Origin of the sequence: Streptomyces sp. SID8374 (assembly GCF_009865135.1) — a bacterium.
Classification (GTDB): domain Bacteria; phylum Actinomycetota; class Actinomycetes; order Streptomycetales; family Streptomycetaceae; genus Streptomyces.
The window spans coordinates 5012845-5069199 of the sequence record NZ_WWGH01000001.1 but is presented as its reverse complement, the minus strand read 5'-3'; the positions used below and the strand labels follow the sequence as shown (position 1 = coordinate 5069199).

Here is a 56355-nt window from a genome sequence, read left to right as displayed (position 1 = left end):
GAGGCGACCACCCCGGGGCTGAAGTCGCAGATGGACAACTGCCGCATCTGGCGCACCAGTACGGCCACGCCGAGGGGCGGCAGGTCCACCTTGACCAGGGCGATCCGGTCGCTCTCCAGGACCGAGCGGATGGAGTGGAGCCGGCGTTCGTGCTCGGGCCGGATGCCGGACGGATAGAGGGCGATCACATATCCGTGCTGTTCGAGCAGGAGATGCATGTCGCCGATCGCCAGCTCCAGGACCTGGGCGTCGGGAGCCTGGAGGAGGGCCGCGGTCGGTGTCTGCTGATCGGTGGGCGGCAGCACCAGATCTGCACTCGTCACTGCTATCGCGGTCGGCACGCTCTTCCCCGTTCGGCTCCGGCCGACGTCGGGACGTCGGCCGCAATCGCTCCTGCTCCGTGCTCCTGCCCCAGCACTTTAGCCACGTCTCACCAGGCAGAGAACAGTTATCGGAGACCAGTGCGTCATCATGCGAACACCGTTCGTACGCGGGTCGGGTGCTAAACGGGATGAAATCGATTCCGGTCAACTTCCCTGCCATTGCGGAGCGTTACCGAACCCGTCATCCGGAATCCGGGCGCGCTTCCATTCCCGCACGTCAGGGCGGACGGGAGAGCGTTCCGGACCATTCCGGCGGCCCGTTCTCGTCACGGTGCGAAGACCTTCACCAAGATCACCCGTGCGGGTAGCGGGAGGCGGGTGACAGGTCACCTTCCGGCAAAGAAATTCCGGCCCGGGACGCCCCGGGGAGCCGCCCGGGCATCGGGCCGCCCACCCCTCCGGAAGGGCCTTTCACTGCCAGAGGTCTTGACAACTTGATTGGTCTGGACCAGTTTATCCGCCAGCGGTGACGACCGCTTCCGCCCCATCCGCACGGCCCTTCCCCATCCCCGCCGCCGTGCACCCGCCCGTCCGGTACGCCCGCACCGCCGCACCACCCCCGCCACGCACCACCAACTCCCCACGGAGGCCCCCGTGCAACGCTCCGCAGGCAGCAGAAGACGCAAAAGGCACAACTCCCGTCCCTTCCTCGGCGGCGCCATGGCCGTCATCGCGGCGGGCGCCCTGACCGTCACCGGACTCGTCTCCACCGCCCAGGCCGCCGACGTCAACAACGCCAAGAACGCGGGCTTCGAGTTGGGGCTCGCCAACTGGTCCTGTTCCGCCGGAAGCGGCACCACCGTCTCCTCCCCCGTGCGCAGCGGCACGTCCGCGCTGAAGGCCACCCCGGCCGGCCAGGACAACGCCAAGTGCACGCAGACCGTGGCCGTGAAGCCCAACTCGACGTACGCGCTGAGCTCCTGGGTGCAGGGCGGCTACGCCTACCTCGGGGTGACCGGCAGCGGAACGACCGACGTCTCCACCTGGACGCCGGGCTCCTCCACCTGGACCAAGCTGTCCACGAGCTTCAAGACCGGCGCCAGCACCACGTCGGTGACCGTCTACACCCACGGCTGGTACGGGCAGTCCGCCTACTTCGCCGACGACGTCGAGGTCACGGGCCCCGACGGCGGTGGTGGCGGCGAGCAGCCCCCGGTCCTCCCGGGCACCCCCGCCGGCCTCACCGCGGGCGCCACGACGACGTCCTCGGTCGCCCTGTCCTGGAACGCGGTCTCCGGCGCCACGGGCTACAAGGTGTACCGGGACGGTGTGCAGGCCACCACCGCCACCGGCACCTCGGCAACGGTCACGGGGCTGGCCGCCGACACGGCGTACCAGTTCTCGGTGAGCGCCACCAACGCGGCCGGTGAGTCGGTCAAGTCGGCCGCCATCACCGCCCGTACGGCGAAGCAGGGTACGGGCCCCGGCCCCGGCACCACCGTGCCCAAGCACGCGGTGACCGGCTACTGGCAGAACTTCAACAACGGCGCGGCCGTCCAGAAGCTCACCGACGTCCCCGCCGACTACGACATCATCGCGGTCTCCTTCGCGGACGCCACCGCGACGCCGGGCGCGGTCACCTTCAAGCTGGACACGGCCGGGCTGAACGGCTACACCGACGCCCAGTTCCGCGCGGACATCAAGACCAAGCAGGCGCAGGGCAAGAACATCATCATCTCGATCGGCGGCGAACTGGGCACGATCCGGGTCGACAACGACGCCTCCGCCACCGCCTTCGCCAACTCGGTCTACGCGCTGATGCAGGACTACGGCTTCAACGGTGTCGACATCGACCTGGAGAACGGCCTCAACGCCACGTACATGACGAAGGCGCTGCGCCAGCTGTCGGCGAAGGCGGGCAGCGGGCTCGTCATCACGATGGCCCCGCAGACCATCGACATGCAGTCGACGTCGGGTGAGTACTTCAAGACGGCGCTCAACATCAAGGACATCCTGACCGTCGTCAACATGCAGTATTACAACAGCGGTTCGATGCTCGGCTGCGACGGCAAGGTCTACTCGCAGGGCTCGGTGGACTTCCTCACCGCGCTCGCCTGCATCCAGCTGGAGGGCGGCCTCGACCCGAGCCAGGTCGGCATCGGCGTCCCGGCCTCCACCCGCGGCGCGGGCAGCGGCTACGTCGCCCCGTCGATCGTGAACGCCGCCCTGGACTGCCTGGCCAAGGGCACCAACTGCGGCTCCTTCAAGCCCTCGAAGACCTACCCGTCTCTCCGTGGCGCGATGACCTGGTCGACCAACTGGGACGCGACGGCAGGCAACGCCTGGTCGAAGGCGGTGGGCCCGCACGTCCGCAGCCTGCCGTAACCGGCAGCACCACCGCACCACCCCGAACCCGCAGCGCCGCCGCTCCCCCGGCGGCGCTGCGGCGTTCCGTAAGCCCCTGTGTCACCAGGGCAGTTCCCGCACCTGCTGCACGCACAGCACGACGAACAGCAGCCCGGCGAGGGCCAGCATCCCGTTGCTGAGCGGGCCGTTGCGCCATTCCCTGGGCGTACGGGAGGAGTTGAGCAGCCACAGCAGGGTCAGGGCGAGGAACGGCATGAAGAACGCGCCGAGCACGCCGTACGCGATGACCAGGCCGAAGGGCTCGTCCAGCCAGAGCAGGGTCATCGGCGGGAAGGTCAGCCAGAGGAGGTACGCGCGGAAGGGCAGCGAGCGCTGCTGCCGGTCGACGACGGCCGGACCGGCGTGCTCCTCGTCCGGGGCCACGGGCGCCCGGAACCGCTCCACGAAGTCGGCGAACATCAGGCTCACCCCGTGCCAGACGCCGATCAGCGACGAGAAGGAGGTGGCGAAGAAGCCGACCAGGAAGAGCTTCGCGGTGCCCGCCCCGAACCGGTCCTCCAGCACCTTCCCCAGGTCGATCAGCCCCCGGTCGCCCGAGGTGAGGGCGATCTGCGAGGCGTGCAGCAGCTCGGCGCCGACGATCAGCATGGCGACGACGAAGATGCCGGTGGTGATGTAGGCGACCCGGTTGTCCAGGCGCATCACCTTCATCCAGGAGGAGTTGCCCCACCCCTTGGCGTTGACCCAGTAGCCGTACGCCGCCATGGTGATCGTGCCGCCGACTCCGCCGATCAGCCCGAGGGTGTAGAGCAGCGAACCGTCCGGCAGTACGGGGACGAGCCCGGCGAACGAGGCCCCCACATCCGGCACCACCCGGGCGGCCACGTACACGACCACCACGAACATGATCCCGACCAGCACCGTCATGACCTTCTCGAAGACGGCGTACCGGTTGAACCAGACGAAGGCCAGCCCGGTCAGCCCGGTCACGATCGCCCAGAACTTCAGCCCCGGCCCGTCCGGGAAGAGCGCCACGATGGGCAGGGCGCTGGAGGACATGGCCGTCGCGCCGTAGATGAAGCCCCAGATGACGACGTACACCGCGAAGTAGACGGTCGTCCACGCGCCGATGCTGCGCCAGCCGTCGAAGAGCGTGCGCCCCGTCGCCAGGTGCCAGCGCCCGGCCGCCTCGGCGAGCGAGATCTTGACGAGGCAGCCGATCACCGCCGCCCACATCAGGGTGTACCCGAACTTGCTGCCCGCGACGAGGGTCGCGACCAGATCGCCTGCCCCGACCCCGGTCGCCGCGACGACGATCCCGGGGCCGATGTACTTCCAGCTGGATTTACGCGGTCGGGAGGCCGGCTCCCCTGTCTCTGTGGTTGCGTCTGTCTCCGACATGCCGATCAAGGAAGCGCAATCGGCGGGGCGGCACAAGGGGGCGTGCGGGGATCGGGTGGGCGGGGGCGCTATGGGTGGGCCGCCAGGCAGCCAGTTCACCTCGTTGCCGATCACCGCAGGACTCGGGGTGCGGGCGGGCCGACTGCCTGCCCTGCACCGTGACTTCCTCGACCGGATACTGGTCGCCCAGGCGCAGATCGAGGGGATGATCGAGGGGATGACCGTCGTCACCCGCGACAAGTGAATCCCGCAGTACGAGGTCCCGGTCATGGCCGTCCGAACGGCCTGGCGGGAGTGCGGTGCGTGCTCGCACCGCACTCCCGCCGGCCCGGGGCCCAGAGGGCTGACGCCCCCTAGATCACCAGGCTGAGCAGCGCCGCGACCGCGAAGCCCGCCACCGACAGCACGGTCTCCAGCACCGTCCAGGACTTCAACGTGTCGCGTTCCGAGATGCCGAAATACTTCGACACCATCCAGAAGCCGCCGTCGTTCACATGCGAGGCGAAGATCGAACCCGCAGAGATGGCCATGATGATCAGCGCCAGGTGGGCCTGGGAAAGGTCCTGGCCCTCCACCAGCGGGACCACGATCCCGGCCGTGGTGACGATCGCGACGGTGGCCGAGCCCTGGGCGACCCGCAGGACGACCGAGATCAGCCAGGCGAGCAGGATGACCGGCAGCCCTACGTCGTTGAACGTGTCGGCCAGCGCGTCCGCGATGCCGCTGCCCTTGAGTACGGCGCCGAAGATGCCGCCCGCGCCGACCACCAGCAGGATGTTGCCGACGGGCTTGAGCGAGGACGTGGAGACGGACTCCAGGGACTTGCGGGACCAGCCGCGGCGGATGCCGAGCAGGTAGTACGCCAGGAACAGGGCGATCGTCAGGGCCACGAACGGGTTGCCGAAGAACTCCACGACCGAGCGGAGAGTCGAAGGGTTCAGCGCGATGGAGGAGAACGTCGCCGCGAGGATCAGGATCAGCGGGGTCCCGATGATCGCGAGGACCGTGAGGAGCGGCACCGGCTTCTCGTGCGGGGTGACGCCCGCCGCCCGCTGCTCGGCGGCGACGGCCGCCTTCGCCTCTGCTGCCGCCTCGACCATGTCCTGCGGTACGTCGACGAAGATCCGCTTCCCGATCCAGGAGGCGTACGCCCAGGCGGCCAGGACGGACGGGATGCCGACGACGGCGCCCATCAGGATCACCCAGCCGAGCGAGACGTCGAAGAGTCCGGCGGCGGCCACCGGGCCCGGGTGCGGCGGCAGGAACGCGTGGGTCATCGACAGGCCCGCCAGCAGCGGCATCGCGTAGAGCAGGATCGATTTTCCGGAGCGCTTGGCGGCGGCGTACACGATCGGTGCGAGGACGAAGATGCCGACGTCGAAGAAGACCGGGATGCCGAAGATGAGGCCGGTGAGGCCCATCGCGAGCGGGGCCCGCTTCTCACCGAAGAGGTTCAGCAGGCGGGCGCTCAACACCTCGGCCCCGCCCGAGACTTCGAGGATGGCGCCGAGCATCGTACCGAGCCCGATGATGATCGCGACATGGCCGAGGATACCGCCCATGCCGGACTCGATGACCGAGACGGCGGCGGATTTCTGCACGGTGCCGAAGAGTTCGGTGACCGAGAGCCCGGCGCCGAGGCCGACGGCTATGGAGACCGCGAGCAGGGCGACGAACGGCTGGAGCCTGACCTTGATGATCAGGAAGAGGAGGAGCGCGATACCGAGGGCGGCAACGGTCAGCAGACCGGCGGTGCCGTCGATCAGGAGGAGCAGGCCACCGGTGTGCGGTGGCGTCTCGACCGGCGGTGGGGTGGCGGCGAGAAACAAGGGGACTCCGGTGGTGCTGGAGGAGGGCAGGGGGGAGCGCGGCACGGCGCCCCCGGGAAGCGGGGCGCCGCGCCGTACGGCGAGTTGGAGAGTTGCTGCGGGTGGGGCAAGGCGATCAGTACGGCAGGACCTTCGGTGGAGCCGGGACGGTCAGCTGAGCCGGGAGCGTCAGCTCAGCACCGCGAGCGCGTCGTCAGCCGAGCCGGGAGCGTCAGCTCAGCACCGCGAACGCGTCGTCAGCTGAGCCGGGACCGTCAGCTCAGCACCGCGAGCGCGTCGATCTCGATCAGCAGGCCCTTGGGCAGGCCGACGTAGACCGTCGTGCGGGCCGAGGGGGCCTCCTTGAGGTTCTGCTCGGCGAAGTACGCGTTGTAGATCTCGTTCATCTCCGCGAAGTGGTCCACGTCGGTCAGGTAGACGCGCATCATCATCACGTCGTCCCAGCTCGCGCCGCCCTCCTCCAAGATCGCCTTGACGTTGGCGAAGGTCTGGAGGGTCTGCTCGCGCAGGGTGGGGCCGGCCGGGGTCGGGGCCTGGCCCTCGACGGCCGGGAGGAAGCCGACCTGGCCGGCGACCTGGAGGATGTTCCCCTTCCGCACCCCGTGCGAGAACTTCGCGGGCGGCGTGGTGTGGGTGGAGGGGGTGAGCGCGGTCTTCTCGGTCATGGCTGATCAGGCTTTCTTGGGTCGGTTGGTGCCGGAATACTCCCGGCTGATGGTCTCGGCGGTGCGCCGGACCAGCGGGAGCAGGGTGAGGAGCTCCTCGGCCGTGACGACCACGTTCGGTGCGGAGACCGACATGGCCGCGACGACCCGTCCGTCGGCGCCGCGGATGGGGGCGCCGATGCAGTTGATGGACTCCTCGTGGCCACCGAGGTCGGTGGCCCAGCCCTGTTCGCGCACGACGGCCAGCTCCTTGAGGAAGGCGACCGCGTTCGGCGTCGAACGGGACGTGTACATGGGGTAGTCGAGCTTCTCGGCGATCGCGCGCCGCTCGGGCTCGGTGAGGTCGGCCAGCAGCAGCTTGGCCACGGCCGCGACGGTGATCGCGACGGGCTTGCCGATCCGCGAGTACATCCGGACCGGGTAGCGGCTCTCGACCTTGTCGATGTAGAGCACTTCCTGCTCCTCGTAGACCGCGAGGTGCACGGTGTGCCCGCACTTGTCGTTGAGTTCGACCAGGTGGGGGTGGGCGATCTCGCGTACGTCGAGGTTCTCGACGGCCTCCTGGGCGAGCGCGAAGAGCCGGGCGCCGAGACGGTAGCGCTGGTCCTGCTGGCGGTAGACGAGCCCGTGCTCGTGGAGCGTACGCAGCAGGCGCAGCGCCGTGGACTTGTGGACGCCGAGCCGCTCGGCGACCTGGCCGAGGTCGGCGGGGCCCTGGGCGAGCAGCGGCAGGATGCTGAGTGCCCGGTCGACGGTCTGGCTCATGGCGTACGTACCTCCTCGGGGGCCCGGTCGGCTGCGGTCCAGCCGGGGCCGAGACGAAGTCTCCCCCAGGCGTCGTCGTCGAGGGCGACGAGGCGGTCGGCGTGGTCGCGGGCGGGCGGCTCGGTGAGGTCGCCGGGGACGGTGAGCACGGCGGCGGCCATGAGATGCCCGTGCCGGACCCGGTCCCGTACGGGCAGCCCACGCAGGGTCGCGGAGAGGAACCCGGCCGCGAACGCGTCCCCGGCCCCGACGGCGGCGACGACGTCCACGCGGAGGGCGGGGACGGGGGTGACCGTTTCAGCCCCTCCGCCCTCCGTGGGGCGCGCGGCCGCACCCGAAGAGCCGGCTCCGGCGGCAATTTCAGCCCCTCCGGCGTTCGAGGAGCGGCGCCCCGAGAACACCGTCGCGCCCGCGCTCCCCCGCTTCACGACCACCACACCCGGCTCCGGCAGCGCGGCCCGGATCGCCTCCGCGCCCACGATCCCCCACGCCTCCTCCGCCTCGTCCTCCCCGACGAACACCAGGTCGCAGCGGCGGGCCAGCTCCAGCAGCACGGTGGCATCACCGCCCCGCCACAGATGCGGCCGGTGGTTCACGTCGAAGGACACCAGCGGGCGGCCGGGCCGGGGCGCGGTGAGGTCCCGCAGCAGCTCCAGGCAGTCCGCCGACAACGCCGCCGTGATCCCGGACAGGTGCAGCACACGACCCGCGAAGACCTCCTCGTACGGCACATTCGCCGGCGACATCGCGGACGCCGCCGACCCCGCCCGGTAGTACGCCACCTCGTGCGCCCCCGCCCCGCGATCCGTCGCCGTACGGAAGTAGATCCCCGTTGGACGCACCGGATCCCGCCGCACGGCCGACGTATCGACCCCGTACCCCGCGATCGTCTCGACCAGATGGTCGCCGAAGCCGTCCGCCCCGACCCGCCCCACCCATGCCGCCCGGTGCCCGGCGGCGGCGAGCGCGCAGGCCACGTTGGACTCGGCGCCGCCGATCCCCCGCCCGAAGGACGGCACATCGGCGAGGCGGCCGGGCTGCGAGGGCAGGAACGTCACCATGGACTCACCGAGACAGACGACCTCGGTGGTCGCGTCGGCGCGGGCCGTCCCTGCTGCGGGTCCGGACACTGAAGGCTCCTCGCTGATCGGCGTGCGGGCCGGTGGTCACCATTGACCGGGCATCGGCTCGGATGTTAGACAGCGTTGAGCGATATGCGCAATGGGTGTTGCACATGATGCAACGTACTTCGAGGAGCTTCCCTTGGCAGCCGAAAGCCTCACCGCCCGAGCCGAGCAGCTGGCCGCCGGCCTCGCCGAAGAACGCGTCGACCACCGCTTCAAGGCGCTCCCGCCCGACGCCGAGGGCCTGACCGTGGGCACCCTGGCCGCCGAGCGCCGCAACCTCTTCACCGGCGGGTTCACCACCCCCGTCCTCGCCCTCTCCGCCGAGTCCGTCGAACACAACCTCGCCCTGCTGGAGACGTACGCCGAACGCCACGGCCTCGCCTTCGCCCCGCACGGCAAGACCTCCATGTCCCCGCAGCTCTTCGCGGACCAGCTGAAGCGCGGTGCCTGGGGCATCACGGCCGCCGTGCCGCACCAGGCCCGCGTCTACCGGGCGTACGGCATCGGCCGGATCTTCCTCGCCAACGAGCTGGTCGACCCGGTCGCGCTGCGCTGGCTGGCCGGTGAGATGACGGCCGACCCGGAGTTCCGCTTCATCTGTTACGTCGACTCCGTGCGCGGGGTGGAGCTGATGGAGCAGGCCCTGAGCGCAGCGGGCGCCACCCGCCCCCTCGACGTGGTGGTGGAGCTGGGCGCGGGCGAGGGCGCACGCACCGGGGCACGGACCGAGGCCGACTGCGCGGCGGTGGCCGACGCGGTGGCGGCGGCCGGGTCGCTGCGCCTGGTGGGGGTCGCCGGGTACGAGGGCGAGGTGCCGGACGCCGATCCCGAGCGCGTACGGGCCTGGCTGCGGCGGCTCGTAACGCTCGCGGCCGACTTCGACGCCGAGAAGCGGTTCACCGGCGCCGAGGAGATCGTCATCAGCGCGGGCGGCAGCGCCTGGTTCGACGCGGTGGCGGACGTCTTCGCGGAGATCGGCGAACTCAGCGCCCCCGTACTGAAGTTGCTCCGCTCCGGCGCCTACGTCTCCCACGACGACGGCCACTACAAGCACCTCACCCCCTTCAACAGGGTTCCTGAAGAAGGTGCGTTGGAGCCCGCCTTCCGCCTCTGGGCCCAGGTCGTCTCGCGCCCGACCGGTGAGCAGGCGTTCCTCAACGCGGGCAAGCGGGACGCGGCCTACGACCTGGACCTCCCCGAGGCGCAGGTGGTCCGCTCGGCCCGGGACGGCTCGGTCCGCCCCGCCACCGGGATCACCGTGACCGGCCTCTCCGACCAGCACACCTGGGTCCGCACTGAGGAAGGGGCCGAGCTGGAGGTCGGCGACTGGGTCGGCATGGGCCTCTCGCACCCCTGCACCAGCTTCGACAAGTGGCAGCTGATCCCGCTGGTCGAGGCGGACGGCACGGTCGGCGACTACATCCGCACGTTCTTCTGAGCCGTTCCGTCCCCGCTCCCTGAAAGGCCACCCATGGACCTGGTCCTGCGCGACGCGCTCGTCGTCGACGGCACCGGCGAGCCCTCCTACCGCGCCGATGTGGCGGTCGACGGCGGCCGGATCACCGAGATCCACCGCGAGGGCTCCCCCGGCCCCCGCCCCACCGCCACCCGCACGGTCGACGCCGACGGCCTCGCGCTGGCCCCCGGCTTCATCGACATGCACGCCCACAGCGACCTGGCGCTGCTGCGCGACCCGGACCACGGAGCGAAGGCGGCGCAGGGCGTCACGCTCGAAGTGCTGGGCCAGGACGGCCTGTCGTACGCCCCGGCCGACGACCGTACGCTCGCCGAGGTCCGCCGCTCCATCACCGGCTGGAACGGCGACGGCTCCGACATCGACTTCGACTGGCGCACGGTCGGCGGCTACTTGGACCGGCTGGACCACAACTTCGGCGGGCAGGGCATCGCGGTCAACGCGGCCTACCTGATCCCGCAGGGCACGGTCCGGATGTACGCCGTCGGCTGGGACGACCGCCCGGCCACCGACGCCGAACTGGCCCGGATGAAGGAGCTGGTGGACCAGGGCATGCGCGAGGGCGCGGTCGGCATGTCGTCCGGCCTGACCTACACCCCGGGGATGTACGCGGACGACGCCGAACTCACGGAACTCTGCCGGGTGGTGGCCCGCCACGGCGGCTACTACTGCCCCCACCACCGCAGTTACGGCGCAGGCGCACTCGAAGCGTACGAGGAGATGGTGCAGCTGACGCGGAACGCCGGCTGCGCCCTCCATCTCGCCCACGCCACCATGAACTTCGGCGTGAACAAGGGCAAGGCTCCCGACCTCCTCGCCCTCCTGGACGGCGCACTGGCCGCCGGAGCCGACATCTCCCTCGACACGTACCCGTACACCCCCGGCTGCACAACACTGGTCGCCATGCTGCCGAGTTGGGCGAGCGAGGGCGGCCCGGAGTCGGTCCTCACCCGGCTCGCGGACGCGGAGAGCGCGGAGAAGATACGGCACCACCTGGAGGTGCTGGGGTCGGACGGCTGCCACGGGGTGCCGATCGAGTGGGACACCATCGAGATCTCCGGCGTCAGCGCACCGCACCTGGGTGAGTATGTGGGCCGTACGGTGGCGGAGTCGGCCGGGCTCCGGGGCGAGGAGCCCTGGGTGACCGCTCGGCGGCTGCTCACCGAGGACCGGCTCGGGACGACGATCCTCCAGCACGTGGGCCACGAGGAGAACGTCCAGCAGATCATGCGCCACCCGGTGCACACCGGCGGCAGCGACGGCATCCTCCAGGGCGACAAGCCGCACCCGAGGGCGTACGGCACGTTCCCGCAGTATCTGGGGCGGTACGTCAGGGAGTTGGGCATCCTCTCGCTGGAGGAGTGCGTGGCCCACCTGACCTCCCGCCCGGCCGCCCGGCTGCGGCTGGCGGACCGGGGCCTGGTACGCGAGGGCTACCGCGCGGACCTGGTGCTCTTCGACCCGGGGACGGTGGCGGCGGGCTCCACGTTCGAGGAGCCGCGCACGTTGCCGGTGGGCATCCCGCACGTGCTGATCGACGGCCGGTTCGTCATCGAGGACAGCCGGCGTACGTCGGTGCTGGCGGGCCGGGCGGTGCGGGGCGCGGGCGCGGGGGCGGCCTGAGCACCCCGTACGCCCTGTGCATCCTTTACGAGGCGTCGGCGCGCCTTACGAGGCATCGGCGGCCCGCTCCGCCGCCCAGGCGAGGTCCTCCTCGGTGGGGGCGTCGTCCTGGGTGAGCGCGCGCCGCCAGTAGCCGCTGAACTCGACGGCGGCCTTGGGCAGTTGCCGCTCCCCCACCAGATGGCGGCGGAGCGCCCGGACCGCCGACGCCTCGCCCGCCACCCAGGCCGCGTCCACCCCGTCGAGGTCCGCCCCGGCACCCCGTACCGCCTCCACGAGCGAGCCGCCCCGGTCCCGGTGCACCCAGCGCACCTCGGCCCCTCCCGCAGGGGTCGGCAGCTCCACCTCCTCCCCGGCGTCCGCCACCTCGGCGTACACGAGCGCCCTGGTCGTGGCCGGCAGCGCCTCCAGCACCGTGGCGACGGCCGGGAGCGCCGTCTCGTCCCCGGCGAGGAGCATGAACTCGGCCTCCGGCAGCGGGCGGGCGTAGAGGGACGACGGGCCGACCATGCCGAGGACGTCACCGGGGCGGGCGTCCGCACCCCAGCACGAGGCGGGACCGCTGTCGCCGTGGAGCACGAAGTCGACGGCCATCGTGTTGAGTCGGCGGTCGTAGGAGCGGACGGTGAAGCTGCGCATCCAGGGCCGCCGCGCCTCCGGGATCGCGAGGAACGCCTCGTACCAGCGCATGCCGTACGGGTCCTCGGCGCCCAGCTCCGGCAGGAGCCCCTCCGCCACGCTCCGCCCCTCGCGCGGCAGACAGAGCTTCATCTGCTGGTCGGGGCGGTCCTCCATGAGGCGGGGCAGCGCGTCCCCGGTGAAGGTGACCCTGGCCGTGCGCGGGGTGATCCGCTCGGTCCCGGTGACCCGCACATAGCTGACCGGCATGGCCTGACCCATGATGGCGCACCCTCTCCCTGCTACCTTTACACAGTAAAGAATTACCCGTCCGAAGTTACTTTATGGCGTAAGGAGTCGCAAGTGGTGGTCTTTGCCGGGCAGGGTGACGCCCGCCGCTCCCTCTCCCTGCTCTGGCGCGCGGAGGCCGCCGCCCCGGCGCGCGGAGGCCCCGGGCCCAAGCCCCGGCTGAGCGTGGACGCCATCGTGGCGGCGGCCGTCGCGGTCGCGGACGAGGAGGGCATGGCGGCCCTGTCGATGCGGGCGGTCGGGGACCGGCTGGGCCGGACCGCGATGGCGCTCTACACCCACGTACCCGGCAAGAGCGAGCTGCTGGACCTGATGTACGACGCGGTCCACGCCGAACTCCCCTCCGCCTACCCGGAGTCGGAGTCGGACCCGGACGACTGGCGGGCGCCGCTCACCGCGTGGGCCGGGGAGGTCCTGGAGTTCTACGTACGCCACCCCTGGGTGCTCCAGGTCTCGCAGGCGCGGCCGGTGCTGGGCCCGCACGAGTACGCGAACCTGGACACGCTCGTCCGGCTGCTCGGGGCGACGGGGCTGGAGGCGCGGACGGTGCGGCGGCTGGTGGGGACGCTGTTCCCGCTGGTGCAGGGGTCGGCGCGGACGGTGGCCGATGCCCGACGGGCCGCGACGGCGACCGGGAGCTCCGACGAGGAGTGGTGGGCGGCGCGCTCGGCGGCACTGACGGAGCTGGTCCCGGACTTCGCGGAGCGCTTCCCGGCGGTGATCGCGCTGGAGCGGGACGGGACGCCGGAGCCGCACCCTGAAGGCGGTGGAGAGGACGCACTGCCGTATCCGGAGCGGGAAGCGCGGGAGACGTTCCGGGTGGGGCTCGGGGTCCTGCTGGACGGGATCGACGCGGCGAGGGCGGCGCAGGACGCGGCGAGGGCGACACCGAAGGACGCGCGCGGGAAGAACGCGCAGGGGGACACGCGGAAGGGCGCCCGGAAGGCATGACCGCGCCGGGCGGCCCTGGGATCAGGACCGCCCGGCGCACCTACGAGGCAGGGCAGGAGCTACGGCTTGGGGAGCCCGCAGCCCTCACGGTCCAGGTCGATCTTGTTGCCGGTGCCGATGCACGGGACCATGTTGTACGTCTGCTGGGCGTAGTTGATGCCCTCGCGGACGGTCACGTTGCCGTTCTCGTCGACCTCGCACGGGTTGTTGTCCGTGCACTCCTGGCCGCTCTCGTTACCGGTGTTGTTGACGGCGACCACCTTGCCGGTGGCGTCGTCGATCACCGGCGAACCCGACGTACCGCCGATGGTCTGGCACTCCGGGGTGTAGCGGACGGAGTCCTTCCAGGTCCACCGGCCTTCCTTGAGCTGGTGGACGAAGCCGTCGATGTCGCAGCTGTAGGTGCGCTTCCAGTAGCCGGAGGCGACGGTGATGGCGGTGCCCGCCACCGGGTGGGCGGTCTCCAGCTCCAGCGCCTGGATGCCGTAGCTGTCCTCTATCTGCTGGTAGGTGGAGGTGAGTTCGTAGAGCGAGAGGTCGGTGTCGGTCATCGTGCCGTACGCGATCTTGCTCGCCTTCAGTGTGCCGACGCCGGTGCCCGAGGCGTTGAGCAGTGTGAACGTCCGCGTGGACGGGCGGTCGACGAGCACCTCGCCGGGGCCCGGGAAGCCGGTCTCCAGGCAGTGCCCGTTGGAGAGCACGAGGGCGGGGTCGGTGGGTGCGGAGTCGGGCGAACGGACCACGGAGCCCGAACAGTTGCTGAGTGCGACGGTGCCGGCGAAGGTCACGGCCTTCGCGGCGGGAGCGGTCTCGGTGGCGGATTCCTGCGCCTGTGCGGATTCGGCCGCGACGGCGGGCGCGATGCCCGCGCCCAGGAGCAGGGCAGCAAGAAACGCACCGATGAGAGGCTTGTTCATGTGGGGGGTCCCCTCCAGTGATGCCAGAACCGGAGATCTTCCGGCTTTTGACATGCGCATGGTTCCCCAGATGTCAGGCCATCACAAGGGGTCACTTCCGGCCAAGGCGTCCCGCCCGGGGAAGACATGCTCGCGCCCCCACTCCCCCAGCGGCCCCAGAGCGGCGTTCAGCGCGACTCCCCGGGCCGTGAGTGAATACTCCACGCGCGGCGGAACTTCGGCGTACTCCTCGCGGTGCACGATGCCGTCGTCCTCCAGCTCCTTGAGGTGGGAGCTGAGCACCTTCTCCGTCACCCCGGGGACGGCTCGCCGCAACTCACCGAAGCGGCACGGCTTCTCGTCCAGCGCCCACAGGATGAGCACCTTCCACTTGCCGCCGATGACGTCCATCGCCGCGTCGATCCCGCAGACGTACGCCCCCGGCCTCCGCATGGCCCTCATCGCCCACCCCTTCCCCGCCTGGTCACTCACCACCGGGTAACCACCCACTCCCAAGTGGGTACTTGTCGCTCCCGGCCCCGTCGACCAGCCTAATCCGCATGCCCGACAACGCATCAGCACCGACCGCACCGACCTCGCCCACCCCTCTCACCCTGCTCGGCCTCGGCGCCATGGGCACCGCGCTCGCCCGCACCTGGCTCGCCGCCGGGCACCCCCTGACCGTCTGGAACCGCAGCCCCGGCCGGTCCGCCGAACTCGCCCTGCGCGGCGCGCGGGTGGCCGACACCGCGGCGGACGCCGTGGCCGCGAGCCCGCTCGTCATCACGTGCCTGCTGGACGACGCGTCGGTCCGCGAGGCGCTGGCCGACGCCGACCTCACCGGCAAGGACCTGATCGACCTCACCACCTCCACCCCGGCCGAGTCCCGCGCCCGTGCGGGCTGGGCGGCCGAGCGCGGCGCCCGCTTCCTGGACGGCGGGATCATGGCCGTACCGCCGATGATCGGTGCGCCGGAGGCGGGCGGCTACATCCTCTACAGCGGCCCGCGCGCCCTCTTCGACGAGCACCGGGATGTGCTGTCCGTGCCCGCCGCCACCCGGTACGTCGGTGAGGAGTCCGGCCGGGCCGCGCTGTACGACGTGGCGCTGCTCAGCGCGATGACCGCCATGTTCGCGGGGGCCCGGCACGCGTTCGCGCTGGTGGAGAACGCGGGGGTGGACAGGGAGGAGTTCGGGGGGCTGGTGGCCGGCTGGCTCGCGGCGATGGCTCCGGCGACCGCCGGGTTCGGCTCCGCCCCCTCGGCCGAGGACGTGACCAGCCCGGCCGTGGTGGAGGCCGGGGACGCGGCGCTGTTCCGTACGGCGCGGGAGCAGGGCGTGGACACGGGCCTGCTGACCGCGTCGGCGGGCGCGGTGACCGGGATCTGACGGTCCGACGCGCCGGGACGGGGGTCCGGCGCGCCGGGGCGGGGGGGTCCGGGGCCCAGGTCTCCCCGGGGCGGGGGCCCAGGTCTCCCCGGGGCGGGGGGCCGACGCGCCGGGGTCGGGGGCCCAAGGCCCAGGTCTCCCCAGGCCGGGGGCCCATGCCTCCCCGGGGCGGGGGCCCAGGTCTCCCCGGGGCCGGGGCCCAGTTCTCCCCAGGGGCCAAGCCCCAAGGGGCTCTCCCCCATTCGGGCTCGGTCCCAGGTCCCGGTCCGCGTGGCCGCGCGGCCTGGTCCCGCGGCCTGAGGCGCCGCGCGGCCCCGGCTGCGTACGGTCGGGGTATGACACTCGACCTCGACGCCTATTTCGCCAGGATCGGCTGGTCCGGGGAGCTCCACCCCACGGTGGAGGTGCTGCGGTCCCTGCACCGCGCGCACGCCCTGGGCATCCCGTTCGAGAACCTGGACCCGGTGCTCGGCTCGGCGCCCTCCCTGGACCTGGCCGACCTGGAGGCCAAGCTCGTCCACGGCGGGCGGGGCGGTTACTGCTACGAGCAGAACACCCTCTTCGCCACCGCCCTGCGGCAGCTCGGGTTCACCGTGACGCTGCTGGCCGCCCGGGTGCTGCTGGGCGCGGCCCCGGGCGATGTCCGGCCGCGGAGCCACATACTGCTGCGGGTGGACGTGCCGGACGTGGCGACCCCGTACGTGGCCGATGTCGGGTTCGGGACCGTCGGCGCGCTGCTGGAGCCGATCGAGATGGTGGCGGGGGCCGAGCTGGACGACGCTCCGCGCCGCCACCGGCTCGTCACGGTGGCCCACGAGGGGCCGCTGGAGATGTGGGAGCTGCAAGCCGAGAAGGGCGGCAGCTGGGAGGCGCAGTACAGCTTCACGCCGGAGCCCTTCGAGGGCCCGGACTTCGAGATGATCAACTGGTACGTCGCGACGAGTCCGCATTCGCCGTTCGCGCAGGCGGTGTACGCGCAGCGCGCCCTGCCCGACGCCTCCCATCTGTCGCTGGCCGGTCTCGACCTGGTCGAGACGGCGGAGGACGGCACGATCAAGGAGCGGCTGCTGTCCGGCCCCGCCGAGGTCGTCCAGGTACTGGAGGACGGCTTCGGCATCCGCGTCCCCGAAGGCGCCGCCCTGCCGGGGTGAACCCGAAAGGCTTCCGCCGCTCCGCCCGCGTGGCGCATCTCACCCGGCCGGGCGCCTCACGCCCCATTCCAAGCCGCGACGCCGCCCGGACCGGCCGATCCCACGGTCCGGGCCCGGGGCGGCCTTGCCGATGGAAGCCGGAGCGCGGGGGCGGACGGGCCCGGAGGTCGCGAGGACGGCGCAATCTCCGCGCACCGCGCGAAACGCGGCCGTAAGCTCGCGGACATGCAGGTCATCCAGTCCACGAAGCTCGCCAATGTCTGTTACGAGATCCGGGGCCCCGTGCTGGAGGAGGCGATGCGGCTCGAAGCGGCCGGTCAGCGCATCCTCAAGCTCAACACGGGCAACCCGGCCGCGTTCGGGTTCGAGTGCCCGCCGGAGATCCTGGAAGACATCCTGCGCAACCTCGCGGGCGCGCACGGCTACGGGGACGCGAAGGGCCTGCTCTCGGCGCGGCGCGCGGTGGTGCAGCACTACCAGACCAAGGGCATCGACCTCGACGTCGAGGACATCTACCTGGGCAACGGTGTCTCCGAGCTGATCCAGATGTCGATGCAGGCGCTCCTCGACGACGGCGACGAGGTCCTCGTACCGGCCCCGGACTACCCCCTGTGGACGGCCTCGGTCTCGCTGGCCGGCGGCACGGCCGTGCACTACCGGTGCGACGAGCAGGCCGACTGGATGCCGGACCTCGCGGACATCGAGCGGAAGATCACCGACCGCACCAAGGCTCTGGTGATCATCAACCCGAACAATCCGACCGGTGCGGTGTACGACGACGAGATGCTGCGCGGTCTCACCGAGATCGCCCGGCGCCACAACCTGATCGTCTGCTCCGACGAGATCTACGACCGCATCCTGTACGACGGCGCCACCCACACCCCCACGGCGGCGCTGGCCCCGGACCTGATGGTGCTGACCTTCAACGGCCTCTCCAAGAACTACCGGGTGGCCGGCTTCCGCTCCGGCTGGCTGGCGGTCTGCGGCCCGAAGGCGCACGCCTCCTCGTACATCGAGGGGCTCACGATCCTGGCCAACATGCGGCTCTGCGCCAACATGCCCTCCCAGCACGCGGTGGCCACGGCGCTCGGCGGGCGGCAGTCGATCGAGGACCTGGTGCTGCCGGGCGGCCGGATCCTGGAGCAGCGGGACGTGGCGTACGACCTGCTGACCTCGATCCCGGGAGTGACCTGCGTGAAGCCGAAGGGGGCGCTGTACCTCTTCCCGCGCCTGGACCCCAAGGTCTACAAGATCAAGGACGACCGGCAGATGGTCCTGGACCTGCTGCGGGCCGAGAAGATCATGGTCGTGCAGGGTACGGGGTTCAACTGGCCGGAGCCCGACCACTTCCGCATCGTGACGCTGCCCGCGACCGAGGAGCTGACCGACGCGATGACCCGGATCGGCTCGTTCCTGGACGGTTACGGACAGCCGTAGCCCCCGAGGCCCGGATCACGCACAAACTTAGACTCAATCCAATGTAGGATGGAAACCCAGCATCACCGGGAGGCCATCCATGTACGAGCCGATCCGCACCGCATCGGTCCACAGCCCGGCCGACGAAGCGGACTTTCCGCACCGCAGCCGCGAGGAGGAGCTGGACATCCAGCTCGCGGGGCATCTCGCCGCCCTCCTCGCGGTCACCGACGAACTCGGCCTCGGCCCGGCGGGCGACCGTATCGCCGAACAGGTGGCACGCCTGCGCGGCGCCCTGCCCGCCCGGCACGCCGCGCTGACCGACGCCGCCCCGGCGTCCCTGCACCGCCGCGCCCACGCCCTGGCGGGCCGCGCGCTCGTGGTGGCCGCGTCCCGCGCCGACACCACCGCCGCCATCCTCTCCGCGCAGCGGATGGACGCCCACACCGAGGCCCTCGCCTCCACCCCCGCCGAGCAGCTCGTCGGCGCCCACTGACGGCCCCGGTCCGCGTGCCGCCTCGGCGCACGGACCGGGTGCCACGGCCTCCGCCCAGGCTCAGGCGCGTCACCACCCAGCAGAGCCGCCACCACCTCGCAACGAGGCCGGCCCCCGGAACCGTGAGGGGGTTCCGGGGGCCGGAGGGGCTGTCCGTGGTCGGGGACGGCCCCGGGGCTGTCGGCGATGACAGGCCCCGTACCGCGGCGGGTCGTCGTACCCACAGGTCAGGGCGGATGTCCGATGGACCCGGCCGCGGGGTTCAGAGGTTCGAGCGGGCGTACGGGCTCAGCCCAGCCGCTCCACCAGCGCGCGGTACTCGTCCCACAGCTCCTTGGGCGTGTGGTCGCCGAAGGTGTTGAGGTGCTCGGGGACCAGGGCGGCCTCCTCGCGCCAGACCTCCTTGTCGACCGTGAGCAGGAAGTCGAGGTCGGACTCGGAGAGGTCCAGGCCCTCGGTGTCGAGTGCGCCCTTGGCCGGCAGGATGCCGATCGGGGTCTCGACGCCCTCGCCCTTGCCCTCCAGTCGCTCCACGATCCACTTCAGCACGCGGCTGTTCTCGCCGAAGCCGGGCCACACGAACTTGCCCGCCTCGTTCTTGCGGAACCAGTTCACGTAGTAGATCTTCGGCAGCTTCGACTGATCGGCCTTGTCCGCACCGACCTTGACCCAGTGGTTCATGTAGTCGCCCATGTTGTAACCGCAGAACGGCAGCATGGCGAACGGGTCGCGGCGCAGCTCGCCGACCTTGCCCTCGGCGGCCGCCGTCTTCTCGGAGGCGACGTTGGCTCCGAGGAAGACGCCGTGCTGCCAGTCGAAGGACTCGGTGACCAGCGGTACGGCGGAGGCGCGGCGGCCGCCGAAGAGGATCGCCGAGATCGGGACGCCCTTGGGGTCCTCCCACTCGGGCGCGATGATCGGGCACTGCCCGGCCGGGACGGTGAAGCGGGCGTTGGGGTGGGCGGCGGGCGTCTCGGACTCCGGGGTCCAGTCGTTGCCCTTCCAGTCCGTGAGGTGCGCGGGCGCCTCCTCGGTCATGCCCTCCCACCAGACGTCACCGTCGTCCGTCAGCGCGACGTTGGTGAAGACGGAGTTGCCCCACATGGTCTTCATGGCGTTGGCGTTGGTGTGCTCACCGGTACCGGGCGCGACACCGAAGAACCCGGCCTCCGGGTTGATCGCGTAGAGCCGGCCGTCCTCGCCGAACCGCATCCAGGCGATGTCGTCGCCGATGGTCTCCACGGTCCAGCCGGGGATGGTCGGCTCCAGCATGGCGAGGTTGGTCTTGCCGCAGGCGGAGGGGAAGGCGGCGGCGACGTACTTCGACTCGCCGCGCGGCGGCGTGAGCTTGAGGATGAGCATGTGCTCGGCGAGCCAGCCCTCGTCGCGGGCCATCACGGAGGCGATGCGGAGCGCGTAACACTTCTTGCCGAGCAGGGCGTTGCCGCCGTAGCCGGAGCCGTACGACCAGATCTCGCGGTCCTCGGGGAAGTGCGAGATGTACTTGGTGGTGTTGCAGGGCCACGGGACGTCCTCCTGGCCCTCCTCCAGGGGTGCGCCCAGGGTGTGGACGGCCTTCACGAAGAAGCCGTCGGTGCCCAGCTCGTCCAGGACCGCCTGGCCCATGCGGGTCATGGTGCGCATCGAGACGGCGACGTACGCGGAGTCGGTGATCTCGACGCCGATCGCGGAGAGCGGCGAGCCGACGGGTCCCATGCAGAAGGGGACGACGTACATGGTGCGCCCGCGCATGGACCCGCGGAACACACCGTCGGCACCGGTGAAGATCTCCCGCATCTCGGCGGGGTCCTTCCAGTGGTTGGTCGGCCCGGCGTCCTTCTCCTCCTTGGAGCAGATGAACGTACGGTCCTCGACGCGGGCGACATCGCTCGGGTCGGACGCGGCGTAGTACGAGTTCGGCCGCTTGATCTCGTCCAGCTTGGTGAACGTGCCCTTGGCGACGAGCTCCCCGCACAGGCGCTCGTACTCGGCCTCGGAGCCGTCGCACCAGACCACCTGGTCCGGCTGGGTGATCGCTGCGATCTCGTCGACCCAGGAGATCAGCTCCTGGTGGTGGGTGGGGACAGTGAGGGGAGCCGCGATGTCGCGCGCCACGATCGCTCCTTGATGAGGGTGTGTGTTGTCAGGTGCCCCGTGGGGGCTGCGACCCGGATGCTTCGTACCCTTCGATCCCCTGGCGCTCATCCGGTGCCGACCGCACTCATTTGATCATCCGACCGTTTCGCCCATATGTCCAGGGGGCCGCACACGTGAGCATCGCCACTCATATCCGTTACCTACGGTTGCGTAGGTAGCATGCGGATATGACTGACGCCGCTGCTGCCGCCGCGACCCCAGGACCTGCCTCCGCGACTCCTGAACCTGCCGACAGGCCGACCACCGGACCCGTCGAACTCGACCCCGTACCCGTCAAGCCCCGGATGCGCGGCTGGCTGCACGCCGGCATGTTCCCGGCGGTGCTGATCGCCGGAATCACCCTGATCGCCCTCACGGACAGCACCCGCGGCCGGATCGCGTGCGCCATCTACATCGCCACCGCCTGCCTGCTCTTCGGCGTGAGCGCGGTCTACCACCGCGGCACCTGGGGCCCGCGCGGGGAGGCGGTGCTGCGCCGCCTGGACCACGCCAACATCTTCCTGATCATCGCGGGGACCTATACCCCGCTGACCCTGCTGCTCCTGCCCGAATCCACCGGACGGCCCCTGCTCTGGGCGGTCTGGGCGGCCGCGGCTGCGGGCATCGCGTTCCGGGTCTTCTGGGTCGGCGCCCCGCGCTGGCTCTACACGCCGTGCTACATCGCGATGGGCTGGGCGGCGGTCTTCTTCCTGCCCGACTTCATGCGGACGGGCGGCATCGCGGTCCTGGTCCTGGTCGTCGTGGGCGGGCTGCTCTACAGCGCGGGCGGCGTGATCTACGGCATCAAGAAGCCCAACCCGTCGCCGCGCTGGTTCGGCTTCCACGAGGTCTTCCACTCGCTGACGCTGGCGGCGTTCGTGGCGCACTACGTGGGCATCTCGCTGGTGGCGTACCAGCACGGGTAGGTCCCCGTACGGGTACGGGGGGGGTGCGTCGCTACGAAAAGGGGCCGGTCACTCAAAGAAAGCAACCGGCCCCTCACGCATCCTCCCCGGCCTCAGCCGCCCAGCTTCACCGCCAGCTCGGCCGCATCCGTGGTCGGCGCGTCACAGACGAAATGCCGGCAGACGTACGCGGTCGGCGCCCCGCCCACCAACGGCCGGTCCACCAGCAGCGGGAACTCGGCCCCCGCACCCGGTCCCTCGCCCGCCGCGACGACCGCACCGGGCGCCCGGCCCAGCAACGCCGTACGGTGCAACTCCCCGCCGACCGGCCCGGCGACGGCCACCTCACGGGGCCCGTCCAGCAGCGCCTCGGCGACGGCGAGCCCCCAGCCGATGAACCGGGGCGCACGCGGGGCCAGCGCCTTGACGACCCCGAGCGCGCCTTCGGCGGCGGTGCGGTGGGGTTCGGACCCGGTGTACGCGGCGTACGAGAGCAGAGCGCCCGCCGCAGCGGTCCACCCGGCCGGTGTGGCGCTGTCGGTCGGATCCTGCGGCCGCCGGATCAGCTTCTCGGCCTCGTGGGCGGTGTCGTAGAGCTGCCCGCCCTCACCGGTGAACTGCTCCAGCACGACATCGAGCAGGAACCCGGCGAACTCCAGCCAGGCCCCTTCCCCTGTCACAGCGGCCAGCGCGAGGAACCCCTCGGCGACATCGCCGTAGTCCTCCAGGACGCCCGCGTTGTCCCCGGCGCGCCCGTCCTTGGAGGTACGGGTCAGCCGGGCGACTTCACCGAGATGGACCCGGACCAGCAGATCGGCGGCCTCGGTGGCGCGCTCCACGAGGTCGGGCCGGTCGAAGTAGGCGCCGGTCTCGGCGAGGGCGGCGATGGCCAGCCCGTTCCAGGCGGCGACCACCTTGTCGTCCCGCCCAGGACGCGGCCGCTCCTCACGCGCCGCCAGGAGCCGCGCCCGTACGTCGGCGACGCGCCCGGCGTCCACGGGTCGCCCTTCACCGGAGAGCTGAAGAACAGAAGCGCCCTCCTCGAAGGTGCCCTCCTCGGTCACCCCGAAGTACGCGGCGGCGAAGGCCCCGTCCTCCTCACCGAGCACCGCACGCAGCTGCGCGGGGGTCCACACATAGAAAGCACCCTCGACATGCTTCCCCTGCGCGTCCTCGCTGTCGGCGTCCAGCGCGGAGGCGAAGCCGCCCTCGGCGGTACGGAGCTCCCGCACCATGAAGTCGGCGGTCTCCAGGGCGATGCGGCGGGCCTCGGCGGACCCGGTGGTGCGCCAGAGGTGGGCATACACCCGACACAACAGCGCATTGTCGTACAGCATCTTCTCGAAGTGCGGGACGACCCACTCCCGGTCCACGGAGTACCGCGCGAACCCGCCGCCGAGCTGGTCGTAGATCCCGCCCCGGGCCATCGCCGAACAGGTGTCGGCGGCCATCTGGAGGGCCCCTTCGGACCCGGTACGGGCGTAGTGCCGCAGCAGGAACTCCACCGCCATGGACGGCGGAAACTTGGGCGCACCCCCGAACCCGCCGTGCTGCTCGTCGTACTCCCGGGTCAGCCCGAGCAACGCCTGCGCGATCTCCGACTCCCCCGGCACCCCGTCCCCGCCATGCGCCAGCGACCGCCCGGCCAGATCGGCAACGATCCGCCCGGCCACCTCGGCCACCTCCTCACGCCGGTCGCTCCACGCAGCGCTCACCCCTTCGAGCACCTGCTGAAAGGAGGGCGACCCGTGCCGGGGCTCGGGCGGGAAGTAGGTCCCGAAGTAGAAGGGTTCGGCATCGGGCGTGAGGAACACGGTCATGGGCCATCCACCCTGCCCGGTGGCCGCCTGCACGGCCTCCATGTACACGGCGTCGACATCGGGCCGCTCCTCCCGGTCGACCTTCACGGCGACGAAGCGCTCGTTGAGGTAGGCCGCGACGGCCTCGTCCTCGAAGGACTCGTGGGCCATGACGTGGCACCAGTGGCACGCGGAGTAGCCGACCGACAGCAGCACGGGTACATCACGCCGTTTCGCTTCCTCGAACGCCTCGGGTCCCCACGGCCACCAGTCGACCGGATTGTCAGCATGCTGAAGCAGATACGGCGAGGTCACACCAGCCAACCGGTTCATACGACCCAGCCTCTCACGCCGACCCGGCCCTGCCGGTTCGGCCCACAAACCCCCACCCCACTTGGCCGATTTGCACTCATGCGCCATCACATGGTGAATGCGGATCGCCCCCTTTTGCACCCCGGTCATCCCGCGGACGCTGAGGCTCTGCCCCGGCCCAAAGCCGGTGCCCGACGGGAAGCGGGCAGTACGCTGAGTCGAGCAGCACCGCATCCTCGAAGGAGGCACTTCATGACCGCCGAGATGGTGGCGCCCGCGTGGATGCACACGCAGATCAGCGCGGAGCAGTACGACTCCTGGTCCGAGGAGCAGTGCGCCGGCATCGAGGTCGTGGACGGGATGGTCGTCGTGAGCCCGAGCGCCTCCAAGCGGCACAACCGGCTGGCCCGCCTCCTGGCCAACGCCCTGGACGCCGCCGCGGGCCCGGACTGGAACGCCGACACGGACTTCGACGTCCGCTTGCAGGACGTCCCCCTCACCAACCGCCGCCCTGACGTCACCGTCTACCGGGCGGAGACCATCGACCTCACGCCCACCCGCCCCGAGCACGTCCTCCTGGTCGTCGAGGTCGTATCCCCAGGGTCAGAAACCACAGACCGGATCGTGAAGGTCGACCAGTACGCCAAGGCCGGCATCCCCTTCTACTGGCGCATCGAGCAGGCCGCCACTGGCGTTCCGATCGTCTACACCTACGTCCTCGACCCCGCCAACAAGTCCTACCGGGACGGCGAGATCTTCACCGGCACCGTGAAAGCCACCGCCCCGTTCTCCGTCACGGCCGACCTCGGGGCCCTGTAAACAACCAGGTGGTGATGGAGTTGTGACCAAACGGCGGCGGAGGAGTGCGGAGCGTCTGCCGCATCGTGGGGTGCCGGGCGCCCCACGTCCTTACACTGAAAACGGCGCGGGGCCAGAACAGCTAGGTGCAACATGTTCAAGATTCCCGACCGTGTCGCGGACCTCTTCGGCGATCACGCCATCCAAGTCGAGTTCCAGCGGGCCCTTCTCGCCGCCAGCCAGCTCCAGGGCTACGAGATGAAGTACCTGGAAGACGGCCCCTTCTCCGAGATTGCCCGCATCACCTACCGGCAACTGAAGGACTTCGACAGGACCGCGCTCCCGGAGGACCAACGAGAACTGGTGGCTGGCGCCAAGGCCCTCTCGCACCGGCTCATCACCTCCGGCTACTCCATCCACGAAGCGGCCAAGGCGAACGAGAGCGCAACGGACGACTGGGAAGAGCTCCTCGCCTTCACCCGGGAGAAGTGCAAGGGCAGCGCACAAATCGCCGACAACGCGGGATGGGAGCGCTGCTACACCTACATCCTCGACCGGGCCGAGGCCGCGCTAGGGGCCGACCGACCCGACGAAGACCGTGACGCGGGATATGCCGTCCTCCGTCACCTCGCGTCGTTCCACAGGACCGACACCGGCTTCCAGCTCCGCTGGTACATCAAGGTGCCCGAAGTGAGCTGACCCTCCGGACTCGCCTGCGCCCCGCTCTCATCCGGGGGCGGGGCGCCCCCAGCCGGGTTTCGACGCCGCGCTGATCCGTATCCATCCCGCGCGCGTACTCGCCTGGGGGCTGGACACCGACCCGTACCAGCCGCCGAACGCCCGCAACGTCACCGCCGGGCCGACGGACCCCGCTGCCGGCTAGCGTCGGTTCGCTTCGGTTCGGGACCGGGAGAAGCGTGAGGTCCGGGGTGGCTCGGTCGGCCGGAACGACCCGGTCCGGGCGTCCCTTCGCGGACTCGCGCCAGCGGCGCTCACCTTCGGGCGTCTCAGCCCTGGCCGCGCAGTCGTCGCCGCTCCAAGGCATATCCCAGCCCCACCAGCGCGAGCGAGGGCAGGGCGACCACGGCCTGCGGGAAGAACTGCTTGCCGGGCGGGTCCACGGCGCGGGAGCCGGGGTACGCGAGCGCGGAGATCTGGGTCACCCAGTACAGCGCGGCGGATACGGCCCCGCCGTCCAGGGCTGCCCTGGCACCTGCCCGGGAATCAGCCGGACGCCACAGTTGCAGCAGCGCGGCTCCGGCCAGCCCGACGCCCAGGCCCATGGTCTGGGCGTTGTGGAACTTGGCGTGGGGCGGCCAGTCCGGGTTGTGGATGTGGGTCTCGTTCCAGTCCGCGATGTAGGGGCCCACTCCGGCGACCACGGCGGGTACCGAGATCAGCACCTTGCCGAGGCTCGCTCGGCCGGTGATGCGGTTGGTCATACGAGGGTGCTCCTGCCCTAGGCGGACGTGCGGGTGAACCGGAGCGTCGACGTCACCGTCGTCAGGCCACGCATCATGCCCAGCCGGTTCCAGCCCATGCCGAACTGGTCCCGGTCGACGGTGAACTCGGTGGTGAGCGTGACCGCGTCCGCGCTGGAGTCGGTGACCCGCACGGTCACGGTCTGCGAGCGGCTGACACCGCGCACGGTCAGCCGGCCCTCGACCTCGACGACGCCGTTCCGGCGGAACACGCCGTCACGGACCGCGAAGACGAGGGTGGGGTGGTTCTCGACGTCGAAGAAGTCCGCGCTGCGCAGGTGCTCGTCGCGCTTCTTGTGCTGCGTGTCCAGGGAGGCGGCGTCCAGGGTCACGGCACCGCGGACGGTGCCGTCGGGGCGGACCTCGCCCTCACCGGAGACGCCGGTGAACGTCCCCTTCACGGTGACCATGCCCCACATCGTCGCGTGGCTGATGGCGATGGTGGAGCGGGTGGCGTCGAGTTGCCACAGGCCGGTTTCGACTGCGGTGGTCATGAGGTTCTCCTTGATGAAGATGAATGCGGGACTGGATTGACGGGTCGCATGTGGAGGGGCTTCGTGTGGCGCGAGCCGGGCACCCGGCCGCACCACACCGGGTACGGCCGGCCGGCCGCCCCGGGCACCGGTCGGCCGCGCCCCCACAGGTGGCGGGTGAGCGCCGGTGGCTCAGGGGAAGGTCACGCCGGCCGTGTAGGTGCCGCTGCCCGCGGTCGCCACCAACTCGACCCGGTAGGCGCCGGGCACCCCCTCGTAGGAGAGCGTCTTGACGTCCTCGTCCCCCGAGGAGGTCGCGACGGTCTTGAGTCCGCCGGTGGCGAAGTGCCTGAGTACGAGGTCGAAGTCCGCGCCGTCAGGCCCGTCGAGACAGGCGGTGATCGTGCCTGCCTGGGCGACGATGAAGTAGTTCCACGGGATCGCGGTGCGGCCTTCGACCACTCGGCCGGACGTGGTGAAAGCCTGATCCGTGCAGTCGGTCGCGGTCGGGGTCGGCGCTACGGTGGGCGCCTGCGCGGCAAGCGCCGGCGAGGCGGTTGCCAGGCAGGTGGCGAACACGGCGGCACCAGCTGCCGCGATCAGTCGATGACGTCTCACGAGGTCCCCTCCACAACGGTTGAAAAGCTTCACTCGGCATGTCCGTGGGGGCTCAGAACCCGACGTTCTGCCGGATCAGCACCACGTGGATGCGGCCCGGCTGCTCCTGCCGGATATCCAGGAGCTTGCCGATGTAGCTGCGCTGCCCGTACGCGGCCTGCGCCCGGACGTCCTCGAGCTTGAGGCTGTGCTCGACCACCCGCTCATGGGCGGCCTGCAAGGTGGGGGCCAGCTTCTGCGTGCCGGCCACCAGGATCACGTTCGGGGCGTCCCAGACGTAGGCGGCGAGCTGGCTGCCGGTGGCCGAGGCGATGACCAGGGTGCCGTCGGCGGTGATCGCGTGGACACTGCCCAAGGCGTAGTCGGCCTGCCCGGCGATGGCCTTCATCTCCTGCTGCTGGGTCTGGAAGTCCAGCGTCATCATCTTGTTGCGCGCCGATACGTACGGGCCGTCCGGGTCGTTGATCACCGCTTCGATGCCCGACTCCTGCAACGTGGCCGAGGTGTTGGTCATCACCTGCGCGCCCTGCGGAATCCGGTTCAGCACGCTCAGCCGGGCCGACTCGAAGTCGTCCACGACCTCCACACCGAAACCGTGCTCCTGGAGCGCGGCCACCGTCGCGGTGAGGGTCTGCTCGTCCGGCAGCGTCGTGAAACGCGCCTCGTCGTCGATCGCGGTCATGGGGTTTCTCCCTTGTTGAGTGGGGCTCGGCAGAGCCGTGACGCACGGATCCGCCCGTCCGTCGACAAGCGTGGAACCATCCAGTCGACGTAAACGGACTTTACCCCGCTTCATGGGTGGCTGCAATGCCGTCGCCGGATGCGCGCCATGCCGCCGCCGGGTGCACGCAACGCCCGTACGCCGCTTTCGTGCGCCGCGACAGCCGTACGGTCGGGCGGATCACGCACCCGCGAGGGCGGGCGCGGTCGGGGCGGCGGCGCGCGGGCCCGCAACCTGCACCCATCCCCGTATGCACATAAACGGACTACACCCCGCATAGTGGGATGACTGTTAGGATCACCGCCATGGATGTGCTACCGGTGAGCTGGGGGGCGCCGCGGCCGGAACGGGCGGACGCGGCCCGCAACCGTGCACATCTGCTGGCCACCGCCCGCGACATGCTGGCCGAGTCCGGCCCCGATCAGCTGACGATGGATGCGCTGGCCGAGCGGTCGGGACTGGGCAAGGGCACCGTTTTCCGGCGCTTCGGCACCCGGGCGGGGATCTTCCAGGCGCTACTCGACGAGATCGAGAGAGACTTGCAGGAGCGGGTGCTCTCCGGGCCGCCACCGCTCGGCCCCGGTGCGCCGCCGATCGAACGGCTGGTCGCCTACGGCCGGGCCCGGGTGCGCCTGCTGCTGGAGAACACGGAGATCGCCAGGTTCGCCCTCGACGGTCGGCAGCCCCTCCCGAGCCGCCCCCAGACACCGGCGTCGCAGATGCACATCCGGATGCTCCTGCGCCAGTTGAGCCTGGACGGCGCCCACCTCGACCTGCTCGCGATCCAGCTCACCGCGGCACTCGACGGCCCGCTGCTGTTGTACTTGTCCGCCGACACACTGAGCAGCGCAGGCCCTCAGATCGAAGAGAGCCTCGGCTCGGCCTGGCAGGACTTGATCGAACGGGTATGCAGGCCCTGACCGGCGGACGCGGCCATGCCGGCCGAGGTCCTGGCGGTCACCCGTAGCCGCGGCCGATCAGCCGCTCTGCCCGTCGGCGGCCATGGCGCGGCGGACGCTCTCGCGGAGCAGCTCACGACGCCGCTCGTGCACCTCGGAGGGCTCGTCCGCGGTCGCCGCGTACACGTTGCTGACCGGTGACCAGGCCATCGACATGGCGATCACCATGGCCATGACGTCGAACGGGTCCCCCTGCCGCACCAGGCCGGCGTCCTGGGCCTCGGCGATGGCGCGCAGTTTGCGGTCGTCGAGGCGGTCGGGGCGGTCGACCAGATGGCCGGCCGGGCGGCGCTCCAGGCGCGCCCAGGTGGCCAGCCGGATGAGGTCGGGGCGGCGGAGGTATTCGTCGTAGAGGCGTACGGCCCAGTCCGCGAGGTCGGTGGCGTCGATCGGGACGACGTTCACGATCCGCTCCAGCGAGCCGAAGAAGATGGCGTCGAAGAGCCCTTCCTTGCTGCCGAAGTAGGCGTAGAGCTGCGCCTTGTTGGTGCGTGCGGCAGCCACGATGCGTTCGACGCGCGCCCCGGCGAGCCCGTGCTCGGCGAACTCCTGGATCGCCACATCGAGGATGCGCTGGTACGTGGCGGCTCCGCGCGAGGTCAGGGGTTGGTCGGCCATATCTCCACTGTACTAAACAGAACAGTTGGTTTGCCGAGTGGGCCGGATGCCTCTACGCTCAAACAGACAAACTGTTCTGTCTGAAGGGAGCATCGCCATGAGGAACACAGTGGGCTGGCAGGCGGAAGGTCCGTCGACGACGACACTGCGGCGGACCCCGTTGACCCGGCGCGACCTGCGGCCCGACGACCTCGCGGTCCGGGTGGACTACTGCGGGGTGTGCCACTCCGACCTGCACGCCCTCGGCGTCCCCGGCAAGGAAGGAGGGCAGCTCCTGGTGCCGGGCCACGAGTTCACGGGGGTGGTGACCGAAACCGGGTCCGCGGTCACCGGCTTCGCCGTCGGCGACCCGGTCGCGGTGGGCAACATCGTCGACTCGTGCGGCGAGTGCGCCATGTGCCGGGCCGGTCAGGAGAACTTCTGCCACACCTTCCCGACCCTGACCTACAACGGCACCGACCGGCACGACGGATCGACCACCCTGGGTGGCTACTCCCGCGAGTACGTCGTCCGCGACCGGTTCGCCTACCCCCTTCCCGCAGCCCTGGATCCGGCCGCCGCCGCTCCCCTGCTCTGCGCCGGGATCACCGTCTGGGAACCGATGCAGGCCCTCGGCGTGGGGCCGGGAAGCCGCGTCGCCGTGGCGGGACTGGGCGGTCTGGGCCATCTCGCGGTCAAGATCGCCACGGCGCTCGGGGCCGACACCTCGGTGATCAGCCGCTCGGCGGACAAGGCCGACGACGCCCGTCGCCTCGGCGCGCAGAGCCTCATCGTCTCCACGGACCCGGAGCAGATGGCTGCCGCTCGCGACCGGTTCGACGTCGTCATCGACACCATTTCCTCCCCGCACGATCTCGGCCCCTACCTTCGCCTGGTCGCCCTGGACGGGACGCTCAGCCTCCTCGGGTACCTCGGCCCTGTCACCGTGGAGGCCACCGGCCTGCTCGTGGGACGCAAGAAGCTCAGCTCCGCGGGCAGCGGGGGCAGGCCGGCGACCGCCGCCATGCTGGACTTCTGTGCCAGGCACGGCATCACCGCCGACATCGAACTGCTCCCCTCGTCACAGGTGAACGAGGCCCTCGACCGGCTCCGGCGCAACGACGTCCGCTACCGCTTCGTCCTCGACATGTCCGACCTGGACTGAACGGCTCCCGGGGAGGTGGCTGCCGCCACCGGCCGGGCCGGGCGGCACCGGGCCGGGCCGCTTCTTGAACGGTCGATCCAGATTGAGTTATGGTGCGGCCATGGGCAGAACCCGGGAGTTCGACACCGAGGCGGCGGTGAGCCGCGCCATGGAGCTGTTCTGGAGCCATGGGTACGAGGGGACCTCCCTGCGCGATCTGACCGGGCACCTGGGCATCGGGCAGGGGTCGCTGTACGCGGCGTTCGGAGACAAGGAAGGCCTGTACCGGGCCGCGTTGGCGCACTACCGGACCACCCTCGCGGCAGCAGCCGTGCGCGATCTGGAGCAGGGGGAGGACACGCGCTCGGCGATCCGCGGGCTCCTGATGGAGAGGGTCCGCATCGCCGTCGAACAGAACGGCAGGGGCTGCTTGATCGTGAACGCCGCCTGCGAGCGCCTGCCGGACGCCCCGCCCGTGCGCCGCATCGTGCGTGATGCACAGGACGCCACCCAGGACGCGCTCACCGAGGTGCTACGGGCCGGCGCGGAGCGGGGCGAGATCAGTGCACGGCACGATCCGCACGCGCTCGCAGCCTTCCTCGTCACCCTGCTCAACGGGCTGCTCGTGTCCTCGAAAATCACACCGGACGCCCGGGCGCTCGAACCCGTCGTGAGCATCGCGCTGTCCACTCTCGATTGACCTCCCCCTCCCCCCCCTTCGCCCCCCCTTCGCCCTCCGCCCTCCGCCCTCCGACCCCTGATCGCCGAGAATCCGACTCCCATGCCCGAAAACTGGATCGACCGATCCACTAAAAAAGGAAAGCTGGAACAGACATGATGTTCGACCACGAGGGAGCACCTCTACGCACCGGGCGGGCGGCCGTCAACGGAACGAGCCTGCACTACCGCACGGCTGGGTCCGGCCCGGCCGTGGTGTTGCTGCACGGTGTACCCAAGACCGGCTACCACTGGCGCCATCTCGTCCCGAAGCTGACGCCTCATCACACGGTCGTCGTACCGGACCTGCGCGGGCTGGGCGACTCCGCCCGGCCCGTGGGCGGCTACGACTCCGAGACGATGAGCGACGACATCGCGGAGCTGATGACCCGCCTCGGGCATGCGACGTACGCCGTGGCGGGTGAGGACTGGGGAGCGGTGATCGGATATCAGGTCGCGGCCCGCCACCGCGACCAGGTCCGTGCTCTCGTCTTCGCCGAGGCGCTCTTCCCGGGATTCGGTTTCGAGGACCACACCGCCCTCACCCCCGGGAACGTCGACAGCGGGATGCACCTGTGGCACCTCGGCTTCTACTTCCAGCCCGACGTGCCCGAGATGCTGATCGCCGGACATGAGCGTGAGCTGATCACGTACATGATCAAGAACGAGCGCACCCATCCCGACACCGCCACCCCCGACGCGGTCGAGGAGTACGTCCGCTGCTACACCATGCCCGGCGGCATCCGCGCGATGCTGTCGATCTACCGGGCGATGCTCGTCGACGCCGAGCAGAACCGCCGCGCCGCACAGCACAGACTCGACATCCCGGTCCTGGCGCTCGGCGGTTCGGCGTTCATCGGCGAGCGCAACGAGTCCCAGATGCGCTCGATGGCCCACCAGGTCACCGGACACGTCTTCGACGCCGGACACGACCTGGCGGAGGAAGTGCCGGAGGAGATGGCCGCGGTGATGGTCCCGTTCCTGGCCGGGCACCGGTGACCCGCGCCCGCCCCCACGAAGGTCAGGTCCGTACCCTGGCGCCGGGCATACGGACCGCCACCGGGCGTACCGACCGCTTCCGGGAGATCATCGACGGGTGCCGGTCGGGCGGTCGGGAAGGGCGGTCGGATGTTCGAGATCGAGAGCCTCGAAGAGGCCGCCTTCGCTGCCGCGCTGGTGACCGGCCCCCAGCACCGGCTCGTCCAGCACAACCGGTCCTTCCGTGAGCTGTTCGCTTTCTGGCGTCCGGGCCAGGAGGCCGGTGTCGCCCTGACCGGCCCCGGGCTGCGGCCCGTGCTCCGGGCGCTGGACCTGGCCGGTGCCGACCGGTCCACGCCGCTCCTCGATGTCTCCGGGACCGCTGCCGACGGGCCGGGCGGGCACCGGTTCTGGGCGGTGAGCTGTCTGCCCGTGACCTCCCGGCACGGCCCTTCCGTCCTGCTGCTCGCGGCAAGGGTTCCCGAAGGGGCGGTGGACGCCTCCGCCGTACGCAGGCATGTCGCGGCGGACCGGGACGCCGACCTCGCGCGGTACGAGGCCCTGCTCTCGGCGGTGCCGCAGGTCGTCTGGCGGATGACCCCGCAGGGGGAGGTCTCCGCGCTGGTCGGCCGGCTCGGTGAGACCGGCGGCGGCCTCTGGCACCCCGGGCGGTCGGGCCTCTCCTGGATGGACGCCGTCCACCCGAAGGACCGCTCCTGGTTCGGTGAGCGGTGGGCCGCCACGGCCCGGGGCGACGCCCTCCTCGACTCCGTGGTGCGGGTGCGGCAGGCCGGGGACCCCGCGCGCTACCGCCATGTCAAGATCGTCGCCGTTCCCGTCCTGCGGGCCGGGGAGGTGGCCGAGTGGATCGGCACCGTGACGGACGCCGAGGACCAGTGGCGCCTACGGACCCGGGACCGGCTGATGGAACGGGCTTCGGCGGTCTCCTCCGCCCGTGACCTGCCGGAGGCCTTCGCCGCCACCGCCTCCGCCGTGGTACCCGATCTCGCCGACGCCTTCGTCGTCTTCCAGCTGAGACAGCCCGACCAGGCGGGGTCCGCCGCCGGAGCCCTGTACGCCACCAGGGCGCGCACCGCTCTCGCCCCCGGCCTGCCGCCGCTGCCCCCGATCACGGACGACTTCGCGCTCGGCCCCCTGTCGAGAACGGTGATCGACAACCGGCGTACGAGACTGGTGACCTTCCCTCCCGGCGAACCGCCAAGGGAGCTGGTGTCCGGCCCGTCCGCCGACTGGATGGGCCAGGCGCGGGCCACCAGCCTGGCGATCGTGCCCATCGTCATCGACGACCGGACCGTGGCCCTGGCCTCCGCCGCCACCTGCCTCGGCAACCCGCCGCCCGGAGACTCCGAACTGGGGCTGCTCGAAGAAGTCCTCCACAGCGTCCAGGACCCGTTGCGGCGCACCCTGGAGCTCCAGAGCGTCCGCGACACCGCCCTGGTCCTCCAGCGCTCCTTCCTGATCACGCCGCCGCACGTCGACGGCGCCGAACTGGCTGCCGTCTACCAGCCCGCCAGCACCACGGCAGAGATCGGCGGCGACTGGTACGACGCGATCCTTTTGCCCGACGGGGCCGTCGCCCTCTCCATCGGCGATGTCGCCGGGCACGACCTCGACGCGGCGACGGAGATGACCAAGGCCAGCAGCATGCTGCGCGCCTTCGCGTACACCGACGGTTCGGCCGGCCCCGCACACACCCTCGGCCGGCTCGACCAGGTGACCCAGGGCGTCAGCGACGTAGCGCTCATCACGGCTCTGCACGCCGTGCTCCGGCCGGCCCGGGGTGGCCGCTGGGCCGTCACCCTGTCCAACGCCGGGCACCCGCCGCCGCTGCTGATCCCCGGTTCCGGCGCACCTCGCCATCTGTACGGCCCCCTGCCTCCCGACCCGCCGCTGTGCGTCGCGCCGGACGTGGAGCGCAACGACTGGCAGCACGAACTCCTGGAGGGCGACACGCTGTTGCTCTACACGGACGGGCTGGTGGAGGTCCCCGGCGCCGACATCTCCGACGGCTTGCGGCGCCTCGCGGACCATGCTGCCGGACTACGGCACCCCGGCCTGTCGCTCACCGGACTCGTCACCGCGCTGGTGCCGCCTCCGGGCGCGGCGGGGGACGACATCGCCATCATCGCGTTCCGCGTCGGCAGAGGCACGCGACCGCTGCGGGAGCGACCCGCCCGGTAGGCCGGACCCCGCCGATTTGGGCCTGCCGACAGGCCCCCGGGCCCTACGGCTGGGCCCCCGCGCCTCGCTACCGTTCGATGCCCGGCGGGCAGCGGCCCGGTGATGCGGGTGACAACGGCGAGGTGAGACGTGAAACGCAGCGACCGGATACGCCTGGGTGGGCGCGCGAGCACGGGCCAGACGGCCATCGAGTACCTGGCCCTGCTGGTGGTCGTGTTCGCCGTGGTCGGCGCGATCGTCGCGACCGGCATCGGGGGAGCCGTCTCCCGCTCCGCGCACGAGCAGGTCTGCCGGATCGGCGTGGCGGGATTCGTCGGCGGCGACTGCTCCGATGACAACGATGTCGACGAGGCGCGGGCGGAGACGGCCGGCCCCCTCGAACCCAGCACGCCCCTGGACGAGGGCGAGGGCGAACCCCCCGGTGAGACCGCCGGGGGGAAACCCGTCGGCAAGTCCGTCGCCCTGCCGCCCGGCCGAGAGGCGAACGCCCTGCCCGACCTCTGCTTCGAGCCGCGGGAGTCGAACTCGTCGGTCAAGGTGCCCGGCAGCGGTGTGCTCGGCAACACCGCCGCCTGGGGGTACTCCTGGCTGGTCAACTTCGTCATCGACAAGGTCGACAACGAGAAGAACAAGGAGAAGCGGGTCAAGCTGGCACTCGACGACCTCGCCTACTGCCTCCCCGACTACAACATCGTCATCGCCCAGCCGCACGAGGGAAACCTCCAGGAGATGGACGGCACCGCCCTGATCGAGACCGTGAAGATCAGCGGCACGACCTACCGCGTCTACGCCTTCAAGACCGGCAAGTTCACCTGGGCAGAGGACGCCGACCTCGGGTGGAAGAACCGCGCGTTCCACGGCGTGTTCGACATCAGCGACGACCGCCGCACCGTCACGTTCCGGGAGCCCCCCAAGCCGAAGCGGAAAGAGGGGTGGAAGCCCGGTGACGAGGGCTGCCAGGTCGAGGGGCAGGAGCCGCCCGACCGCAGCCGCTACTACAACACGTACTCGCCGCTGGACAACGAAGGATCGACCCAGGCGGTACGCATGCTCGTGAACGACATGCGCCGCTGCTACCCGGACTACAACGTGGTCGCGATGCACTCCGAACAGGCCTCGCACTGGGTCCAGGAGCCGGACTCCTTCGTCCACCAGGGCAGGTACCGGCTGAACTCCCCCGAGTACCACGACGACGAGAAGGGCGACGACATCTCCTCGGGGCGGGCCGTCTTCGACGTCTACGTCTTCGACAAGGGCACCTTCAAGAACGACGGCGACGGCGGCTACACCAACTGGGCCCTGTACGGGAACTTCACCCGCGACGGATCGGAGGTGGCCTTCGAGCAACCCGAACCCGCCGACCTGGAGGCGGACTCCGCGGCCACCGGGTCGGGCACCGTCCACTTCAACGACGAGACGCCGAAGTACACCGGCGGCGGGCCCTACCCCGGCACCGACTACTCCGGCAAGGTGCCCGGCGACAAGGCCGAGCTGACCCGTTCGCTCCTCGACGAGTACGGCCGCACCTTCCCCGACAAGAACATCATCGCCGCCAAGTCGTTCAACGACCTCTCCTTCTCCGGGGTCTCCGGCCTCGAACACCTCGCGGTGGTCGACGGTGTCGACGTGTTCGCCATCGACAGCGGGACCGTCACCAACAGGGGCGACGGCGGCTGGAAGAACTGGGGCTTCACCGGCAACTTCGAACAGGCCGAGGGGGCGAGGGAAGTCACCTTCAGCAACCGGTGACGGCGCTGGAGGCGCGGCCACCAGCGGACCCCAGCAGCCCCCGGCAGCCGCCGCGTGGCGCCCGCGCGTACCGGTGCGGGCGGCGGCTGCGCGGCCATGCCCTCGGTCGCCGGCCGGGCGGGGGAAGGGCACGTCGGCGGGCCGGTGCTACCGTGCGGGCACCCCGGCCCCACACGGACTCCCTGCGCTGATCACGACCGACGAAAGGGCACAGGACCATGACCGTGCCGCCGCCTCCGCCTTCCCCCATACCGCCGCCCGGGCCTCCCTCGTACGGCCCCTACGGACCGCCGCCTCCCGGGCCGCCGGTGCCGGGCCCGTACGGGCAGCCGCCCGGGCCCTGGCAGCCGGTGGTGCATCCGCCGCTCAGCGGGATGGCCGTGGCGTCGCTCGTGCTGTCGCTGCTGGTCTGCCTCGCGCCGGTGGGGCTGGCCCTCGGGATCGTCGCGCTGGTGCGGATTCCCCGCAACGGCAAGCGGGGCAAGGGGCTGGCCGTCGCCGGGACCGCTGTGGGCGGGACCGTGGTCGCGCTGTCGGTGCTGCTGGTGGTGGTCGGCGGGGCGCGGTTCGACACCTGGACCGTCGACGGGCCCCGGGAGACGGAGGCCGGGGCGGGCACGCTGTTCGGGCTGCGTGAGGGGGACTGCTTCACCCCGGGGGCGGGGGTGCCGACCCAGGGCGACCCCCGGCTGAAGGACCTGTCGGCCGAGGTCGTGGAGTGCGGGGAGCCCCACCAGGGTGAGGTGTACGGCTCGTTCCGGCTGAAGGGCGGCGGCTTCCCGGGTACGGCATCCATCGCGTCGTCGGCGTACGAGAAGTGCGCGCCGCTGCTCCACGACTTCGCGCTGGACAGCACCGCGCTGCCCCGGGTGCAGTTGTTCTTCTACCACCCGGACGCGACGGGCTGGACGCTCGGCAACCGGACGGTGCTCTGCTGGGTGGGCCCGCCGGCCGGGCTGCTGGAGAAGTCGCTGCGGCAGGACGCGGCCGACTGGGACGAGGGGCAGCTGGCGTATCTGACGGCGCTGCGGCCCGCCAGTGAGGCGCGGGCGAGCCAGCCCGGCGAGGGGCCCGAGAAGAACCTCGCGGGGGCCACCGCCTGGGCCGGGCGGATGGCCGACGGGGAGGCGGAGTCGGCGCGGCTGCTGCGCGAGGCGGACGGGCTCCCGGCGGACGCGCGCGACCCCGCGGCCGAGTTCGCGGACCGTCTCGACGCGCTGGCGGCCAAGATGCGCGAGGCGTCGAAAGCCCGCACGGAGCAGGAGTTCCGGGAGCGGATGGTGAACACCGGGGAGGGCGACGGGGCCGAGGAGGAAGGGCGGATCCGCGCCGCCGTCGGACTGTCCACGCCGGGGACGGGCGACCTGGCCGGGTGAGCCCGTACCCCCTTCCTTGACCGTCCCCTTGCACGGTGGCTCTCGCGCCGAAGCGTCGTACGCACGACACTTGGTCCTGACGCCGGGTCACCGACCCCCGGCGGCGCACGACATCGGACGCAGCTCTCGGAGGGGGACACACATGCGGGACAGCCATCGGGCGGAGGCCGAAAGGCTGTTGGTGCGGGCCGTGGAGGAGGAGGCACGCCGCACGGGCGGACGGACGGACCCCGGTGTGCTGATGGCGCGGGCGCGGGCAGCACTCGACACCATCGCGGAGGGCGCACGGGACGAGTACGCCGCCTATACACAGGCCCTCGACGCGGCGGCGGCCGGTGACCGGCCCCTGGCGGAACGGCTCAGCCGGGAGAATCTGTCAACGCCCCTGCTGGTCACCGGAGTTGCCGCCGTCGCCGCGTTCGGGGCGGATCTGGCGTTCGGCACGGCCACCGGTCCCGCCCTCGGCGCGGGCGCGGTCGTCGCGGTGGCCGGCGCCGCGACGACCGTGGCGAAGGCGACCGCCTCGCACTGGCCCGCCGCCCACCGCCGCGCCGGAGCGGCCGGACAGCCGGGCGGGGCCGAGCAGTTGCGGCTCCAGTGGCTGACCGCGCTGGAGGTACGGGGCATCCGCCCGTATCTGGACCAGCAGCGGATGCTGACCCCCACCACTCGCGCGTCCCAGCAGAAGAAGCCGACCGTCGTACGGCAGTTGCGCGGCGGTGACCGCAGCGCGGCCGCCCGGGCCCGGGTCGTGCTGGAGCAGTCCTTCGGCCATCTGCCCAGCACCGACGGGCCGTTCACGGGGCGGCGGGCCGAACTCGCGCAGATCGCCAAGTGGGTGCACGCCGCCCGCGCCGCCACGCAGACCCGCCCCACCGTCGTCGTGCTGCACGGCGAGCCGGGGTCCGGGCGCACCACGCTCGCGGTGCGGGCGGCGCACGCGCTCAAGGACCAGTTCAAGGGCGCCTGCGTGGTCGACCTGCGGGGCGAGGTCAGCGGGGAGAGCCCGCTGCCGACCCGGGACGCCCTGCTCCACCTCCTCAACCGGCTGGGCGCCCCGCGCGAGCAGCTCCTCTTCCGGGACGGGACCACTCCCGGAGCGCCCGCCCGGCGCGACGGGGCTCCCGGAAACTCCGGTCCCGCGCAGGCGGCGGCGTACGGGAAGTCCGCCGCCGAGCAGCAGGTGCGGCGCCTCGGCGAGCTGTACCACCAGCACCTCACCGGGACCCCCGTCACGATCGTGCTGGACGACGCGACCGACGCCGAGCAGGTCCGCACCCTGATCCCGGAGCGCTCGGACAGCCTCGTCATCGTCACCGCCCGGGAGCCGCTGGAGCTGCCCGAGGACGTGCCGGCCTGGGTCCACCATCTGCCGGTCGGGCCGCTGGACGCGGCGGGCGCCGAGGAGTTGCTGCGTGAGGTGGCCGGGGGCGAGGAGGCGGGGCCGTACGACTATCCGGCCACCGACGCCGTGGTGGAGCTGTGCGGCGGACTGCCGCTGGCCCTGCGGGTGGCCGCGTCCGCGCTCGGGGAGCGTACCCGCAGCGCGCTCGCGGAGGACCTGCGCGCGTACGGTCCGGTCTCCCCCGTGGACCGGACCCTGTGGCTGCGCTACACCGACCAGAACGAGGCGGCCCGCCGGCTGCTGCGGCGGCTCGCGCTGGCGGGCCGGGCCAGCCTCGGTGCGGCGGCGGCCGCGGCCCTGCTGGCGGCCGACGAGCAGGAGGCCGGGCGGCGGCTGGAGGAGCTGACCCGGGCCGGGCTGCTCACCCATGTACGGGGCTCGCGCTACCGGCTCCACGACCTCGTGAGGGGCTTCGCACTGGCCCGGCTCCTCGACGAGGAGGAGCCCGCCGAGCGGGCCGCCGCCCATGAGCGGCTGCTGACGAACTACGCCGAGCTGGCCAACGCCGTGATCCGCATGGTCGACGGGAAGATGTCGACCCGGGCCGGACAGTTCGGCTCGCACGGCTTCGGTTCGCTGGACTCGGCGCTGCGCTGGCTGGACGACGAGTCCAGCTTCATCACCTCCGCGCTGCGCCACACCGAGGGCGTCGACCAGGGCACGGTCCTGAACCTCCTGGGCGCGCTGTGCGACTACTGCCTGCTGCGCGGCGACCTCTACCGGCTGGGCGAGATCAGCGAGCTGACCCGCTCCGTCGACCAGGGGCTGCTTGAGCGGTCGGTGCAGTGGCGTACGGGGATCGCGGCCCGGCAGCTCGGTGAGCTGGACAAGGCCCGCACCACGCTCTCCTCGGTGGTCGGCCTCTACCGGGAGGCGCACAACGACGCGGGCGCGGCGCTGGCCCTCTGCTCGCTCGGCATCACCCTGCACCACCAGGGCAACCTCACCGAGGCCGCCGCCCGGCTCGGCGAGGCGCTGGAGCTCCAGGCCTCCCCGGCGCAGGCCGAGGACCGGGCCTGGACCCTGCACGCGCTGGCGGCCGTCGAACGCGACCGGGGCAACCTGGCCCGCGCCCTGACCCTGCTGGACACCGCGCTCACCCTGCACCGCGAGGGCGAGTCGCTGCACGGGGAGGCGTGGACGCGCTTCCAGCTCGGCCAGGTCCGCCTGCGTACGGGAGAGGTCGCGGCGGCCGAGGAGGCCCTCTCCACCGCCCTGGAGCTGTACGGGCGCACCCGCGACGGGCGCGGCGAGGCCTGGGCCATCACCCAGCTCGCCCGGGCCCGGCTGCTGGACGGCGACCCTGAGGCGGCCCTGGAGCAGCTCCGTGACGCGCTGGCCCGGCACCGGGACAACGAGGACGCGCGCGGCGAGGCGTGGACGCTGTACTACCTGGGCCAGGCGCTGGAGGAGGACGGCGACACCGTGGAGGCCGTACGGGAGCTGGAGCGGGCCCGGACGATGTTCTCCCGGATGCGGGACGTGTACGGGCTGGCCTGCGCCCGCCACCACTCGGGCCGGGTCACCCGCGACCAGCGGGCCGCGCAGACGGGGAACCTGCGCAATTCGGGGTTCGCCCGGCAGCTCCTGATGGACGCGCGGGCCGACTTCCGGCGGATCGGGGTGGCGCACGGCGAGGCGTGGGCGTGCCTGGAGCTGGCGCTGATCGACGCGGGCAACGGCCGGGCGGCCCAGGCGCTCGCACTGTGCGGCGAGGCGGTGGAGCTGTTCGCCTCGTACGGGGACGAGCGCGGGCGCGACTGGGCCCGGTTCCTGCGGTGCACGCTGCTGCCGTACGCCTCGCCGGGCGGCAGCGAGGTGGGCACGGTGGTGGCGCAGCAGGAGCTGGCGGAGCTGGCCGCCGAGCACCACCCGTCCCGGGACTCCGGTCTCGACCGGGCCGCGGAGGCCTTCGCGGTGGTCCTGGCCCGGGGCGTGGACCTGGAGGACGGCTGGCAGGCGTGGCGGCTCGGCCTGACCCCGACCCGCCACTCCCGCGAGGTGCTGGGCGTAGCGGTCCCGTCCAGCCCGTCGGCGGACCGCTCCAGCCCGTCCGGCGTTTGAGGACGAAGCCCGCGCCCCGGGGGCCCCGGGCCTACTTCTCGGCGGTCACCCCGGGGGCCGCACTCTCGGCGGCCCCCGGCTCGGGCGCCTCCTCGAAGTTCACCCGTCCCATGTGCCGGTTCATCGACTTCATCAGCTGCCACACGCCGATGGCGAGGGCCGCGAAGACGAGGAACCCGAGAACACCGGGGGTGACCTTGTTCTTGTCGAGCTCGGCGGCGAGCGGGACGACGTGCGTCAGTGCCTGGGTCGCGTACATATCAGGCATTGTCGCGGATGCCCGCGAAGAGGTCGCTCTCGGGGAGGGAGGTATCGACCAGAGACTTCGCCAGCTCGTACTCCTCGGTCGGCCAGACCTCCCGCTGGATCTCCATCGGAACGCGGAACCAGCCGCCCTCCGGATCGATCTGCGTGGCGTGCGCGATCAGCGCCTTGTCGCGGATCTCGAAGAACTCGTCGCAGGGAACGTGCGTGGTCAGCGTGCGTTCGACCCGCTCGAACTCCTTCCACCGCTCCAGCCACTCCCCGTACGGCGACTCCAGGCCCCGGGCGAGCAGCGCCTCGTGGAGCGCGACGGTGCGCGGCCGGTTGAAGCCCTGGTTGTAGTAGAGCTTCTTCGGCGCCCAGACCGGCCCGAACTCGTCCTCCGGGAAGGCCTCCGCGTCGGCCGCACCGTCGAACGCGATCATCGAGATCGTGTGCGTCATGATGTGGTCGGGGTGCGGGTAGCCGCCGTTCTCGTCGTACGTGGTGATGACCTGCGGCCGGAACGCGCGGATCTTGGCCACCAGCCGCCCGGCCGCGAGCTGCGGGTCCTCCAGCGCGAAGCAGCCCTCGGGCAGCGGCGGCAGCGGGTCGCCCTCGGGGAGGCCGGAGTCGACGAAGCCGAGCCACTCCTGCTGGACGCCCAGGATCTCCCGGGCCTCGTCCATCTCCTTCTTGCGCACCTCGTGGATGTTCTTCTCGATGTACGCGTCGCCCTGGAGCTTCGGGTTGAGGATGGAGCCGCGCTCGCCCCCCGTGCAGGTCACGACCAGCACGTCCACCCCCTCGGACACGTACTTGGCCATGGTGGCCGCGCCCTTGCTCGACTCGTCGTCGGGGTGGGCGTGAACGGCCATCAGTCGCAGCTGCTCAGTCAAAGCTCGATCCTCAGTGATGTGGTCGCGATGTGATGTGACCGCGGTGGGTCGCCAGGGAGAGAGTGCCATCACCCTGGTTGTCGTTGTCCTGCCTCTTTCGTGGTCCTGCTGTTTCGCTCCGGGGCGCGGTCGGACGACGAACCGGCGACTTCTATAGTGACCGAACGGGGAGGTGGAAAATTCCTCGTTGCCCGGACCGGAGGGAAAGATCATGACGGCGGTTCGCGAAGCCACGCCCGAGGGGCGGTACGGCAGGACCGACGACCAGCGTGCGGACCGCAGGCTGAAGATCGTCGGTTCGGTGCTGGGCGTCGCGCTGCTCGGTGTGGTCGGCTGGATCGGCTACGGCTATGTGACCGGCCAGGGCATCAGCGCCGAGCTGATCAAGTTCGACATCGTCTCCGACGTACGGACCGAGGCCCACCTCGAAGTGCGCAAGGGCAGTGAGGTCGACGGCTACTGCACCGTACGGGCCCTGAGCAAGGACGGCAGCGAGGTCGGCCGCAAGGAGGCCCGCTTCGGCCCCGGTGCGAGCCGGATCGACGAGCTCGTCGTGATGCGGACCCGGGCCCGGGCCACCGCGGTGGAGCTCACGGGCTGCACGGCCGGCGACTCTCCCGCCGGCTGACCGCCCGCCGACGGACTTTTCGCCGCGCCTGACCCGGCGCACCCCCTCTGACCTGCGCCTTCCTTGGGACGGGCAGTCCACCCGGACGTGTGACGGTTTACCTTCTCCCCCTTTTCCTGGGGAATTGTTAGGCTCGTGGTTTCGCCCACCCGTGGAAGCACATGCTTCCGGGTAGGGCGATGCTTTGTATTCCCAGCACCGACGAGGAGCACCTGTGACCCAGACCAGCGAAAACGTCACCTGGCTCACGCAGGAGGCGTACAACCAGCTCAAGGCCGAGCTGGAGTACCTGTCTGGTCCCGCGCGCACGGAGATCGCCGTCAAGATCGCGGCGGCCCGTGAGGAGGGTGACCTCCGGGAGAACGGCGGGTACCACGCGGCCAAGGAGGAGCAGGGCAAGATGGAGCTGCGCGTGCGCCAGCTCACCCAGCTCCTGGAGCACGCGAAGGTCGGCGAGGCACCGGCCGACGACGGCGTGGTCGAGCCCGGCATGGTCGTGACGATCGCCTTCGACGGCGACGAGGACGACACGACGACGTTCCTGCTCGCCTCCCGCGAGTACGCCAGCGCGGACATCGAGACGTACTCCCCGCAGTCGCCGCTCGGGATCGGCGTGAACGGCAAGCGGACGGGCGAGGACGCGGAGTACGAGCTGCCGAACGGCAAGACGGCGACGGTGAAGATCCTGGCCGCGAAGCCGTACACGGGCTGACGTCCGGCCCCACCACGACGCATACGACGCGGGACCCCGGCCCTTCGGAAGGGCCGGGGTCCCGCGTCGTTCGGTGCGTCCGCGTGCGGTGGCTCAGGCGGTCGCCGAGCGGTATTTGCGGACCGCCAGGGTCCGGAACACCACGATGATCACGATCGACCAGAGGACCGAGGCGAGGATCGGGTGCTCCATCGGCCACGCCCCGGTGACCGATTTCGGCACGCCCGGCATCGTGTTGCCGAAGAGCTGACGGGCGCCCGCCACCGTGGCGCTGAAGGGGTTCCACTCGGCGACGTGCTGGAGGAACGTCGGCATGCCGGTGACCGGCACGAAGGCGTTCGAGATGAACGTCAGCGGGAAGAGCCAGATCAGCCCGCCGGAGGTGGCCGCCTCGGGGGTGCGTACGGAGAGGCCGATCAGGGCCCCGATCCAGGAGAACGCGTAGCCGAGCAGGAGCAGCAGCAGGAAGCCGCAGATCACCTTGCCGAGGTTCTCGTGGGTGCGCCAGCCGACGATCAGGGCGACCCCGGCGAGCACGACGAGGGTGAGCGTGGTCTGTACGAGGTCGGCGAGCGTCCGTCCGGTGAGGACCGCGCCCCGGGCCATCGGCAGCGACCGGAAGCGGTCGATGAGCCCCTTGTGCATGTCGTCGGCGATGCCCGCTCCGGCGCCCGCCGTGGCGAAGGTGACGGTCTGGGCGAAGATGCCCGCCATCAGGAATTCCTTGTAGAGCTGCGGGTCGGTGGAGCCGCCGATGCTGATGGAGCCGCCGAAGACGTACGTGAACAGCACCACGAACATGATCGGCTGGATCAGCCCGAAGATCACCATTTCGGGGATCCGGGTCATCCTGATCAGGTTCCGCCTGGCGACGACGAGCGAGTCCTTGACCGACTGGACCACGCCGCCGGAGGGCCGTGGGGTCAGGACGGGAGCGTCCTTGGTGGTGGTGCTCACGGGGTCTCCTCCTTGTCGTCGTTGTCATGGCCCTCGGCCGCGTGGCCGGTGAGCGAGAGGAAGACGTCGTCCAGGGTCGGGCGGCGCAGGGCGATGTCGTCGATCTCCACGCCGCTGCCGTCCAGCTCGCGGATGATCTCGGCGAGCAGCTTGGCCCCGCCGCTCACCGGGACGGTCAGCTTGCGCGAGAGCCGTACGACGCTGACCTCGCCCTTGCCGAGGGTGGTCAGCACGGACCGGGCGGGTTCGATCTCGTCCGGGCGGTGCACGACGACCTCGACGCGCTCGCCGCCGGTGCGGGCCTTGAGCTCGTCGGAGGTGCCGCGGGCGATGACCTTGCCGTGGTCGATGACGCAGATGTCGTTGGCGAGGCGGTCGGCCTCCTCCAGGTACTGCGTGGTCAGCAGTAGCGTCGTACCGCCTGCCACCAGGTCCTCGATGACGTCCCAGAGCTGCTGCCGGTTGCGCGGGTCGAGGCCGGTCGTCGGCTCGTCCATGAACATCACGGGCGGCGAGACGACCAGGGCGGCGGCGAGGTCGAGGCGGCGGCGCATGCCGCCGGAGTACGTCTTGGCCGTACGGTCGGCGGCGTCGGCGAGGTTGAACCGCTCCAGCAGGACGCCCGCCCGGGCCTTCGCGTCGCGGGCGCTCATCTGGTAGAGCTGCCCGACCATCTGGAGGTTCTCGCGGCCGGTCAGATACTCGTCGACGGCGGCGAACTGCCCGGAGAGCCCGATGGAGCGGCGTACCTCGTTGGGCTTCTTCAGCACGTCGATCCCGGCCACGAACGCAGCTCCGCTGTCGGGGCGCAGGAGGGTGGTCAGGACCCGTACGGCGGTCGTCTTGCCCGCGCCGTTGGGTCCGAGCAGCCCGAGGACGGTGCCCTCGGGGACATCGAGGTCGACTCCGTCCAGGGCTCGTACGTCACCGAAAGTCTTCACCAGACCTTCGGCATGGATGGCACCTGGCATAGAGGGACTCCCCCGTCGCTCGCTCGCGGTACGTGCTCGGTACGTGGTTTCGGGAGCGATCCTAGGATCGGCGGGGCCTCACCGCGCGGTGAATAACGAGATCCGGCCATCCGTCGGAATCCGGACGGTCAGCCGATGACCCGGTACCCCTCCGCGCGCAGCACCGCCTCGACCTCCTCGCAGTGGCGGGGGCCCTTGGTCTCCAGGTGGAGGTCGACCTCCACCTCGGTGAGGCCCAGGCGCGGGTCGGTGCGCACATGGCCGATGTCCAGCACGTTGGCGTCGGCGACGGTGAGTGCGGCCAGCAGGGTGGCCAGCGCCCCCGGGCGGTCGGTGAGCCGCAGCCGCAGGCTGAGGTAGCGGCCGGCGGCGGACATGCCGTGGCGCAGGACGCGCTGCATCAGCAGCGGGTCCACGTTGCCGCCCGACAGCACCGCCACCACCGGCCCCCGGAACGCCTCCGGGTCGCTGAGCAGCGCGGCCACCGGGCTCGCCCCGGCCGGCTCCACCACCAGCTTGGCCCGCTCCAGGCAGAGCAACAGGGCGCTGGAGAGCTCGTTCTCGGTGACGGTGCGGACCTCGTCGACCAGCTCCTCGATCACCGCGAACGGGACGTCGCCGGGGCGCCCCACCTTGATGCCGTCGGCCATGGTGACGGGGTCGTCGAGGGAGACCGGGTGCCCTGCGGCCAGCGAGGGCGGGTAGGCGGCGGCGCCCTCGGCCTGGACGCCGACGATGCGGATGTCGGGGCGCAGCGCCTTCACCGCGACGGCGATCCCGGCCGCGAGTCCCCCGCCGCCGATGCCGACGACGATGGTGCGGACCTCCGGGCACTGCTCCAGGATCTCCAGCCCGACCGTGCCCTGGCCCGCGATGATGTCGGGGTGGTCGAAGGGGTGGATGAAGACCGCGCCGGTCTCCTCCGCGTACTGCTGCGCGGCGGCCAGCGTCTCGTCGACGACCTGGCCGTGCAGCCGCACCTCGGCCCCGTACTCCTGGGTGGCGGCGACCTTGGGGAGCGGCGCCCCGACGGGCATGAAGACGGTGGAGCGTACGCCGAGGAGCGAGGAGGCGAGCGCGACGCCCTGGGCGTGGTTCCCGGCGCTGGCGGCGACCACCCCGGCCGCCCGCTCCACCGGGGTGAGGCCGGAGATGCGGACGTACGCGCCGCGCAGTTTGAAGGAACCGGTGCGCTGGAGGTTCTCGCACTTGAGGTGGACGGGGGCGCCGACCAGCTCGGTGAGGTGGCGGCTGCCCTCCAGGGCGGTCACTCTGGCCACGCCGGACAGCATTTTCTGCGCGCCCCGCACGTCGTCGAGGATCAGGGACGGGTGTCGGGCGGTCGCGCGGAACGTCATGCCCGCAAGTCTTGCAGCTCGGAGCGGTCGCGGCAGACTTGTCTCATGGCGGCCTGCGGTGGTGTCCGCAGGTTTGTGCGGCACTGGTACGCGTTGCCCCGGGGCCGCGTACTCTGTCCCCCACCCATCCGACACCGCACGAAGAGAGCCCCCGGCCATGCCCCCTCAGGACATGACGACTGCTGCGTCTCCTTCCGGGGGCGCCGCCCCCGAACACCCGGGTCCCGACCGCCTGCTGGACTCCCTCCAGCACCAGGTGGCGGTCTTCGCCCGCCGTGCCGAGCAGACCCGCCTCGGCGGTGTCGGCCAGGTCCGCAACTCGATGGACCGGGCGGCGTACCTGCTGCTGAACCGCCTGGACAAGGAAGGCCCGATGGGCGTCAAGGCGCTCGCCGCGGGCATGGGGATCGACTCCTCGACCGTGACCCGGCAGGTGGCCCCGCTCGTGGACACCGGGCTGGTCAAGCGGACCTCGCACCCGGAGGACGGACGGGCCGTCGTGCTCCAGCTCTCCCCGCGCGGCCAGGCCCGTCTGGAGGAGGTCCGCGCCTCGCGGCGTGAGCTGATGTCGCAGGTGACGGACGGCTGGACGCAGGAGGAGCGGGACACCTTCTGCACACTGCTCACCCGGTTCAACGGTTCGCTGGCCGCGCGGCAGGCCGCGTACCAGCCGCCGCAGAGCGACTGACACCTCCCGTACGCCCCTGCTGCGGGCCCCTGTCCCCCGCCGGGCGGTAGGGGCCTTGCCGTACGCTTCGCAAAGAGTTGCCAGAGGGATACTTTTTATCTTTAAGGGGCGCGGGACGATGGCGAAGCAGGACAGCAAGGGCGATCTGGCGGGACTGTTGTCCGCCGACCGCGAGAGAGTCGTGGACCAGTGGATCGACAGCGTCGTCGGATCGCTCAAGGGCCGCATCAGCAAGGCCGAGGTCGACCGCGAACTGCGTGAGCTGTACGCGGCGCTGGAGGAGGCGCTCGCCTCGGGCAGCGAGGACGCCCGGGGCGAGAACCTCTCCGAGACCCGCGCGCTGCTGACCGAGCTGTCGCGCAACCGGGCCCGGCAGGGCTTCACGCCCAGTGAGACGGCCATCAGCGTGCTCGCGCTCAAGAAGGCGTTCGAACCGGCGCTGCGGGACGGAACGGCCGAGGACACCGACCGGTACCTGCGGCTGAGCCGGGTCCTCGACGACCTGGCCCTCTTCACCATCGAGACCTACACCCGCACCCGCGAGGAGATCATCAGCTCGCAGGCCGCCCAGCTCATGGAGCTGTCGACCCCCGTGGTCAAGCTCTGGGACGGCGTCATCGCCGTGCCCCTCGTGGGCACCCTGGACTCGGCCCGCACCCAGGTCGTGATGGAGAAGCTCCTCCAGGCCCTGGTGGACACCGGCTCCGAGCAGGCCATCATCGACATCACGGGCGTACCAGCCGTCGACACCCAGGTCGCCCAGCACCTGCTCAAGACGATCGTGGCGGCCCGGCTGATGGGCGCGGAGTGCACGGTCTCCGGCATCCGCCCGCAGATCGCGCAGACCATCGTGGCCCTGGGCATCGAGTTCGGCGACATCGTCACCAAGGCGACCCTCGCCGACGCCCTCCAGCTCGCGCTGCGGAAGTCCGGCATCGACCTCGTCGCGCACCAGGGCGGCGGGCGATGACCGAGCGGGTTCCGGTCCTGCGGATCGGTGACGTCCTCCTCGTCTCCATCCAGGTGGACCTGGAGGACCAGACGGTGCTGAACCTCCAGGAGGACCTGGCGGAGCAGATCGTCACGCGCGCGGCCCGCGGCGTCGTCATCGACATCACCGCGGTCGAGATCGTCGACTCGTTCGTCGGGCGCATGCTGGCCACGATCGCCTCCATATCCCGGCTCCTCGACGCCGAGACCGTGGTGGTGGGCATGCGGCCCGCCGTGGCCATCACCCTGGTGGAGCTGGGGCTCTCGCTGGGCGGGGTCCGTACCGCACTCGACCTGGAGAAGGGTCTCGCGCTGCTGCGCCGGTCCGCCGCCGACGCGGACCGGCGATGAACGTCCCCTGGGCGGAGGGACAGGAGCCCCGGGAGCAGGGCATCGCCCAGAACGACGACGTCGTACGGGCCCGCCAGCAGGTCCGCTCGTGCGCGCAGCAGTGCAAGCTGTCGCTGGTCGACCAGACGAAGTTCATCACCGCCGCCAGCGAACTCGCCCGCAACACCCTGGTGTACGGCGGCGGCGGGCAGATGCGGGCGGGCCTGGTGGAGCGGGACGGGCGGCGCGGTGTCGCGGCGGTCTTCGAGGACTCCGGCCCCGGGATCGCCGACGTCGAACTCGCGCTGACCGACGGCTGGACCTCGGGCGGCGGCCTGGGCCTCGGGCTGAGCGGGGCGCGCCGGCTGGTGGACGAGTTCTTCCTGGACACCGAGGTGGGCCGGGGCACCACGGTGTCGATCGTGAAGTGGGCGCGATGACATCGCTCAGGGTCCTCGACTGCGAGGACACCGCCTGGTTCCGGGCCGATCCCGAGATGCCCTCGGCGGCCCGGGGCGCGGCGGCGACGCTGGCGCGCCGGATCGGACTGGAGGGGTACCGGGCCTCGGAGGTGGCGCTGGCCGTCACCGAGGCCGCCACCAACCTCCAGCGGCACGCGACGGACGGGGCGCTGCTGCTGCGGGTGCTGCGGACCCCGGACCGGGCGGGCGTCGAGTTCGTCACCGTGGACACCGGCCCCGGGATGGCCGATGTGGAGGCCGCCCTCGCGGACGGCGCGTCCACCGCGGGGACGCTCGGCATCGGGCTCGGGGCGGTCGCCCGGCTCGCCGACGTCTTCGACATCCACTCGGTGCCGGGGCGGGGCACGGTCATGGCCGCCCAGTTCTGGGCCCGTGAGGCCGTGGCGGAGCCGGTCGGCCGGGAGCCCTCCGTGGCCTCCGGCCTGACCCGGCCCATCAGCGGCGAGACGACGTGCGGTGACGCCTGGGCGGTACGCGTGGACCCGGGCACCGACCACGATCCGCGCTCCGGCGCCACCGCGTCCGGCTCCTCACCGGAGCCGGCGGTCCTGGTCATGCTCTGCGACGGGCTGGGCCACGGTCCGCTGGCCGCGCTCGCCGGTGAGGCCGCGGTCAAGGCGTTCCGGGGGAGCACGGCGCGCCACCCGGAGGGCCTGCTGCGCGACATCCACACGGCGCTGCGCGGCACCCGGGGCGGCGCCGTGGCGGTGGCCCGGATCGAACCCGGCGCGCAGCGCATCCTCTACTGCGGCATCGGCAACGTCAGCGGCGTCCTGCTCGGCCCCGACTCCCGTAACGGGCTGCTCTCGGCGCCGGGCATCGTCGGCCAGCAGATGCGGAGCCTGCGGACGTTCGAGCTGCCGCTGAAGCCGGGCGGGGCGCTGGTCATGCACTCCGACGGGCTGACCGAGCGGTGGAAGGCGGACGACATACCCGGGCTGCTCCGGCACACCCCGGCCGTCATGGCGGGCCAGCTGCTGCGTGAGGCCGGTGTCCGCCGGGACGACGCCGGCATCGTGGTCGTCAAGGGGGCCTGGTGACGGTGTCGGCCACGCGATCCGCCTCCCTGTCCACGTTCGACCTGGCCACGGCGCAGGACATCTTCGCCCTGCGCCGCATCGGGCAGAGCGCGGCCGAGGCCCTGGGCATGGACCGCCAGGACCAGGTGCGGATCGCCACCGCGCTCAGCGAACTCGGCCGCGACCGGCTCGGCTGCGCCGGGCTCACGGTGGCCTTCGCCCTGTCCACGGGCCCGGACCCGGTCCTGACCGTCGTCTTCGAATGGGACGGCGGTACGAAAACGGGCCCTTGGGGCGGCGGTACGAAGACGGGCCCCTGGGACGACGGTACGAAGACGGGCCCCGATCTCGAACCGGCCTCCCGCCTGCTGAACCGGGTCCGCCACGAGAGCGCCGGCGCGCGGGAGCGGATCGTCGCCGAACACGCGCTGCCCACGGGCTGGGCCGACACCCCGGCGGCCCGGCTGGAGGTGCGGGAGGCGCTGCGCCGCCACGCGCCCATGACGCTCGCCGACGACCTGCGGGCGCAGACCCGCGACCTGATCGCCACCCTGGAGGAGACCAGGGCCCAGCGCGAGGAGCTGCGCCGGCTCAACGACGAGCTGGAGGAGACCAACCGGGGGGTCCTGGCGCTCTACACCGAGCTGTCCCAGGAGCTGGAGGAGACCAACAGCGGGGTCGTGGCGCTCCACGCCGAGCTGGAGGAGAAGTCGCACCGGCTGCGGGAGACCAGCGAGGCCAAGACGCGCTTCTGGACCAACATCAGCCATGAGCTGCGCACCCCCGTGAACGCGGTGGTCGCGCTCTCCCGGCTGCTGCTGGCGGCCGGCTCCGATCCGCTCACCGAGGAGCAGCGCCGTCAGATCTCCCTCGTCGACGCCTCGGGGCAGACCCTGTTCTCCCTGGTCAACGACTTGCTGGACATGGCCAAGGCGGAGGCGGGCCAGCTGGAGACCGTCTCCGCGCCGGTCGACCTGCGGGCGCTGGTGGGCCAGCTCGGAGCGGTGATGCGCTCCACCGGGATGCCGGGCGGCGTCGTCCTGCTCACCCCCGACCCCGGCACGCTCCCGGTCACGGTGACCGACGAGGCCCTGCTCACCCGCATCCTGCGCAACCTGCTGTCGAACGCCCTGAAGTTCACCGAGAAGGGCGAGGTCCGGCTGGAGTTCGCGGCGGACCCGGGCGCCTCCGGGCAGTGGATGACGTTCACCGTGACGGACACCGGGGTGGGCATACCCGCGTCCGAACTGCCCAGGGTCTTCGAGGAGTTCTACCAGGTGCGCGGACCGCTCCAGCGCGCCCACCGGGGAACCGGCCTCGGACTCCCGTACGCCCGCACCCTCGCCGAACTCCTGGGCGGCACCCTGCGGTTGTCCAGCACTCCCGGCATCGGCACCCGCGTCGAGGTCCGGCTGCCCCACCTTCCCGCACCCCCCGCCCCGGAGGCCGCCGCGTGACCGAGACAGCACGGCGCGACAGCGCGCCGGGGACCATCCTGGTGATCGACGACGACGAGACCAACCGCTACGTCCTGACCAGCTGGCTCCGCCGGGCCGGGCACACCGTGGTCGACGCCGCCGACGGAGCCCAGGGCCTGGCCCTGATCCACGCGCCCGGCACCCCCTTGCCCGAGGCCGCGGTCATCGACGTCCAGCTCCCCGACATGACCGGTTTCGAGGTCTGCGAGCGGATCAAGGCCGACCCGAGCACGGCCTCGCTGCCGGTCATCCACGTCTCCGCCGTCGCGATGAGCGCCGATGACCACACCGAGGGGCTGAGCCGGGGCGCGGACGCCTATCTCGACCAGCCCGTCGACCCGGAGGAGTTCCTGGCCACCGTCACGGCCGCCCTGCGCTACGTGCGGGCCAGGCGCCGGGCCGAGCGCCTCACCCTGCGGCTGGCCGCCCTCAACCGGGCCACCCTCGACGTCTACCGGGCCGTCGGCTTCCACTCGTTCGCCGCCGCCGCGACCGGGGGCGCCGCCGCCCTCCTGTCGGGCCCCGCCACCGCGATCTTCCTCAGCCCCCAGGGGCAGCCGGTCCACAGCCACGCCGCGGGCCCGCAGACGGCCCCGCGCTCCATGCCCGCCCGCTCCGAGGTCCTGGACCGGCTGGCCTCGTACACCCTCGGCGGCGACACCGGGGCCGAGGTGCGGGTGATGCCCCACAGCCAGTGGAAGGCGCTGCTGCCCCTCGACCCGATCGAGGGGGACGTCGTCCTGGTGGTGGCCCGGACCAAGCGCAACCGGCCGCCCGTCTGCGTCGCCGTACCCGCCGGAGCGGCCGGCGGCACCGACGAGCGCGAACTCCTCCAGCAGCTCGTCAACGCCTGCGCGCTGGCCCTGGAGGCGCTGCGCACCTTCAACGAGGAGCACGCCCTCGCGCTCGCCCTCCAGCGCACCTTCCTGCCGGACCGGCTGCCGTCCGTACCGGGCGTCTCGCTCGCCGTGCGCTACCGCCCGGCCTCGGACCACGCGGAGATCGGCGGGGACTTCTACGAGGCCCTGGAGACCCCGGACGGGCTGCTCCTGGCCATCGGGGACGTGGCCGGGCACTCGCTGGTCGCCGCGACCGTCATGGGCGAGATCCGCCACGCGCTGCGCGCCTACGCCCTGGAGGGCCACCCGCCCCACCACGTGCTGGAGCGCCTCGACGCCCTCCTCGCCCACACCCGGCCCGGCCTCACCGTGACGCTCTGCCTCGTCCTGGTCGACCCGGACGGCAGCCGGATCCACGTCGCCAACGCCGGTCACATCCCGCCCCTCCTGCTCGCCCCGGACTCCACCGCCGCCTACCTCCACGAGCACGGCCCGCTGCTCGGCCTCCGCCTCCCGCACCCGCCCGCACGCGTCCACCCGGTCGCCCCGGCCACCCGCATCCTGCTGATCACCGACGGCCTGGTGGAGGTGCGCACCCAGAACCTCGACGACAGCCTGGCCGCGTTCCGCTCCGCGACGCTGGAGGGCCCCCGGCAGCTGGAGGCCCTGTGCGACTTCCTCCTCGGCTCGTTCGGCGAGGGCAAGGAGGACGACATCGCGCTCCTCGCACTCCAGCTGGACGACGCCCCGGACCCGTCACGTCGGCCCTCTTGACCGCACCTGGGTGCCGGGGCTCGGATGAGCTGCATGCGAGAGCGGCAGACCCACCGGGACCGGCTCCGCGCCCAGGAGTTCGAGGCCTTCGTGGCGGGCGCGGGCGGCCGCCTGCTGCGCACGGCGACGCTGCTCACCGCCGAGCCGGCCGCACCGGCGGGCGCGTACGTCCGGGCCGAGCGGCTGCTCTGCGCGGCGCTGGCACGGACGTACGCGGAGTGGGACCGGCTGCGCGGCGAGGACCCGTACGACCGCACCCGCCAGGAGCTCGCGGTCCGCTTCGCCCGGGAGGCCTGGCGCCACCGCCGCCCGCTCGGCGGGGTGCTGGACCGGCTGACCCCGCTGGAGCGGCTGGTGCTGGTGCTGCGGCTGTACGAGGAGGTCGGCGAGGACCAGACGGCGGCGCTGCTGGGGCTTCCGGCGGAACGCGTACGGGCGGTCTGCGACCGTGCGATCGCGGTGCTGCGGTCGGCGGGGACGGGGCGCGGGGCGGGCCTCGCCCGGGGCGGCGGCCCGTCGTTCGCCTCCGGGGTGGCGCCGTGATCCGGGACCGGGGTGCGGACCGCAAGGCGGAGGAGGTGCGCCGGATGCTGGAGGGGCCGCGCCCGCCGGTGCCGGCCGGTCTGGCGGACCGGGCCGCGCGGCGCGGCGCCCGGCTGCTGCGGTGGCGGCGCGGGGTGCGGCGTACGGCCTGGTGGCTGGCGGGGACGGTGTTCGCCGCGTTCCTGGTGTGGGCGGGGGTGGAGCAGCCGTGGCTGCCCGAGCCGTCGGAGATGACCCCGCCGCTGGAGGGGTGGTGAAGGTGCCAGGGGCCCGCCCTGCGCCGGACGGGCCCCTGGGGTCCTGTCAGGCGGTCAGCCCAGGGCCTGGGTGAGGTCGGCGAGCAGGTCGTCGCCGTTTTCGATGCCCACGGAGAGGCGGACCAGGTCGGCGGGGACCTCCAGCAGGGAGCCCGCGACGGAGGCGTGCGTCATCCGGCCCGGGTGCTCGATCAGCGACTCGACACCGCCGAGGGACTCGCCGAGCGTGAAGAGCTCGGCCCGGTTGCAGACCTCGACCGCCGCCTCCTCGCCGCCCGCGACGCGGAAGGAGACCATGCCGCCGAACGCCTTCATCTGCTTGGCGGCGACCTCGTGGCCGGGGTGCTCGGGCAGCCCCGGGTAGAGGACGTGGGAGACCTTGGGGTGCCGGGTCAGCAGGTCGGCGACCTTGGTGGCGTTCTCGGTGTGCCGGTCCATGCGGACGGCGAGGGTCTTGATGCCGCGCAGCACGAGCCAGGCGTCGAAGGGGCCGGAGACCGCGCCCATGGCGTTCTGGTGGAAGGCCAGCTCGTCGGCGAGCTCCGGGTCGCTGACGACGAGGGCGCCGCCGACGACGTCGGAGTGGCCGCCCATGTACTTGGTGGTGGAGTGCACGATGACGTCCGCGCCGAGCGCGAGCGGCTGCTGGAGGTAGGGCGAGGCGAAGGTGTTGTCGACGACGAGGCGGGCCCCGGCCTGGTGCGCGACCTGGGCGACGGCGGCGATGTCGGTGATGCCGAGCAGCGGGTTGGAGGGGGTCTCCACCCAGACCGCCTTGGTGCGCGGGGTGATCGCCTCCCGTACCGCCGCCACGTCCGAGGTGTCGGCGACCGAGAACTCCACGCCCCAGCGCCCGGCGACCTTGGCGAAGAGCCGGAAGGTGCCGCCGTAGGCGTCGTTGGGGATGACCACGTGGTCACCGGGGGTCAGCAGCGTACGCAGGAGGCAGTCCTCGGCGGCGAGGCCGGAGGCGAAGGCGAGACCTCGGCGGCCGCCTTCCAGGGCCGCCAGGTTCTCCTCCAGGGCGGTACGGGTCGGGTTGGCGCTGCGGCTGTACTCGTAACCGCCGCGCAGTCCGCCCACGCCGTCCTGCTTGTACGTGGACACCTGGTAGATGGGCGGAACAACCGCGCCGGTGAGGGGGTCGGCGGTGTTCCCCGCGTGGATCGCGAGAGTCTCGAAGCTGTGCTGGTCGCTCATGGCCCCGAGCGTAGTTCGTCGTAAGGGTGCTTACGGGCCACTCGCCGCTCCGGGGACAATGGGTGCATGGAGATTCTGTTGTTCCTGCTCGCGATGTGCATGCTCGCCGCGATCGTCGGCCCCTGGGTGATGCGCCGCCGGGGCGGTATCCGCCAGGTCGAACCGGGCTCGCCCGACGCGGCCGACCCCGACGCGTACGGCTTCGCACGCCAGGAGGAGCTGGACGTCCGGATGCCGGGCCCGGACCAGGACCTCCTGGACGTCCTCGACGTCGTCCAGGCCACCCAGGACTGGCGGGCCGCCTCCCAGCTCCTGGCCGGTACGCCGAAGGAGGGCGAGGTCCGCTGGCAGCGGGTGCAGGCCTTCGCGGGCGCCGCCTCGCTGGAGCTGGCGCAGCAGCCGGGCAAGGGCGGCTCCTGGCTGCGCGCCTGGCGGGCGGAGGCCCCGAAGGACGCGGGCGGGGCGGCGGTGCACGCGGAGTTCCTGGTGCAGCAGGCGTGGCGCTCCTCCTCGGCGGGGAGCGACGACTTCCGGATCATCCTGGAGGAGGCCCGTACGGTCTGCGGCGAGGCGGCCCTGCTCGCCCCCGGCGACCCGGTGCCGTACATCGTGGAGCTGGCGGTGGCCCGCGGCCTGAACTACACCCCCGAGCAGTTCGACCAGCTCTGGGCGAAGATCATCGACCGGGCCCCGGCGCACATGGGCGCGCACATCGCGGCGCTGCACTTCCACTGCGAGAAGTGGCACGGTTCCC

General features: G+C 71.6%; 54 protein-coding genes (2 of these 54 cut by a window edge). 32 read left to right on the top strand and 22 right to left on the bottom strand.

Going from position 1 to position 56355, the window contains the following annotated elements:
- Positions 1-323: the 5' end (the start) of a hypothetical protein gene (locus tag GTY67_RS22705; protein ID WP_343238729.1), read on the bottom strand. It extends 544 nt beyond the left edge of the window; only the first 323 of its 867 coding nucleotides appear in the window; the start codon lies at positions 321-323; its stop codon lies off the left edge, out of view.
- Between the two features lie 654 nt (positions 324-977).
- Between GTY67_RS22705 and GTY67_RS22700 the strand changes: the two genes are divergently transcribed.
- On the top strand, positions 978-2708 hold the full coding sequence (locus GTY67_RS22700; protein WP_343238728.1) for a glycoside hydrolase family 18 protein: 1731 nt from the start codon (positions 978-980) through the stop codon (positions 2706-2708).
- Between the two features lie 81 nt (positions 2709-2789).
- Here GTY67_RS22700 and GTY67_RS22695 read toward each other — a convergent pair whose 3' ends face one another.
- Positions 2790-4091 carry an Nramp family divalent metal transporter gene (locus GTY67_RS22695; protein ID WP_161279807.1) on the bottom strand — a complete coding sequence of 434 codons (1302 nt, stop codon included), beginning with the start codon at positions 4089-4091 and terminating at the stop codon, positions 2790-2792.
- Between the two features lie 70 nt (positions 4092-4161).
- On the opposite strand from GTY67_RS22695, the gene GTY67_RS22690 reads away from it, so the two are divergent.
- On the top strand, positions 4162-4335 hold the full coding sequence (locus tag GTY67_RS22690; RefSeq protein WP_237502670.1) for a hypothetical protein: 174 nt from the start codon (positions 4162-4164) through the stop codon (positions 4333-4335).
- A 109-nt stretch (positions 4336-4444) separates the two neighbouring features.
- On the opposite strand, the gene GTY67_RS22685 is transcribed toward GTY67_RS22690, so the two are convergent.
- From GTY67_RS22685 to GTY67_RS22670, 4 genes are all read right to left on the bottom strand, one after another.
- On the bottom strand, positions 4445-5920 hold the full coding sequence (locus GTY67_RS22685) for a gluconate:H+ symporter (RefSeq protein ID WP_161280228.1): 1476 nt from the start codon (positions 5918-5920) through the stop codon (positions 4445-4447).
- 254 nt (positions 5921-6174) lie between these two features.
- Positions 6175-6585: a RidA family protein gene (locus GTY67_RS22680; protein WP_030561417.1), complete on the bottom strand. Its 411-nt coding sequence runs from the start codon at positions 6583-6585 to the stop codon at positions 6175-6177.
- Positions 6586-6591: 6 nt separating this feature from the next.
- Entirely contained in the window at positions 6592-7350 is a 759-nt protein-coding gene (locus GTY67_RS22675; protein ID WP_161279806.1) for an IclR family transcriptional regulator, read from the bottom strand.
- Positions 7347-8480, bottom strand: a complete 1134-nt coding sequence (locus GTY67_RS22670; RefSeq protein ID WP_161279805.1) for a sugar kinase — start codon at positions 8478-8480, stop codon at positions 7347-7349. Before GTY67_RS22670 ends, GTY67_RS22675 begins: the two co-directional genes overlap by 4 nt.
- A 91-nt stretch (positions 8481-8571) precedes the next feature.
- Here GTY67_RS22670 and GTY67_RS22665 point away from each other — a divergent pair, with 91 nt between their 5' ends.
- Positions 8572-9915 carry an alanine racemase gene (locus tag GTY67_RS22665; protein WP_237502669.1) on the top strand — a complete coding sequence of 448 codons (1344 nt, stop codon included), beginning with the start codon at positions 8572-8574 and terminating at the stop codon, positions 9913-9915.
- Positions 9916-9948: 33 nt separating this feature from the next.
- Positions 9949-11574, top strand: coding sequence for a D-aminoacylase (locus GTY67_RS22660; RefSeq protein ID WP_161279804.1), 1626 nt, complete (start codon positions 9949-9951; stop codon positions 11572-11574).
- Between the two features lie 45 nt (positions 11575-11619).
- Here the strand turns inward: GTY67_RS22660 and GTY67_RS22655 are convergent, their stop codons facing one another.
- A complete protein-coding gene (locus tag GTY67_RS22655) occupies positions 11620-12474 on the bottom strand; it encodes a siderophore-interacting protein (protein WP_161279803.1) in 855 nt (284 codons plus the stop codon).
- Positions 12475-12555: 81 nt separating this feature from the next.
- On the opposite strand from GTY67_RS22655, the gene GTY67_RS22650 reads away from it, so the two are divergent.
- A complete protein-coding gene (locus GTY67_RS22650) occupies positions 12556-13452 on the top strand; it encodes a TetR/AcrR family transcriptional regulator C-terminal domain-containing protein (protein WP_343238727.1) in 897 nt (298 codons plus the stop codon).
- A 59-nt stretch (positions 13453-13511) separates the two neighbouring features.
- Here the strand turns inward: GTY67_RS22650 and GTY67_RS22645 are convergent, their stop codons facing one another.
- Both GTY67_RS22645 and GTY67_RS22640 read right to left on the bottom strand, forming a co-directional pair.
- The gene (locus tag GTY67_RS22645) at positions 13512-14369 is read right to left on the bottom strand and encodes a serine protease (RefSeq protein ID WP_093690798.1); all 858 of its coding nucleotides are present in this window, start codon (positions 14367-14369) and stop codon (positions 13512-13514) included.
- 81 nt (positions 14370-14450) lie between these two features.
- On the bottom strand, positions 14451-14810 hold the full coding sequence (locus GTY67_RS22640; RefSeq protein ID WP_093690935.1) for a helix-turn-helix domain-containing protein: 360 nt from the start codon (positions 14808-14810) through the stop codon (positions 14451-14453).
- 98 nt (positions 14811-14908) lie between these two features.
- On the opposite strand from GTY67_RS22640, the gene GTY67_RS22635 reads away from it, so the two are divergent.
- The 4 genes from GTY67_RS22635 to GTY67_RS22620 all read left to right on the top strand — a co-directional run bounded on the left by GTY67_RS22635 (position 14909) and on the right by GTY67_RS22620 (position 18799).
- A complete protein-coding gene (locus tag GTY67_RS22635; protein ID WP_161279802.1) occupies positions 14909-15736 on the top strand; it encodes an NAD(P)-binding domain-containing protein in 828 nt (275 codons plus the stop codon).
- A 335-nt stretch (positions 15737-16071) separates the two neighbouring features.
- A complete protein-coding gene (locus GTY67_RS22630; protein ID WP_161279801.1) occupies positions 16072-16887 on the top strand; it encodes an arylamine N-acetyltransferase in 816 nt (271 codons plus the stop codon).
- A 225-nt stretch (positions 16888-17112) separates the two neighbouring features.
- Positions 17113-18324 (top strand): pyridoxal phosphate-dependent aminotransferase, encoded by a 1212-nt coding sequence (locus GTY67_RS22625; protein ID WP_093690793.1) that lies wholly within the window; start codon positions 17113-17115, stop codon positions 18322-18324.
- 79 nt (positions 18325-18403) lie between these two features.
- A complete protein-coding gene (locus tag GTY67_RS22620; RefSeq protein WP_161279800.1) occupies positions 18404-18799 on the top strand; it encodes a hypothetical protein in 396 nt (131 codons plus the stop codon).
- A gap of 288 nt (positions 18800-19087) precedes the next feature.
- Here GTY67_RS22620 and GTY67_RS22615 read toward each other — a convergent pair whose 3' ends face one another.
- Positions 19088-20914 carry a phosphoenolpyruvate carboxykinase (GTP) gene (locus tag GTY67_RS22615; RefSeq protein ID WP_093690789.1) on the bottom strand — a complete coding sequence of 609 codons (1827 nt, stop codon included), beginning with the start codon at positions 20912-20914 and terminating at the stop codon, positions 19088-19090.
- A gap of 209 nt (positions 20915-21123) precedes the next feature.
- Here GTY67_RS22615 and GTY67_RS22610 point away from each other — a divergent pair, with 209 nt between their 5' ends.
- The gene (locus GTY67_RS22610; RefSeq protein ID WP_093690787.1) at positions 21124-21861 is read left to right on the top strand and encodes a hemolysin III family protein; all 738 of its coding nucleotides are present in this window, start codon (positions 21124-21126) and stop codon (positions 21859-21861) included.
- Between the two features lie 92 nt (positions 21862-21953).
- Here the strand turns inward: GTY67_RS22610 and GTY67_RS22605 are convergent, their stop codons facing one another.
- On the bottom strand, positions 21954-23972 hold the full coding sequence (locus GTY67_RS22605; protein WP_161279799.1) for a thioredoxin domain-containing protein: 2019 nt from the start codon (positions 23970-23972) through the stop codon (positions 21954-21956).
- Positions 23973-24203: 231 nt separating this feature from the next.
- Here GTY67_RS22605 and GTY67_RS22600 point away from each other — a divergent pair, with 231 nt between their 5' ends.
- Together GTY67_RS22600 and GTY67_RS22595 are read left to right on the top strand one after the other, a co-directional pair.
- Positions 24204-24770: a Uma2 family endonuclease gene (locus GTY67_RS22600; RefSeq protein WP_161279798.1), complete on the top strand. Its 567-nt coding sequence runs from the start codon at positions 24204-24206 to the stop codon at positions 24768-24770.
- A 132-nt stretch (positions 24771-24902) separates the two neighbouring features.
- On the top strand, positions 24903-25448 hold the full coding sequence (locus GTY67_RS22595; protein WP_161279797.1) for a hypothetical protein: 546 nt from the start codon (positions 24903-24905) through the stop codon (positions 25446-25448).
- 308 nt (positions 25449-25756) lie between these two features.
- Here the strand turns inward: GTY67_RS22595 and GTY67_RS22590 are convergent, their stop codons facing one another.
- The 4 genes from GTY67_RS22590 to GTY67_RS22575 form a co-directional block, all read right to left on the bottom strand.
- Positions 25757-26191 (bottom strand): DUF6640 family protein, encoded by a 435-nt coding sequence (locus GTY67_RS22590; RefSeq protein ID WP_202461534.1) that lies wholly within the window; start codon positions 26189-26191, stop codon positions 25757-25759.
- Positions 26192-26208: 17 nt separating this feature from the next.
- Positions 26209-26724 (bottom strand): YceI family protein, encoded by a 516-nt coding sequence (locus tag GTY67_RS22585; protein WP_161279796.1) that lies wholly within the window; start codon positions 26722-26724, stop codon positions 26209-26211.
- A gap of 171 nt (positions 26725-26895) precedes the next feature.
- Positions 26896-27321 (bottom strand): hypothetical protein, encoded by a 426-nt coding sequence (locus GTY67_RS22580; protein WP_161279795.1) that lies wholly within the window; start codon positions 27319-27321, stop codon positions 26896-26898.
- A gap of 52 nt (positions 27322-27373) precedes the next feature.
- On the bottom strand, positions 27374-28003 hold the full coding sequence (locus GTY67_RS22575; RefSeq protein ID WP_161279794.1) for an LUD domain-containing protein: 630 nt from the start codon (positions 28001-28003) through the stop codon (positions 27374-27376).
- 344 nt (positions 28004-28347) lie between these two features.
- Between GTY67_RS22575 and GTY67_RS22570 the strand changes: the two genes are divergently transcribed.
- Entirely contained in the window at positions 28348-28962 is a 615-nt protein-coding gene (locus tag GTY67_RS22570; protein ID WP_093690929.1) for a TetR/AcrR family transcriptional regulator, read from the top strand.
- 57 nt (positions 28963-29019) lie between these two features.
- Here GTY67_RS22570 and GTY67_RS22565 read toward each other — a convergent pair whose 3' ends face one another.
- Positions 29020-29619, bottom strand: coding sequence for a TetR family transcriptional regulator (locus GTY67_RS22565; protein WP_161279793.1), 600 nt, complete (start codon positions 29617-29619; stop codon positions 29020-29022).
- Positions 29620-29716: 97 nt separating this feature from the next.
- Between GTY67_RS22565 and GTY67_RS22560 the strand changes: the two genes are divergently transcribed.
- The 7 genes from GTY67_RS22560 (at position 29717) to GTY67_RS22535 (ending at position 41233) form a co-directional block, all read left to right on the top strand.
- Positions 29717-30763 (top strand): NAD(P)-dependent alcohol dehydrogenase, encoded by a 1047-nt coding sequence (locus GTY67_RS22560; RefSeq protein ID WP_161279792.1) that lies wholly within the window; start codon positions 29717-29719, stop codon positions 30761-30763.
- A 100-nt stretch (positions 30764-30863) separates the two neighbouring features.
- The gene (locus GTY67_RS22555) at positions 30864-31442 is read left to right on the top strand and encodes a TetR/AcrR family transcriptional regulator (protein ID WP_161279791.1); all 579 of its coding nucleotides are present in this window, start codon (positions 30864-30866) and stop codon (positions 31440-31442) included.
- A gap of 134 nt (positions 31443-31576) precedes the next feature.
- A complete protein-coding gene (locus GTY67_RS22550) occupies positions 31577-32458 on the top strand; it encodes an alpha/beta fold hydrolase (protein WP_161213689.1) in 882 nt (293 codons plus the stop codon).
- A 129-nt stretch (positions 32459-32587) separates the two neighbouring features.
- A complete protein-coding gene (locus tag GTY67_RS22545) occupies positions 32588-34639 on the top strand; it encodes a SpoIIE family protein phosphatase (RefSeq protein WP_093690734.1) in 2052 nt (683 codons plus the stop codon).
- A 129-nt stretch (positions 34640-34768) separates the two neighbouring features.
- The gene (locus GTY67_RS35345) at positions 34769-36388 is read left to right on the top strand and encodes a hypothetical protein (protein ID WP_202461533.1); all 1620 of its coding nucleotides are present in this window, start codon (positions 34769-34771) and stop codon (positions 36386-36388) included.
- Between the two features lie 374 nt (positions 36389-36762).
- Positions 36763-37764, top strand: a complete 1002-nt coding sequence (locus GTY67_RS22540; protein ID WP_237502668.1) for a DUF4190 domain-containing protein — start codon at positions 36763-36765, stop codon at positions 37762-37764.
- Between the two features lie 142 nt (positions 37765-37906).
- Positions 37907-41233, top strand: a complete 3327-nt coding sequence (locus GTY67_RS22535) for a tetratricopeptide repeat protein (RefSeq protein WP_093690728.1) — start codon at positions 37907-37909, stop codon at positions 41231-41233.
- 31 nt (positions 41234-41264) lie between these two features.
- Here the strand turns inward: GTY67_RS22535 and GTY67_RS22530 are convergent, their stop codons facing one another.
- Together GTY67_RS22530 and mca are read right to left on the bottom strand one after the other, a co-directional pair.
- Positions 41265-41492, bottom strand: coding sequence for a hypothetical protein (locus GTY67_RS22530; RefSeq protein WP_093690726.1), 228 nt, complete (start codon positions 41490-41492; stop codon positions 41265-41267).
- 1 nt (position 41493) lies between these two features.
- Positions 41494-42375 carry a mycothiol conjugate amidase Mca gene (mca, locus tag GTY67_RS22525; protein WP_093690724.1) on the bottom strand — a complete coding sequence of 294 codons (882 nt, stop codon included), beginning with the start codon at positions 42373-42375 and terminating at the stop codon, positions 41494-41496.
- Positions 42376-42586: 211 nt separating this feature from the next.
- On the opposite strand from mca, the gene GTY67_RS22520 reads away from it, so the two are divergent.
- On the top strand, positions 42587-43003 hold the full coding sequence (locus GTY67_RS22520; RefSeq protein WP_093690722.1) for a DUF4307 domain-containing protein: 417 nt from the start codon (positions 42587-42589) through the stop codon (positions 43001-43003).
- 214 nt (positions 43004-43217) lie between these two features.
- A complete protein-coding gene (gene greA / locus GTY67_RS22515; protein WP_161279789.1) occupies positions 43218-43715 on the top strand; it encodes a transcription elongation factor GreA in 498 nt (165 codons plus the stop codon).
- 93 nt (positions 43716-43808) lie between these two features.
- Here greA and GTY67_RS22510 read toward each other — a convergent pair whose 3' ends face one another.
- From GTY67_RS22510 to ilvA, 3 genes are all read right to left on the bottom strand, one after another.
- Positions 43809-44672: an ABC transporter permease gene (locus GTY67_RS22510; RefSeq protein ID WP_161279788.1), complete on the bottom strand. Its 864-nt coding sequence runs from the start codon at positions 44670-44672 to the stop codon at positions 43809-43811.
- Entirely contained in the window at positions 44669-45643 is a 975-nt protein-coding gene (locus GTY67_RS22505) for an ATP-binding cassette domain-containing protein (protein WP_093690716.1), read from the bottom strand. Before GTY67_RS22505 ends, GTY67_RS22510 begins: the two co-directional genes overlap by 4 nt.
- A gap of 128 nt (positions 45644-45771) precedes the next feature.
- Positions 45772-47001 (bottom strand): threonine ammonia-lyase, encoded by a 1230-nt coding sequence (gene ilvA, locus GTY67_RS22500; RefSeq protein WP_093690714.1) that lies wholly within the window; start codon positions 46999-47001, stop codon positions 45772-45774.
- Positions 47002-47158: 157 nt separating this feature from the next.
- Here ilvA and GTY67_RS22495 point away from each other — a divergent pair, with 157 nt between their 5' ends.
- The 9 genes from GTY67_RS22495 (at position 47159) to GTY67_RS22455 (ending at position 54401) form a co-directional block, all read left to right on the top strand.
- Positions 47159-47689 carry a MarR family transcriptional regulator gene (locus GTY67_RS22495; protein WP_093690712.1) on the top strand — a complete coding sequence of 177 codons (531 nt, stop codon included), beginning with the start codon at positions 47159-47161 and terminating at the stop codon, positions 47687-47689.
- A gap of 118 nt (positions 47690-47807) precedes the next feature.
- Positions 47808-48659 carry an STAS domain-containing protein gene (locus GTY67_RS22490; protein ID WP_161279787.1) on the top strand — a complete coding sequence of 284 codons (852 nt, stop codon included), beginning with the start codon at positions 47808-47810 and terminating at the stop codon, positions 48657-48659.
- A complete protein-coding gene (locus GTY67_RS22485) occupies positions 48656-49030 on the top strand; it encodes an STAS domain-containing protein (protein ID WP_093690708.1) in 375 nt (124 codons plus the stop codon). Before GTY67_RS22490 ends, GTY67_RS22485 begins: the two co-directional genes overlap by 4 nt.
- Positions 49027-49449: an anti-sigma regulatory factor gene (locus GTY67_RS22480; RefSeq protein ID WP_093690706.1), complete on the top strand. Its 423-nt coding sequence runs from the start codon at positions 49027-49029 to the stop codon at positions 49447-49449. The genes GTY67_RS22485 and GTY67_RS22480 overlap by 4 nt, the downstream gene beginning before the upstream one ends.
- Positions 49437-50531, top strand: a complete 1095-nt coding sequence (locus GTY67_RS22475; protein WP_093690704.1) for an ATP-binding SpoIIE family protein phosphatase — start codon at positions 49437-49439, stop codon at positions 50529-50531. The genes GTY67_RS22480 and GTY67_RS22475 overlap by 13 nt, the downstream gene beginning before the upstream one ends.
- Positions 50528-51967 (top strand): ATP-binding protein, encoded by a 1440-nt coding sequence (locus GTY67_RS22470; RefSeq protein ID WP_161279786.1) that lies wholly within the window; start codon positions 50528-50530, stop codon positions 51965-51967. The genes GTY67_RS22475 and GTY67_RS22470 overlap by 4 nt, the downstream gene beginning before the upstream one ends.
- Positions 51964-53601: a fused response regulator/phosphatase gene (locus GTY67_RS22465; RefSeq protein ID WP_093690700.1), complete on the top strand. Its 1638-nt coding sequence runs from the start codon at positions 51964-51966 to the stop codon at positions 53599-53601. The genes GTY67_RS22470 and GTY67_RS22465 overlap by 4 nt, the downstream gene beginning before the upstream one ends.
- A 33-nt stretch (positions 53602-53634) precedes the next feature.
- Complete coding sequence (locus tag GTY67_RS22460) at positions 53635-54144, top strand: sigma factor-like helix-turn-helix DNA-binding protein (protein ID WP_161279785.1); 510 nt, start codon at positions 53635-53637, stop codon at positions 54142-54144.
- Positions 54141-54401, top strand: coding sequence for a hypothetical protein (locus GTY67_RS22455; RefSeq protein ID WP_343238726.1), 261 nt, complete (start codon positions 54141-54143; stop codon positions 54399-54401). The genes GTY67_RS22460 and GTY67_RS22455 overlap by 4 nt, the downstream gene beginning before the upstream one ends.
- A gap of 54 nt (positions 54402-54455) precedes the next feature.
- On the opposite strand, the gene GTY67_RS22450 is transcribed toward GTY67_RS22455, so the two are convergent.
- A complete protein-coding gene (locus tag GTY67_RS22450) occupies positions 54456-55601 on the bottom strand; it encodes a cystathionine gamma-synthase (protein WP_161279784.1) in 1146 nt (381 codons plus the stop codon).
- A gap of 66 nt (positions 55602-55667) precedes the next feature.
- Here GTY67_RS22450 and GTY67_RS22445 point away from each other — a divergent pair, with 66 nt between their 5' ends.
- Positions 55668-56355, top strand: the 5' portion of a protein-coding gene (locus GTY67_RS22445) for a hypothetical protein (protein WP_093690694.1). 416 nt of this gene lie beyond the right edge of the window; only the first 688 of its 1104 coding nucleotides appear in the window; the start codon lies at positions 55668-55670; its stop codon lies beyond the right edge, outside the window.

Bases quoted from the DNA above. Each gene is read 5' to 3' on its own strand.
- GTY67_RS22695 (WP_161279807.1), bottom strand. From the start codon at position 4,091: ATGTCGGAGACAGACGCAACCACAGAGACAGGGGAGCCGGCCTCCCGA.
- GTY67_RS22690 (WP_237502670.1), top strand. From the start codon at position 4,162: ATGGGTGGGCCGCCAGGCAGCCAGTTCACCTCGTTGCCGATCACCGCA.
- GTY67_RS22680 (WP_030561417.1), bottom strand. From the start codon at position 6,585: ATGACCGAGAAGACCGCGCTCACCCCCTCCACCCACACCACGCCGCCC.
- GTY67_RS22675 (WP_161279806.1), bottom strand. From the start codon at position 7,350: ATGAGCCAGACCGTCGACCGGGCACTCAGCATCCTGCCGCTGCTCGCC.
- GTY67_RS22665 (WP_237502669.1), top strand. From the start codon at position 8,572: ATGGGTGTTGCACATGATGCAACGTACTTCGAGGAGCTTCCCTTGGCA.
- GTY67_RS22660 (WP_161279804.1), top strand. From the start codon at position 9,949: ATGGACCTGGTCCTGCGCGACGCGCTCGTCGTCGACGGCACCGGCGAG.
- GTY67_RS22655 (WP_161279803.1), bottom strand. From the start codon at position 12,474: ATGGGTCAGGCCATGCCGGTCAGCTATGTGCGGGTCACCGGGACCGAG.
- GTY67_RS22645 (WP_093690798.1), bottom strand. From the start codon at position 14,369: ATGAACAAGCCTCTCATCGGTGCGTTTCTTGCTGCCCTGCTCCTGGGC.
- GTY67_RS22640 (WP_093690935.1), bottom strand. From the start codon at position 14,810: ATGAGGGCCATGCGGAGGCCGGGGGCGTACGTCTGCGGGATCGACGCG.
- GTY67_RS22635 (WP_161279802.1), top strand. From the start codon at position 14,909: ATGCCCGACAACGCATCAGCACCGACCGCACCGACCTCGCCCACCCCT.
- GTY67_RS22630 (WP_161279801.1), top strand. From the start codon at position 16,072: ATGACACTCGACCTCGACGCCTATTTCGCCAGGATCGGCTGGTCCGGG.
- GTY67_RS22625 (WP_093690793.1), top strand. From the start codon at position 17,113: ATGCAGGTCATCCAGTCCACGAAGCTCGCCAATGTCTGTTACGAGATC.
- GTY67_RS22620 (WP_161279800.1), top strand. From the start codon at position 18,404: ATGTACGAGCCGATCCGCACCGCATCGGTCCACAGCCCGGCCGACGAA.
- GTY67_RS22610 (WP_093690787.1), top strand. From the start codon at position 21,124: ATGACTGACGCCGCTGCTGCCGCCGCGACCCCAGGACCTGCCTCCGCG.
- GTY67_RS22605 (WP_161279799.1), bottom strand. From the start codon at position 23,972: ATGAACCGGTTGGCTGGTGTGACCTCGCCGTATCTGCTTCAGCATGCT.
- GTY67_RS22600 (WP_161279798.1), top strand. From the start codon at position 24,204: ATGACCGCCGAGATGGTGGCGCCCGCGTGGATGCACACGCAGATCAGC.
- GTY67_RS22595 (WP_161279797.1), top strand. From the start codon at position 24,903: ATGTTCAAGATTCCCGACCGTGTCGCGGACCTCTTCGGCGATCACGCC.
- GTY67_RS22590 (WP_202461534.1), bottom strand. From the start codon at position 26,191: ATGACCAACCGCATCACCGGCCGAGCGAGCCTCGGCAAGGTGCTGATC.
- GTY67_RS22585 (WP_161279796.1), bottom strand. From the start codon at position 26,724: ATGACCACCGCAGTCGAAACCGGCCTGTGGCAACTCGACGCCACCCGC.
- GTY67_RS22575 (WP_161279794.1), bottom strand. From the start codon at position 28,003: ATGACCGCGATCGACGACGAGGCGCGTTTCACGACGCTGCCGGACGAG.
- GTY67_RS22570 (WP_093690929.1), top strand. From the start codon at position 28,348: ATGGATGTGCTACCGGTGAGCTGGGGGGCGCCGCGGCCGGAACGGGCG.
- GTY67_RS22565 (WP_161279793.1), bottom strand. From the start codon at position 29,619: ATGGCCGACCAACCCCTGACCTCGCGCGGAGCCGCCACGTACCAGCGC.
- GTY67_RS22560 (WP_161279792.1), top strand. From the start codon at position 29,717: ATGAGGAACACAGTGGGCTGGCAGGCGGAAGGTCCGTCGACGACGACA.
- GTY67_RS22555 (WP_161279791.1), top strand. From the start codon at position 30,864: ATGGGCAGAACCCGGGAGTTCGACACCGAGGCGGCGGTGAGCCGCGCC.
- GTY67_RS22550 (WP_161213689.1), top strand. From the start codon at position 31,577: ATGATGTTCGACCACGAGGGAGCACCTCTACGCACCGGGCGGGCGGCC.
- GTY67_RS22545 (WP_093690734.1), top strand. From the start codon at position 32,588: ATGTTCGAGATCGAGAGCCTCGAAGAGGCCGCCTTCGCTGCCGCGCTG.
- GTY67_RS22540 (WP_237502668.1), top strand. From the start codon at position 36,763: ATGGCCGTGGCGTCGCTCGTGCTGTCGCTGCTGGTCTGCCTCGCGCCG.
- GTY67_RS22535 (WP_093690728.1), top strand. From the start codon at position 37,907: ATGCGGGACAGCCATCGGGCGGAGGCCGAAAGGCTGTTGGTGCGGGCC.
- GTY67_RS22530 (WP_093690726.1), bottom strand. From the start codon at position 41,492: ATGTACGCGACCCAGGCACTGACGCACGTCGTCCCGCTCGCCGCCGAG.
- GTY67_RS22520 (WP_093690722.1), top strand. From the start codon at position 42,587: ATGACGGCGGTTCGCGAAGCCACGCCCGAGGGGCGGTACGGCAGGACC.
- GTY67_RS22505 (WP_093690716.1), bottom strand. From the start codon at position 45,643: ATGCCAGGTGCCATCCATGCCGAAGGTCTGGTGAAGACTTTCGGTGAC.
- ilvA (WP_093690714.1), bottom strand. From the start codon at position 47,001: ATGACGTTCCGCGCGACCGCCCGACACCCGTCCCTGATCCTCGACGAC.
- GTY67_RS22495 (WP_093690712.1), top strand. From the start codon at position 47,159: ATGCCCCCTCAGGACATGACGACTGCTGCGTCTCCTTCCGGGGGCGCC.
- GTY67_RS22490 (WP_161279787.1), top strand. From the start codon at position 47,808: ATGGCGAAGCAGGACAGCAAGGGCGATCTGGCGGGACTGTTGTCCGCC.
- GTY67_RS22485 (WP_093690708.1), top strand. From the start codon at position 48,656: ATGACCGAGCGGGTTCCGGTCCTGCGGATCGGTGACGTCCTCCTCGTC.
- GTY67_RS22480 (WP_093690706.1), top strand. From the start codon at position 49,027: ATGAACGTCCCCTGGGCGGAGGGACAGGAGCCCCGGGAGCAGGGCATC.
- GTY67_RS22460 (WP_161279785.1), top strand. From the start codon at position 53,635: ATGCGAGAGCGGCAGACCCACCGGGACCGGCTCCGCGCCCAGGAGTTC.
- GTY67_RS22450 (WP_161279784.1), bottom strand. From the start codon at position 55,601: ATGAGCGACCAGCACAGCTTCGAGACTCTCGCGATCCACGCGGGGAAC.